At 70.1% G+C, this 57671-nt stretch carries 50 protein-coding genes and 1 pseudogene (2 of these 51 running past the window's edge); 27 read left to right on the plus strand and 24 right to left on the minus strand.

The genetic code is table 11. From position 1 onward, the window contains the following. Both ACIOMQ_RS24330 and ACIOMQ_RS24335 read right to left on the minus strand, forming a co-directional pair. Nucleotides 1–1131 carry the 5' portion of an MFS transporter gene (locus tag ACIOMQ_RS24330; RefSeq protein ID WP_362196883.1) on the minus strand. 1308 nt of this gene lie to the left of the window's left edge, so only the first 1131 of its 2439 coding nucleotides appear in the window; the start codon lies at nt 1129–1131; its stop codon lies beyond the left edge, outside the window. 188 nt (nt 1132–1319) lie between these two features. Beyond that, on the minus strand, nt 1320–1763 hold the full coding sequence (locus ACIOMQ_RS24335) for an SRPBCC family protein (RefSeq protein ID WP_362196886.1): 444 nt from the start codon (nt 1761–1763) through the stop codon (nt 1320–1322). A gap of 149 nt (nt 1764–1912) precedes the next feature. Between ACIOMQ_RS24335 and ACIOMQ_RS24340 the strand changes: the two genes are divergently transcribed. Together ACIOMQ_RS24340 and ACIOMQ_RS24345 are read left to right on the plus strand one after the other, a co-directional pair. After that, entirely contained in the window at nt 1913–2962 is a 1050-nt protein-coding gene (locus ACIOMQ_RS24340) for an Rv2578c family radical SAM protein (protein WP_402190281.1), read from the plus strand. Between the two features lie 232 nt (nt 2963–3194). Then, entirely contained in the window at nt 3195–4799 is a 1605-nt protein-coding gene (locus tag ACIOMQ_RS24345) for an alpha/beta hydrolase (RefSeq protein WP_401989109.1), read from the plus strand. 149 nt (nt 4800–4948) lie between these two features. Here the strand turns inward: ACIOMQ_RS24345 and ACIOMQ_RS24350 are convergent, their stop codons facing one another. After that, nucleotides 4949–5521 (minus strand): adenylosuccinate lyase, encoded by a 573-nt coding sequence (locus tag ACIOMQ_RS24350; RefSeq protein WP_401941925.1) that lies wholly within the window; start codon nt 5519–5521, stop codon nt 4949–4951. 357 nt (nt 5522–5878) lie between these two features. On the opposite strand from ACIOMQ_RS24350, the gene ACIOMQ_RS24355 reads away from it, so the two are divergent. The 10 genes from ACIOMQ_RS24355 to pssA all read left to right on the plus strand — a co-directional run bounded on the left by ACIOMQ_RS24355 (nt 5879) and on the right by pssA (nt 17586). Continuing rightward, complete coding sequence (locus ACIOMQ_RS24355) at nt 5879–7660, plus strand: 3-hydroxyacyl-CoA dehydrogenase family protein (RefSeq protein ID WP_402190284.1); 1782 nt, start codon at nt 5879–5881, stop codon at nt 7658–7660. Nucleotides 7661–7751: 91 nt separating this feature from the next. Next, entirely contained in the window at nt 7752–8567 is an 816-nt protein-coding gene (locus ACIOMQ_RS24360; protein WP_362196901.1) for a TetR family transcriptional regulator, read from the plus strand. Between the two features lie 107 nt (nt 8568–8674). Continuing rightward, complete coding sequence (locus ACIOMQ_RS24365; RefSeq protein WP_402190287.1) at nt 8675–9472, plus strand: GNAT family N-acetyltransferase; 798 nt, start codon at nt 8675–8677, stop codon at nt 9470–9472. A 353-nt stretch (nt 9473–9825) separates the two neighbouring features. Continuing rightward, nucleotides 9826–11199 carry a crotonyl-CoA carboxylase/reductase gene (ccrA, locus tag ACIOMQ_RS24370; RefSeq protein WP_402190289.1) on the plus strand — a complete coding sequence of 458 codons (1374 nt, stop codon included), beginning with the start codon at nt 9826–9828 and terminating at the stop codon, nt 11197–11199. Between the two features lies 1 nt (nt 11200). Further along, nucleotides 11201–13213 carry a protein meaA gene (locus ACIOMQ_RS24375; RefSeq protein ID WP_362196910.1) on the plus strand — a complete coding sequence of 671 codons (2013 nt, stop codon included), beginning with the start codon at nt 11201–11203 and terminating at the stop codon, nt 13211–13213. Further along, nucleotides 13210–14175: a CoA ester lyase gene (locus ACIOMQ_RS24380; RefSeq protein WP_362196913.1), complete on the plus strand. Its 966-nt coding sequence runs from the start codon at nt 13210–13212 to the stop codon at nt 14173–14175. The genes ACIOMQ_RS24375 and ACIOMQ_RS24380 overlap by 4 nt, the downstream gene beginning before the upstream one ends. Before the next feature lie 2 nt (nt 14176–14177). Beyond that, a complete protein-coding gene (locus ACIOMQ_RS24385) occupies nt 14178–14705 on the plus strand; it encodes a MaoC family dehydratase (protein WP_362196916.1) in 528 nt (175 codons plus the stop codon). Nucleotides 14706–14707: 2 nt separating this feature from the next. After that, nucleotides 14708–15913, plus strand: coding sequence for an acyl-CoA dehydrogenase family protein (locus tag ACIOMQ_RS24390; protein ID WP_362196919.1), 1206 nt, complete (start codon nt 14708–14710; stop codon nt 15911–15913). Between the two features lie 181 nt (nt 15914–16094). After that, nucleotides 16095–16742, plus strand: coding sequence for a phosphatidylserine decarboxylase (locus tag ACIOMQ_RS24395; RefSeq protein ID WP_362196922.1), 648 nt, complete (start codon nt 16095–16097; stop codon nt 16740–16742). Then, nucleotides 16729–17586, plus strand: a complete 858-nt coding sequence (pssA, locus tag ACIOMQ_RS24400; RefSeq protein ID WP_362196925.1) for a CDP-diacylglycerol--serine O-phosphatidyltransferase — start codon at nt 16729–16731, stop codon at nt 17584–17586. Before ACIOMQ_RS24395 ends, pssA begins: the two co-directional genes overlap by 14 nt. A 131-nt stretch (nt 17587–17717) precedes the next feature. On the opposite strand, the gene ACIOMQ_RS24405 is transcribed toward pssA, so the two are convergent. Continuing rightward, nucleotides 17718–18749 carry a zinc-binding alcohol dehydrogenase family protein gene (locus ACIOMQ_RS24405; RefSeq protein ID WP_362196928.1) on the minus strand — a complete coding sequence of 344 codons (1032 nt, stop codon included), beginning with the start codon at nt 18747–18749 and terminating at the stop codon, nt 17718–17720. 150 nt (nt 18750–18899) lie between these two features. Between ACIOMQ_RS24405 and ACIOMQ_RS24410 the strand changes: the two genes are divergently transcribed. The 3 genes from ACIOMQ_RS24410 (at nt 18900) to ACIOMQ_RS24420 (ending at nt 21412) form a co-directional block, all read left to right on the plus strand. Continuing rightward, nucleotides 18900–19727, plus strand: a complete 828-nt coding sequence (locus tag ACIOMQ_RS24410; RefSeq protein ID WP_362196931.1) for a PP2C family protein-serine/threonine phosphatase — start codon at nt 18900–18902, stop codon at nt 19725–19727. Nucleotides 19728–19849: 122 nt separating this feature from the next. After that, a complete protein-coding gene (locus ACIOMQ_RS24415; protein WP_401989106.1) occupies nt 19850–20788 on the plus strand; it encodes an MASE1 domain-containing protein in 939 nt (312 codons plus the stop codon). 129 nt (nt 20789–20917) lie between these two features. Next, the gene (locus ACIOMQ_RS24420) at nt 20918–21412 is read left to right on the plus strand and encodes an SRPBCC family protein (RefSeq protein WP_362196937.1); all 495 of its coding nucleotides are present in this window, start codon (nt 20918–20920) and stop codon (nt 21410–21412) included. Between the two features lie 537 nt (nt 21413–21949). On the opposite strand, the gene ACIOMQ_RS24425 is transcribed toward ACIOMQ_RS24420, so the two are convergent. Further along, nucleotides 21950–23065, minus strand: coding sequence for a glycerate kinase (locus tag ACIOMQ_RS24425; protein ID WP_402190292.1), 1116 nt, complete (start codon nt 23063–23065; stop codon nt 21950–21952). A gap of 132 nt (nt 23066–23197) precedes the next feature. Here ACIOMQ_RS24425 and ACIOMQ_RS24430 point away from each other — a divergent pair, with 132 nt between their 5' ends. Beyond that, nucleotides 23198–23692: an NUDIX hydrolase gene (locus ACIOMQ_RS24430; RefSeq protein WP_362196943.1), complete on the plus strand. Its 495-nt coding sequence runs from the start codon at nt 23198–23200 to the stop codon at nt 23690–23692. 210 nt (nt 23693–23902) lie between these two features. Next, nucleotides 23903–25111, plus strand: coding sequence for a hypothetical protein (locus ACIOMQ_RS24435; RefSeq protein ID WP_401265938.1), 1209 nt, complete (start codon nt 23903–23905; stop codon nt 25109–25111). Here the strand turns inward: ACIOMQ_RS24435 and ACIOMQ_RS24440 are convergent. Next, entirely contained in the window at nt 25086–25238 is a 153-nt protein-coding gene (locus ACIOMQ_RS24440; RefSeq protein WP_362196949.1) for a DUF2191 domain-containing protein, read from the minus strand. The genes ACIOMQ_RS24435 and ACIOMQ_RS24440 overlap by 26 nt on opposite strands. 116 nt (nt 25239–25354) lie before the next feature. On the opposite strand from ACIOMQ_RS24440, the gene ACIOMQ_RS24445 reads away from it, so the two are divergent. Next, nucleotides 25355–26095, plus strand: coding sequence for an SIR2 family NAD-dependent protein deacylase (locus tag ACIOMQ_RS24445; RefSeq protein ID WP_402190294.1), 741 nt, complete (start codon nt 25355–25357; stop codon nt 26093–26095). Nucleotides 26096–26357: 262 nt separating this feature from the next. Here ACIOMQ_RS24445 and ACIOMQ_RS24450 read toward each other — a convergent pair whose 3' ends face one another. Beyond that, nucleotides 26358–26762, minus strand: a complete 405-nt coding sequence (locus ACIOMQ_RS24450; RefSeq protein WP_402190297.1) for a (2Fe-2S) ferredoxin domain-containing protein — start codon at nt 26760–26762, stop codon at nt 26358–26360. Between the two features lie 336 nt (nt 26763–27098). Between ACIOMQ_RS24450 and ACIOMQ_RS24455 the strand changes: the two genes are divergently transcribed. Beyond that, nucleotides 27099–27683: a TMEM165/GDT1 family protein gene (locus ACIOMQ_RS24455; protein WP_362196958.1), complete on the plus strand. Its 585-nt coding sequence runs from the start codon at nt 27099–27101 to the stop codon at nt 27681–27683. A gap of 179 nt (nt 27684–27862) precedes the next feature. On the opposite strand, the gene ACIOMQ_RS24460 is transcribed toward ACIOMQ_RS24455, so the two are convergent. Beyond that, nucleotides 27863–28387: a methylated-DNA--[protein]-cysteine S-methyltransferase gene (locus ACIOMQ_RS24460; RefSeq protein WP_401941947.1), complete on the minus strand. Its 525-nt coding sequence runs from the start codon at nt 28385–28387 to the stop codon at nt 27863–27865. Nucleotides 28388–28407: 20 nt separating this feature from the next. Then, on the minus strand, nt 28408–29880 hold the full coding sequence (locus ACIOMQ_RS24465) for an AlkA N-terminal domain-containing protein (protein WP_402190299.1): 1473 nt from the start codon (nt 29878–29880) through the stop codon (nt 28408–28410). Between the two features lie 146 nt (nt 29881–30026). Between ACIOMQ_RS24465 and rpmF the strand changes: the two genes are divergently transcribed. Then, on the plus strand, nt 30027–30197 hold the full coding sequence (gene rpmF, locus ACIOMQ_RS24470; RefSeq protein ID WP_402190302.1) for a 50S ribosomal protein L32: 171 nt from the start codon (nt 30027–30029) through the stop codon (nt 30195–30197). Between the two features lie 715 nt (nt 30198–30912). Here the strand turns inward: rpmF and ACIOMQ_RS24475 are convergent. Continuing rightward, nucleotides 30913–31539, minus strand: a complete 627-nt coding sequence (locus tag ACIOMQ_RS24475) for a GNAT family N-acetyltransferase (RefSeq protein ID WP_362196967.1) — start codon at nt 31537–31539, stop codon at nt 30913–30915. An 81-nt stretch (nt 31540–31620) separates the two neighbouring features. On the opposite strand from ACIOMQ_RS24475, the gene ACIOMQ_RS24480 reads away from it, so the two are divergent. The 4 genes from ACIOMQ_RS24480 to ACIOMQ_RS24495 all read left to right on the plus strand — a co-directional run bounded on the left by ACIOMQ_RS24480 (nt 31621) and on the right by ACIOMQ_RS24495 (nt 37663). Beyond that, nucleotides 31621–32847 (plus strand): saccharopine dehydrogenase NADP-binding domain-containing protein, encoded by a 1227-nt coding sequence (locus tag ACIOMQ_RS24480; RefSeq protein ID WP_362196970.1) that lies wholly within the window; start codon nt 31621–31623, stop codon nt 32845–32847. A gap of 115 nt (nt 32848–32962) precedes the next feature. Beyond that, nucleotides 32963–33718, plus strand: coding sequence for an alpha/beta fold hydrolase (locus tag ACIOMQ_RS24485; RefSeq protein WP_401989104.1), 756 nt, complete (start codon nt 32963–32965; stop codon nt 33716–33718). A 235-nt stretch (nt 33719–33953) separates the two neighbouring features. Further along, nucleotides 33954–36260, plus strand: a complete 2307-nt coding sequence (locus tag ACIOMQ_RS24490; RefSeq protein WP_402190305.1) for a M20/M25/M40 family metallo-hydrolase — start codon at nt 33954–33956, stop codon at nt 36258–36260. Between the two features lie 497 nt (nt 36261–36757). After that, nucleotides 36758–37663 (plus strand): PaaX family transcriptional regulator C-terminal domain-containing protein, encoded by a 906-nt coding sequence (locus ACIOMQ_RS24495; protein ID WP_362196979.1) that lies wholly within the window; start codon nt 36758–36760, stop codon nt 37661–37663. A 389-nt stretch (nt 37664–38052) separates the two neighbouring features. On the opposite strand, the gene ACIOMQ_RS24500 is transcribed toward ACIOMQ_RS24495, so the two are convergent. Together ACIOMQ_RS24500 and ACIOMQ_RS24505 are read right to left on the minus strand one after the other, a co-directional pair. Continuing rightward, on the minus strand, nt 38053–38505 hold the full coding sequence (locus ACIOMQ_RS24500) for a hypothetical protein (RefSeq protein WP_362196982.1): 453 nt from the start codon (nt 38503–38505) through the stop codon (nt 38053–38055). Nucleotides 38506–38578: 73 nt separating this feature from the next. Then, a complete protein-coding gene (locus ACIOMQ_RS24505; protein ID WP_401265963.1) occupies nt 38579–40204 on the minus strand; it encodes a flavin-containing monooxygenase in 1626 nt (541 codons plus the stop codon). Between the two features lie 432 nt (nt 40205–40636). On the opposite strand from ACIOMQ_RS24505, the gene ACIOMQ_RS24510 reads away from it, so the two are divergent. The 3 genes and pseudogenes from ACIOMQ_RS24510 to ACIOMQ_RS24520 all read left to right on the plus strand — a co-directional run bounded on the left by ACIOMQ_RS24510 (nt 40637) and on the right by ACIOMQ_RS24520 (nt 43896). Continuing rightward, complete coding sequence (locus ACIOMQ_RS24510) at nt 40637–41713, plus strand: GNAT family N-acetyltransferase (RefSeq protein WP_402190308.1); 1077 nt, start codon at nt 40637–40639, stop codon at nt 41711–41713. Beyond that, nucleotides 41616–41888, plus strand: a pseudogene (locus tag ACIOMQ_RS24515) (transferase); the annotation flags it as partial. The gene ACIOMQ_RS24510 and the pseudogene ACIOMQ_RS24515, both read left to right, overlap by 98 nt. Nucleotides 41889–42300: 412 nt before the next feature. After that, nucleotides 42301–43896, plus strand: a complete 1596-nt coding sequence (locus tag ACIOMQ_RS24520; RefSeq protein ID WP_362196991.1) for a helix-turn-helix domain-containing protein — start codon at nt 42301–42303, stop codon at nt 43894–43896. Nucleotides 43897–43972: 76 nt separating this feature from the next. On the opposite strand, the gene ACIOMQ_RS24525 is transcribed toward ACIOMQ_RS24520, so the two are convergent. The 12 genes from ACIOMQ_RS24525 to ACIOMQ_RS24580 all read right to left on the minus strand — a co-directional run. Continuing rightward, nucleotides 43973–44206: a hypothetical protein gene (locus tag ACIOMQ_RS24525; RefSeq protein WP_402190310.1), complete on the minus strand. Its 234-nt coding sequence runs from the start codon at nt 44204–44206 to the stop codon at nt 43973–43975. Continuing rightward, the gene (locus tag ACIOMQ_RS24530) at nt 44203–44367 is read right to left on the minus strand and encodes a hypothetical protein (protein ID WP_401756058.1); all 165 of its coding nucleotides are present in this window, start codon (nt 44365–44367) and stop codon (nt 44203–44205) included. Before ACIOMQ_RS24530 ends, ACIOMQ_RS24525 begins: the two co-directional genes overlap by 4 nt. A gap of 133 nt (nt 44368–44500) precedes the next feature. Further along, entirely contained in the window at nt 44501–45607 is a 1107-nt protein-coding gene (gene menC, locus ACIOMQ_RS24535; protein ID WP_401756055.1) for an o-succinylbenzoate synthase, read from the minus strand. Next, nucleotides 45604–46503, minus strand: a complete 900-nt coding sequence (locus ACIOMQ_RS24540) for a GNAT family N-acetyltransferase (protein ID WP_401756053.1) — start codon at nt 46501–46503, stop codon at nt 45604–45606. The genes menC and ACIOMQ_RS24540 overlap by 4 nt, the downstream gene beginning before the upstream one ends. A gap of 14 nt (nt 46504–46517) precedes the next feature. Continuing rightward, nucleotides 46518–47657: a M20/M25/M40 family metallo-hydrolase gene (locus ACIOMQ_RS24545; protein ID WP_401989117.1), complete on the minus strand. Its 1140-nt coding sequence runs from the start codon at nt 47655–47657 to the stop codon at nt 46518–46520. A gap of 49 nt (nt 47658–47706) precedes the next feature. After that, the gene (locus ACIOMQ_RS24550) at nt 47707–51087 is read right to left on the minus strand and encodes a serine hydrolase (RefSeq protein ID WP_401756050.1); all 3381 of its coding nucleotides are present in this window, start codon (nt 51085–51087) and stop codon (nt 47707–47709) included. A 234-nt stretch (nt 51088–51321) separates the two neighbouring features. Continuing rightward, complete coding sequence (locus ACIOMQ_RS24555) at nt 51322–52347, minus strand: ABC transporter ATP-binding protein (protein WP_402190315.1); 1026 nt, start codon at nt 52345–52347, stop codon at nt 51322–51324. Next, entirely contained in the window at nt 52344–53309 is a 966-nt protein-coding gene (locus ACIOMQ_RS24560) for an ABC transporter ATP-binding protein (RefSeq protein ID WP_362197013.1), read from the minus strand. Before ACIOMQ_RS24560 ends, ACIOMQ_RS24555 begins: the two co-directional genes overlap by 4 nt. Continuing rightward, entirely contained in the window at nt 53306–54259 is a 954-nt protein-coding gene (locus ACIOMQ_RS24565; RefSeq protein WP_402190317.1) for an ABC transporter permease, read from the minus strand. The genes ACIOMQ_RS24560 and ACIOMQ_RS24565 overlap by 4 nt, the downstream gene beginning before the upstream one ends. Further along, complete coding sequence (locus ACIOMQ_RS24570) at nt 54256–55221, minus strand: ABC transporter permease (RefSeq protein ID WP_401265986.1); 966 nt, start codon at nt 55219–55221, stop codon at nt 54256–54258. The genes ACIOMQ_RS24565 and ACIOMQ_RS24570 overlap by 4 nt, the downstream gene beginning before the upstream one ends. A gap of 80 nt (nt 55222–55301) precedes the next feature. Then, nucleotides 55302–56894: an ABC transporter substrate-binding protein gene (locus ACIOMQ_RS24575; RefSeq protein ID WP_401265988.1), complete on the minus strand. Its 1593-nt coding sequence runs from the start codon at nt 56892–56894 to the stop codon at nt 55302–55304. 214 nt (nt 56895–57108) lie between these two features. Beyond that, nucleotides 57109–57671, minus strand: the 3' portion of a protein-coding gene (locus tag ACIOMQ_RS24580; protein WP_402190320.1) for a serine hydrolase domain-containing protein. It continues 814 nt past the right edge of the window; only the last 563 of its 1377 coding nucleotides appear in the window; its start codon lies beyond the right edge, outside the window — the gene reads right to left on this strand; the stop codon is at nt 57109–57111.

Consider the following 57671-nt stretch of genomic DNA (forward strand, 5'->3'; position numbering starts at 1 on the left):
GCCGAGAATCGGGTGGAGGCGGTAGCGGCCGGTGCGGGAGATCAACTGGCCGGAGACGACGGACGCCACGACGATGCCGCCCATCATCGGGAGCATCAGCAGCCCGGACTCCGTCGCCGTGGCGCCGTCGACCATCTGCAGGAAGGTCGGCAGATAGCTGGCGGCACCGAACAGCCCGACCCCGACGACCGCGCCGACCAGCGCGGTGACGTTGAAGATCGAGTCACGGAACAGCCGCAGCGGGATGATCGGTTCGGCTGCCCGGTTCTCGACGACGAGGAACAGCAGGGCCGTCCCGGCGGCTCCGGCGGCGAGCCCGAGGATGGTGCGCGATCCCCAGGCGTACTCCGTACCGCCCCAACTGGTCAGCAGCACCAGACAGGTGGAGGCGACCGCGAGCAGCAGCGCGCCGAGGATGTCGAGGCGGGGCCGGACGGTGGGCCGGGGAAGCTTCAGTACGACGGTGATGACGGCGAGGGTGATCAGACCGAACGGGACGTTGATGTAGAAGCACCAGCGCCACGAGGCATGGTCGGTGAAGAAGCCGCCGAGCAGCGGACCGGCGACGGAGGCGAGACCGAAGGCGGCCCCGATGAGCCCCATGAACCGGCCGCGTTCCCGGGGCGGCACGACATCCGCGATGATCGCCTGGACACCGATCATGAGTCCGCCGCCGCCGATGCCCTGGACGGCGCGGAAGGCGATCAGTTCGTCCATGGTGCGGGACCAGCCGGCCAGCGCGGAGCCGACGACGAAGACGACGATCGCGAACTGGAAGACGCCCTTGCGGCCGAAGAGGTCGCCGAGTTTGCCGTAGATCGGCAGTCCGATGGTGGAGGCGAGGAGGTACGCGGTGACGGCCCAGGACATCTTCTCCAGGCCGTGCAGCTCACCGACGATCTTCGGCAGCGCGGTGGCGACGATCATCTGATCGAGGGCCGCGAGCAGCAGCGTCAGCATCAGCCCGAGGAAGACCAGCCGGATGCGGCGGGGGCTGGTCTCCGGTACGGGGGACGGGGCGGAGGCGGGTTCCTCCGCGGCGGGGACCGGCGGAATCGGCAGCGTGGTCGCCGCCTCGGCGGCCCCCGTACCGTCCGGCTCGTCCTCCAACAGAGTGATCCCACCCACCACGTGCCGCTCCCCTCGTCGCATCTGCGCCGCCCATTTCTCGCACCGGGCAACGAGCAAGGGCAAACGCGACGGGGGGCGCTGACGGCGCACTCGGGGGGCTTAATCCGCCGGTGAGAGCCGCTACGGCGCACAACCGGCGGGCCGAGAAGACCACCCGAACCGGTGAGGCCGGTCAAGGTGGCACGGAGCTACTTCTCGACCTCGGCGGCGAGGTTCTGCAGCAGTGCGTCGTAGATCCGGCCAAGTCCCTTGGGGGCAAAGGTCTTCTCGAAGAATCCGCCGATGCCGCCGGCACCGTTCCAGACGGTCGACACGACCGTCTTCGACCTGCCCTCACCGGCCGGGGTGACGGTCCAGGTGGTGACCATCGAGGAGTTGCGGTCCTTCTCCACGAGCTGGCCGTCGGTGGGCTCGGTGACCTCCAGCAGACAGTCGCGCACCCGCTTGCTGGTGGCCTGGAGCTTCCAGTGGACGAGGGTTCCCTCGCCGTCACCGCCCTCACGCACCTCGTACTCGCTGAACTGTCCGGGCAGCACCTTGCCCCGGGTCTCCGCGTAATCGGCCAGCGCGTCGAACACCGTCTCCGCGTCCGCCGCGATGACTCGCTCTGTCGTGGCCTCGACCTGCGCCATGGCTGCTCCTCCACCACTCGGTTGTTCGGGGGTGTGCTGAGCCAACCATCTCCGGGACGCCGCTCAAAATCCGGGCCGGGACGAAGGGGAGAAAACGATCAAGGGAACACGTGTTCTATTCTCTGTGCAGTGCTACCGAGGAGGCGTCCATGCGCTGGGACAATCTGGTCGACAACCCCACCACCCCCGCCCACACCGCGGCCGGCGCGCTCTTCACCGCCGACGCGGTGACCACGCGCACCTTCGACACGCCCGAATTCCGGGGAATCACCTTCCATGAGATCCGGGCCCGCTCGATCGTGAACCGGGTGCCCGGCGCCTCGCGGATGCCGTTCGAGTGGACGGTCAATCCGTACCGGGGCTGCACACATGCCTGCGTCTACTGCTTCGCCCGCAAGACGCACAGCTACCTCGATCTCGACACCGGCATCGGCTTCGACTCGCAGATCGTCGTCAAGGTCAACGCCCCGGAGCTGCTGCGCGGCCACCTCGCGTCCGGCCGCTGGCACGGCGCGCACATCGCGATGGGGACCAACGTCGACTGCTACCAGCGCGCCGAGGGCCGCTACCGGCTGATGCCCGGCATCATCTCGGCCCTGCGCGATCACGCGAACCCCTTCTCGATCCTCACGAAGGGCACGCTGATCCTGCGCGATCTGGAGCTGCTCCGGCAGGCCGCCGAGGTCGCCGATGTCGGCGTCTCCGTCTCGGTCGGCTTCATGGACGGCGAGCTGTGGCGCACCGTCGAGCCCGGCACCCCCTCCCCCGAGCGCCGCCTGGACGCCGTCCGCACCCTGAGCGAGCAGGGCATCGACTGCGGCGTGCTGATGGCGCCCGTCATCCCGTTCCTCGGTGACCATCCGGACCAGTTGCGCGCCACGGTCCGGGCGATCGCCGCCGCCGGGGCGACCTCGGTGACACCGCTCGTGCTCCATCTGCGGCCCGGCGCCCGGGAGTGGTACATGCAGTGGCTCGGGCAGCACCATCCCCACCTGGTACGGCGGTACGAGCGGCTGTACGCCGAGGGTGCCTACGCGCCCAAGTGGTACCAGCGGCGCATCACACGGGACGTCCACGAGCTGGCGGCCGAGTTCGGCATCGGCCCCTCGCACCGCGGCTCGGCCCGCCGGCTGCCCGTACGCCGGGACCGGCCGCCGTTGCTCGACGACCCCGGGCCGACCCAGCTGACCCTGCTCTGACCCGACAGGCCCCGAGCGGAGGGCCGGAGTGTCCGAGGCGGGCCTGGAGTGTCCGAGGCGGGCCTGGAGTGTCCGAGGCGGGCCCGGAGCGTCCGGAGCGGGGCCTCGCGCACCCGGCGAGGGCAAATGGGTCAACTCTCATCAGAACAGGTCCTTCCGGGCGCGAATGTGGGGAGCATGCGGCGGGGGCTGCGCCACGCGCAGCCGTGTTTCCCCCACCACGGGAGGCCATATGACGAAACGTCCAGGAATTCTGTTCGCCGTCGGTGCGACGGTCGCCGGTCTGGTGACCGCCGCACCGCCCCAGGCGACCGCCGACTCCGGCGCGCGGCGCGCCGCGGCCCAGCTCACATGGACCGACTGCGGCACCAAGTCGTACCCGAGGCTGCAGTGCTCATCGGTCAGCACACCGCTCGATCATGACGATCCGTCGGGTCGGCGGATCACCCTCGCCCTGTCCCGCGTCCCGCACACCGCGAAGACCTTCCAGGGCCCGCTGCTGGTCAACCCGGGCGGCCCCGGCGGCAGCGGCCTCTCGATGGCCGGGTTCGTCGCGTCCTCGCTGCCGAAGCGGGTTGCCGCGCAGTACGACGTGATCGGGTTCGACCCGCGGGGCGTCGGGAAGAGCAAGCCCGCGCTGGACTGCGTACCGAAGTACTTCGATCCGCTGCGTCCCGATTCACTGCCGGGTTCGGCCGATGTCGAGGAGGCCAATCTGAACCGGGCCCGCTCGTTCGCGAAGGCATGCGGGGAGAAGTACCCGGATCTGCTGCCCCACATGGACACCGTCAGCGCCGCCAAGGACCTCGACGTGATCCGCCGGGCGACGGGCTCCCGGCAGCTCAACTACTTCGGGTACTCCTACGGGACCTACCTCGGCGCGGTGTACGCCAAGCTGTTCCCGGACCGGGTGCGGCGGCTGGTGCTCGACTCGAACGTCGACCCGGAGGGGATCTGGTACGACGACAACATCGGCCAGAACTACGCCTTCGACGCCCGCCACAAGGCGTTCGCCGCCTGGGTGGCGAAGCATGACACCACGTACGGGCTCGGCAGCGACCCCGCGGCGGTCGAGCGCGCCTGGTACGCGATGCGTGGTGCCGTCGAGGCACACCCGGCGGGCGGGAAGGTCGGGGCGAGCGAGCTGGAGGACACCTTCCTGCCGGGCGGCTACTACAACGGCTACTGGCCCTACCTGGCCGAGGCGTTCGCCGCGTACGCGAACGACCACGACCAGGACGCGCTCGTGAAGGCGTACAGGAGGTTCGGCGCGGTCGACGCGAAGGGCGACAACGGGTACTCGGTCTACTCGGCCGTGCAGTGCCGCGACGCCCAGTGGCCCCGCGAGTGGAACACCTGGCGCAACGACAGCTGGAACGTGCGGGCCAAGGCACCCTTCTTCACCTGGAACAACACCTGGTACAACGCACCGTGCGCCGACTGGCCGGTGGAACCGCTGAACCCGGTACGGGTCTCGAACAACAGCCTGCCGCCGGTACTGCTCTTCCAGGCCACCGAGGACGCGGCCACGCCGTACGAGGGCGGTGTCACATTGCACCGCAAGCTGCGCGGTTCCAGCCTGGTGGTCGAGCAGGGCGGCGGCAATCACGGCATCACCCTGAGCGGCAACGACTGCCTGGACACCTACCTGGCCGACTATCTCGCCAAGGGCACGGTCCCGCGCGGCAGGGCCGGGCGGGCCGACGCGGACGCGGTCTGCGCCAAGACCCCCGACCCGAAGCCGCTGACCGGCAGGGCCGCCGCGAGCCCGCCTCGGCGAGCGGACTCCGCCGGCAGGGGCGGCATCCTGCACGGTCTGCTCGGCTTCCGCGGCTGACAACCGCCCACGGCCCCGCCCCGGGGCCGCGTGCGGGCCGTCCCGCGCACCCGCGCCCGGACGGCCCGCACCACCGTGGCGGCCGGACGGCCCGGGGCCCGGACCGTGACCGGCCGGGCCCGGCACGGTCCGAGCACGGCCTTCCCCCCTCACCGCCCCGGCAGCCGGCCGAGCGCGTCCCGTGCCGCTTCGCCCAGTCGCGGGTGGGGCAGCGCCGCCTCCAGGAGCGGGCGGGCCTGCTCGTCGCCCAGCTGCCCGAGCCCTTCCACGCAGGCGAGCGCCACCCTCCAGTGCGGATCGCCGGGAGCCAGGAGGTGTTCCAGGGTGGCCATCAGCGCCGGTACGGATTCCGGGGCCCGGAGCTCGATGAGGAGCCGGACCGGATGAAGGGCGTACGCGGTGCGCAGGGTGTTGGTCGCCAGGGCGGCGGCTGCCCGGGGGGTGCGGGGGTCACCGAGGCGCGCCAGGGCGTGGGCGGCGGAGACGCAGCGCTCCGGATCGCGGTGGTTGAGCAGCAGGACCAGCGCCTCGAAAGCCCGCCGGTCTCCGGCGCAGCCGAGCCGGAACGCGGCGATCTCCCTTGCCCAGAGCGGGCGTTCGCGTTCCACGAGGACGCGGGCCAGTTCCTCGTCGTCGTCGGTGGCGAGCAGTCTGCGGTACGCCGCCGACTCCCCCGCCTCGTCAGCAAGCCGGTCCGCCAGTGACCGGAACTCCACGTCCATGACCGTCAGCGTATCGACGGGGACTCTGCGTATCGAGAGACAGGGTGGATGTGACATGGCACACGGCAACGCGGGGCTGGCGTGCTCGTTACCCACCGGTTAAGCTCATGTGAGCGGGACACACTCCCCGCCTGCTCCGGTGGCCTGGTGACGCAGCCACCCGGAGTGCTTGTCGGTTCGGCAGTTCTACGAGACGTGACTCCGGGACAGAGTCCGTCGCCCCTCCCCGGTCCGGGCGCACTCGTCGCGCCTCGGCCCTGAGCCCCACGACACGCAAGTGCCGCACGCCCTGCGCCGGTTCACCTCTCGGCGCGCCGTGCCCCCTCACAGTCGTCACTCATTCTCTGGAGTCCCGTGATGGACACCCCGCTCAGCACCATCGCCGTCGTCGGTCTCGGCACCATGGGCACCGGCATCGCCGAAGTCCTCGCCCGCGCCGGCCACGAGGTCATCGGTATCGACATCGACGACGCGGCCGCCCGTCAGGCCGTCGCCGCCCTGGAAGCCGCGACCGCCCGCGCCGTGCGGCGCGGGCGGATCACGGAGGGCGAACGGAACGACGCCCTCGCCCGGTTCCGCACCTTCCACGACCTCCGGGCCGCCGCCGAGGCGGAGCTCGTCATCGAGGTCGTGCCCGAGTCGTACGAGATCAAGCAGCAGGTCTTCCGGGATCTCGACGCGATCGTCTCCCCCACCGCGATCCTGGCGACCGGCACCAACGCCCTGTCGGTGACCCGGCTGGCCGCCGAGTCGCTGCGCCCCGAGCGCGTGCTCGGCCTGCACTTCTTCAACCCGGCACCCGCGATGAAGCTGGTCGAGGTGGTCTCCTCGGTGCTGACCTCGCCGCCGGCCGTCGCGGCGGTCACCGAGCTCGCCCGCAGCCTGGGCAAGGAGCCCGTCGCGGTGGGCGACCGGCCCGGCTTCGTGGCCGACGGGCTGCTGTTCGGATACCTCAACCAGGCCGCCGCGATGTACGAGGCGAACTACGCCTCCCGTGAGGACATCGACGCGGCGATGAGGCTGGGCTGCGGCCTGCCGATGGGGCCGCTCGCCCTGCTCGACCTGATCGGGATCGACACCGCCCGTACGGTCCTGGAGGCGATGTACTCCGCGTCGAACGACCGGCTGCACGCCCCGGCCCCCGTCCTCAGGCAGCTCAGCGAGGCGGGACTGACCGGCCGCAAGTCGGGCCGCGGCTTCTACACGTACGCGGCGCCCGGCAGCCAGAGCGTGGTGCCGGACGCGCTCGCCCCGCGCGGCGGTTCCCCGGCGGTCGATGGGCGCACGGTGCGGTCGGTGGGTGTCGCGGGCTCGGGGACGATGGCCTCGGGCATCGCCGAGGTCTTCGCGAAGGCCGGCTACGACGTGGTGCTCGTCGCCCGCAGCCAGGAGAAGGCGGACGCGGCGAAGGGCCGGATCGCCACATCGCTGGAGCGCTCCGTCGCCAAGGGGCGGCTGACGGCCGGGGCGCGGGACGAGGCCCTGGCCCGGATCGCCGCGGCCGGTTCGCCGGACGCCTTCGCCGACGTCGATCTCGCGGTCGAGGCGGTCGCCGAGGACCTGGTGGTCAAGCAGCAGCTGTTCGGGACGCTGGACAAGGTCTGCAAGCCGGGTGCGGTGCTCGCCACCACCACCTCGTCACTGCCGGTCGTGGCGATCGCGCGGGCCACCTCGCGTCCGCAGGACGTGGTCGGGATGCACTTCTTCAACCCGGCGCCCGCGATGAAGCTGGTCGAGGTGGTCCGTACGGTCCTCACCGCCGACGATGTCCACGCCACCGTCCGCGAGGTGTGCGTCAAGGTCCGCAAGCACCCGGTGGACTGCGGGGACCGGGCCGGCTTCATCGTGAACGCGCTGCTGTTCCCGTACCTCAACAACGCGATCAAGATGGTCGAGGAGCACTACGCGAGCCTCGACGACATCGACGCCGCGATGAAGCTGGGCGGCGGCTACCCGATGGGCCCGTTCGAGCTCCTCGACGTCGTCGGACTCGATGTCTCGCTCGCCATCGAGAAGGTGCTGCACGGCGAGTTCCGGGACCCGGGCCTGGCTCCGGCGCCGCTGCTGGAGCATCTGGTGGCCGCCGGCTGCCTCGGCCGCAAGACGGGGCGCGGCTTCCGCGAACATGCCCGGCGCTGAGCCGGGAGCCGGGTGGGGAGGGCTACTCGATCCGTCGGGCGGCCCGCCCCCGCAGGCGCGTTCCGCTGCGCCGATGCAGTACGTTCACACCATGTCCCAGCCCGCCAGGTCCCCCCGTGTCTCCGCCGCGCCCGATGCCCAGGAGAGTGCCGCAGGCACCCGCGCCGCCGCCCAACGGCTCAAAATGCGCCGCGAACTGGCCGCCGCGGCGATGGAACTCTTCGCCACGAAGGGGTACGAGGCGACGACGGTCGACGAGATCGCGGGCGCCGCGGGGGTCGCCCGGCGGACCTTCTTCCGGCACTTCCGCTCCAAGGAAGAGGCGATCTTCCCGGACCACGACGACACCCTCGTCAGGGCCGAGGCCGTCCTCAACGCGGCCCCCGCGCACGAGCACCCGCTCGACACCGTCTGCCGCGGCATCAAGGAAGTCATGAAGATGTACGCGGCCAAGCCCGCGGTCTCCGTGGCCCGCTACAAGCTGACCCGCGAGGTCCCCACACTGCGCGAGGCCGAGATCGCCTCGGTGGCCCGCTACGAGCGGCTGTTCACGCGCTATCTGCTGGGCCATTTCGACGAGCGCGACCATCATGTCGGCAACGACGACCCGTTGCTCGCCGAGGTCGCGGCGTCCGCCGTCGTCACCGCGCACAACCATGTGCTGCGCCGCTGGCTGCGGGCGGGCGGCGAGGGCGATGTGGAGGCCCAGCTCGACCACGCGTTCTCGATCGTCCGCGACACGTTCGGGACCGGTATCGGCGCGGGCCGGATCGCGGGCGCCGAACCCGCGAAGCAGCCGGCCGCCTCGGTGGCGTCCCAGGGCGAGGTGCTGGTCGCGGTGGCGCGGACGGACGCGCCGCTCGACGAAGTGATGCGCACGATCCAGCAGGCACTCAAGGACCGCTGAACGGGGACGGGGGGCGGGAAAAGCTCCCCGGCCGTGCCGGAACCTGGTTGCCGCGCCCGCGCCGAAACCTGGTTGCCGCGCCCACGCCCCGGTGCTGTGGTGTGCGGATGGATCATGATCGCACCACACTTCTGACCCTTTTCGACCGCCGCGTGCGCGAGCACGCCCGCCCCGACGGCCCCGGCGTCCGGGTCGAGCGCACCGCCGATGTCGTACGGCAGGTCGGCACGGCCGACGACTGGAACGGCGTCGTCTGGTCGGCCCCGGACCTGGATCCCGCCAGGGCGGACGAGGCGATCGCGGCACAGATCGCGCGCTACACGGCCCTCGGGCACGACGAGTTCGAGTGGAAGCTGTACGCCCACGACCGGCCGGCTGATCTCGCGGAGCGGCTCCTGGCCGCCGGCTTCGAGGCGGAGGAGCCGGAGACCCTGCTGGTCGCCCCGGTGGCGGACCTCGCGACGGCGGTGGAGCTCCCCGAGGGGATCCGGCTGCGCACCGTGAGCGACGTGGACGACGTGGAGCTGATGGCCCGCGCCCACGAGCGGGCCTTCGGGTCGGACTGGTCGCGGCTGCGGCATCAGGTGGCGGCCGGACTGGCCGAGGACCCGGACGGCTTCGTCGGCGTCCTCGCCATGGCGGGCGACGAGCCGGTGAGCTCGGCCAGGATGGAGCTGTACCCCGGCACCGGATTCGCCGGGCTCTGGGGCGGCGGAACGGTCCAGGCGTGGCGCGGGAGGGGCATCTACCGGGCCCTGGTCGCCTTCCGCGCCCGGATCGCGGCGGAGCGCGGCTACGACTACCTTCAGGTCGACGCCTCCGGCCAGAGCCGCCCGATCCTCCGGCGACTCGGATTCCTCGACCTGAGCACCACGACGCCGTACGTGTACCGGCCCTCACGCTGACCGCTCCGACGGAACACAACGGGACAGAACACCCCTCTCGTCGCTCATGCGTGCCCAGCGGGTGACAAGTGAGAGAAATTGTTGGCACGGAGTGCCTTGCCAGGTGTCACGGAGTGCCATACGTTGAAGTTGTCCGGGCGGCCGGCGTGCTGAGACCTCACGTACGCCGACTGTCCCCGCAAGCAATTGCCTGCGCGCCCGGACGCCTGCGTCACAGGCGAACCCTTCTGCTCCACAGAGCAAGCCGAAGCCTTACCAGCCGAACCGACGGCAGCACCTCCACATCGCACCGCCCCCCTCATTGGCGGGGACCCTCAAGCGTTCCCTCGACGCCGCTTCACCGGAGGCACACCGTGAAGGAAATCCTGGACGCGATCCAATCGCAGGACAGTACGGCCGCGGATTTCGCGGCCCTGTCCATCCCCGAGTCGTACCGCGCGGTGACCGTGCACAAGGACGAGACGGAGATGTTCGCGGGGCTCGACACCCGCGACAAGGACCCCCGCAAGTCACTGCACCTCGACGAGGTCCCGGTCCCCGAGCTCGGGCCCGGCGAGGCGCTGGTCGCCGTCATGGCGAGCTCGGTGAACTACAACTCCGTGTGGACCTCGATCTTCGAGCCGATGGCCACCTTCGGCTTCCTGGAGCGCTACGGAAAGCTCAGCGAGCTCACCAGGCGCCACGACCTGCCGTACCACGTCATCGGCTCCGACCTCGCGGGCGTCGTCCTGCGCACCGGCCCCGGAGTCAACGCCTGGAAGCCCGGCGACGAGGTCGTCGCACACTGCCTCTCGGTCGAACTGGAGTCCTCGGACGGCCACAACGACACGATGCTCGACCCCGAGCAGCGGATCTGGGGCTTCGAGACCAACTTCGGCGGCCTCGCCGAGATCGCGCTCGTCAAGTCCAACCAGCTGATGCCGAAGCCGCAGCACCTCAGCTGGGAGGAGGCCGCCGCTCCGGGCCTGGTCAACTCCACCGCGTACCGCCAGCTCGTCTCGCGCAACGGCGCCGACATGAAGCAGGGCGACAACGTGCTGATCTGGGGCGCCAGCGGCGGACTCGGTTCATACGCCACGCAGTTCGCCCTGGCGGGTGGCGCCAACCCGATCTGCGTCGTCTCCAGCGAGCAGAAGGCGGGCATCTGCCGGAAGATGGGCGCCGAGGCGATCATCGACCGCACCGCCGAGGGCTACACGTTCTGGAAGGACGAGCACCACCAGGACCCGCGCGAGTGGAAGCGGTTCGGCAAGCGCATCCGTGAACTCACCGGCGGCGAGGACGTCGACATCGTCTTCGAACACCCGGGCCGCGAGACCTTCGGCGCCTCGGTGTACGTGACCCGCAAGGGCGGCACGATCGTCACCTGCGCCTCGACGTCCGGCTACAACCACGAGTACGACAACCGCTACCTGTGGATGTCGCTGAAGAGGATCGTGGGCTCGCACTTCGCCAACTACCGCGAGGCGTGGGAGGCCAACCGCCTGATCGCCAAGGGAAAGATCCATCCGACGCTGTCGAAGGTCTACTCCCTGACGGAGACCGGTCAGGCCGCGTACGACGTCCACCGCAATCTCCACCAGGGCAAGGTCGGCGTGCTGGCGCTCGCCCCCCGCGAGGGCCTGGGCGTGCGCGACCACGAGCTGCGCGAGAAGCACGTCGACGCCATCAACCTGTTCCGTGACGCACCGGCGGAGCGGACCGGCAAGCACAGCCGGGACGTCTGACATGAGTGGGCGTCAGAAGGACCGCCCGTGGCTCATGCGGACGTACGCGGGTCATTCGACCGCCGAGGCGTCCAACGAGCTCTACCGGCGCAACCTCGCCAAGGGCCAGACGGGCCTGTCGGTCGCCTTCGACCTGCCGACGCAGACCGGGTACGACCCCGACCACATCCTCGCCCGCGGCGAGGTCGGCCGGGTCGGCGTGCCCGTCTCGCACCTCGGTGACATGCGACGGCTGTTCCAGGACATCCCCCTGGAGCAGATGAACACCTCGATGACGATCAACGCCACCGCGATGTGGCTGCTGGCGCTCTACCAGGTGGTCGCCGAGGAGCAGGGCGCCGATCCCACGAAGCTCCAGGGCACCACGCAGAACGACATCGTCAAGGAGTACCTCTCGCGCGGCACGCACGTCTTCCCGCCGGGCCCCTCGCTGCGGCTGACCACCGACATGATCACGTACACGGTCAACCACATCCCGAAGTGGAACCCGATCAACATCTGCAGCTACCACCTGCAGGAGGCGGGAGCCACTCCCGTCCAGGAGATCGCGTACGCCATGTCGACGGCCGTCGCGGTCCTGGACGCCGTACGGGACTCCGGTCAGGTGCCCCCGGAGAAGTTCGGCGATGTGGTCGCACGGATCTCCTTCTTCGTGAACGCGGGCGTCCGTTTCATCGAGGAGATGTGCAAGATGCGTGCCTTCGGCCGCATCTGGGACCGGGTCACCCGCGAGCGGTACGGCGTCACCGATGCCAAACAGCGCCGCTTCCGCTACGGCGTCCAGGTCAACTCGCTCGGGCTGACCGAGGCGCAGCCGGAGAACAACGTCCAGCGCATCGTGCTGGAGATGCTGGCCGTCACCCTGTCCAAGGACGCCCGTGCCCGAGCCGTCCAGCTGCCCGCCTGGAACGAGGCGCTGGGACTCCCCCGGCCGTGGGACCAGCAGTGGTCGCTCCGTATCCAGCAGGTGCTCGCGCACGAGAGCGATCTGCTGGAGTACGAGGACATCTTCGCCGGATCGCACGTCGTCGAGGCGAAGGTGGACGAGCTGGTCACCGAGTCGCTCGCCGAGATCGGCCGGATCCAGGAGATGGGCGGCGCCATGGCGGCCGTGGAGTCCGGCTACCTGAAGTCCGAGCTGGTCTCCTCGCACGCCGCCCGCCGGGCCCGGATCGAGGGCGGCGAGGAGAGGATCGTCGGCGTCAACATCTACGAGACGACGGAACCGAACCCGCTCACCGCGGACCTCGACGCAGCGATCATGACGGTCGACCCCGCCAACGAGGCCAGGGTCGTCGCGGCCCTCCACGCATGGCGGGACAACCGCGACGAGGCCCGTGCCACCGATGCCCTGGCCGCGCTGAAGAAGACCGCCGCGGGCACCGGGAACATGATGGAGGCGACCGTGGAGTGCGCCCGCGCGGGTGTCACCACGGGCGAATGGTCCTGGGCGCTGCGCGACGTCTTCGGCGAGTTCCGGGCTCCGACGGGCGTCTCGTCCGCCCCGGTCGCGGTGACCGCGGAGGCCGGCACACCGCTCGCCCTGGTCCGCGAGAAGGTCGCCCGCACCGCGGCCGACCTGGGCGCCGGGCGGCTGCGGCTGCTGGTCGGCAAGCCGGGCCTGGACGGGCACTCCAACGGTGCCGAGCAGATCGCCGTACGGGCCCGTGACGCCGGTTTCGAGGTCGTCTACCAGGGGATCAGGCTGACCCCCGAACAGATCGTCTCGGCCGCCCTCGCCGAGGACGTGCACTGTGTCGGTCTGTCGATCCTGTCCGGTTCGCACGCCGAGCTCGTCCCCGACGTGCTCACCCGGCTGCGCGAGGCGGGCGCCGCCGACATCCCGGTGATCGCGGGCGGGATCATTCCGCCCGCCGATGCCGCGGCCCTGATCGGGGCCGGTGTCGCCGCCGTATTCACCCCGAAGGATTTCGGTATCACGGAGATCATCGGCCGTATCGTCGACGAGATCCGGAAAGCGAACAAGCTCGACCCTCAGGAGGTCCTCGCATGACCCAGCCCCCGAACCGCCTGCGTCCGCGCCGTTCCTGCCTGGCCGTGCCCGGCTCGAATCCGCGGTTCCTGGAGAAGGCCCAGGGCCTCCCGGCCGACCAGGTCTTCCTCGACCTGGAGGACGCCTGCGCGCCGCTCGCCAAGGAGGGCGCCCGGCACACCATCGTCGACGCGCTGAACAACGGCGACTGGACGGGCAAGACCCGGGTCGTGCGGGTCAACGACTGGACGACGCACTGGACGTACCGCGACGTCATCACGGTCGTCGAGGGCGCCGGCCAGAACCTCGACTGCGTCATGCTGCCGAAGGTCCAGGACGCCCAGCAGGTCGTGGCCCTCGACCTGCTGCTGACCCAGATCGAGAAGACGATGGGCTTCGAGGTCGGGAGGATCGGCATCGAGGCACAGATCGAGAACGCCAAGGGCCTGGTGAACATCGACGGCATCGCCGCCGCCTCGCCCCGCCTGGAGACCCTGATCTTCGGCCCGGCCGACTTCATGGCATCGATCAACATGAAGACCCTGGTCGTCGGTCAGCAGCCGCCCGGGTACGGCGCGGACGCGTACCACTACATCCTGATGCGCATTCTGATGGCGGCCCGTACGCACGACCTCCAGGCCATCGACGGCCCCTTCCTGCAGATCCGCGACGTGGACGCCTACCGCGAGGTCGCGGGCCGTGCGGCGGCGCTGGGCTTCGACGGCAAGTGGGTGCTGCACCCCGGTCAGGTCGACGCGGCCAACGAGGTGTTCTCGCCCTCGCAGGAGGACTACGACCACGCCGAGCTGATCCTCGACGCGTACGAGTGGTGCACGTCCGAGGAGGGCGGCAAGAAGGGTTCGGCGATGCTGGGCGACGAGATGATCGACGAGGCGAGCCGCAAGATGGCGCTCGTCGTCGCGGGCAAGGGCCGCGCGGCCGGCATGCAGCGCACCTCCGAGTTCGAAGCGCCGGAGGTCTGATCATGCAGTTCGGACGCACCTATGAGGAGTTCGAGGTCGGTGCAATCTACAAGCACTGGCCCGGAAAAACGGTCACGGAATACGACGACCACCTTTTCTGTCTGCTGACCATGAATCACCATCCCTTGCACATGGACAGCAACTACGCGGAGAGGACGACCGACTTCGGGAAGAACGTTGTCGTCGGCAACTACATCTACTCGCTGCTTCTCGGCATGTCGGTTCCGGACGTCTCCGGAAAGGCCATCGCCAATCTTGAGGTCGAGTCGCTGAAGCATGTCGCGCCCACCTTCCACGGCGACACGGTCTACGGCGAGACGACGGTTCTCGACAAGACTCCGTCAAAGTCCAGGGCGGACCGCGGAATCGTTTATGTGGAGACCAGGGGATACAAGCAGGACGGCACGCTGGTCTGCGTGTTCCGCCGCAAGGTGATGGTCCCCACCGAGACGTACATCAAGGAGCGCGGCGGCGAGCAGCCCGGCCGCCCCGAGCTGAACCAGCCTTCGCAGAAGAACGTGGAGAAGTAGCCATGACGCGACTCGCCCAGACGGCCGGCCTCAATGACGTCCAGCAGGAAATCCTCTCCACGGTCCGGGATTTCGTCGACAAGGAGATCATTCCGGTCGCGACCCGGCTGGAGCACCGTGACGAGTACCCGACCGAGATCGTCGAGGGGCTCAAGGAGCTCGGCCTGTTCGGGCTGATGATTCCCGAGGAGTACGGGGGCCTGGGCGAGTCGCTTCTCACCTACGCGCTGTGCGTGGAGGAAATCGCCCGCGGCTGGATGAGCGTGTCGGGGATCATCAACACGCACTTCATCGTGGCGTACATGCTCCAGCAGCACGGCACCCAGGAGCAGAAGGACACGTTCCTGCCGCGGATGGCGCTGGGCGAGGTCCGGGGCGCCTTCTCGATGTCCGAGCCGGCGCTGGGCTCGGACGTCGCGGCGATCACCTCCAAGGGCGTCAGGGACGGCGACGAGTACGTCCTGAACGGCCAGAAGATGTGGCTGACGAACGGCGGTACGTCCTCGCTCGTCGCCGTCCTGTGCCGGAGTGACGAAGGCCACCCCGAGGGGACCGCCCCGCACAAGTCGATGACGACGTTCCTGGTCGAGAAGGAGCCCGGTTTCGGCGAGGTCCGGCCCGGCCTCACCATCCCCGGCAAAATCGACAAAATGGGTTACAAGGGTGTCGATACGACCGAACTCATCATGGACGGACTGCGCATTCCGGCCAATCGAGTACTGGGCGGCACCACCGGCCGAGGTTTTTACCAAATGATGGACGGCGTCGAGGTAGGCCGGGTAAATGTAGCCGCGCGTGGCTGCGGTGTTGCTCAGCGTGCATTCGAGCTGGGCGTTTCCTACGCTCAGCAGCGCCACACCTTCGGAAAGCCGATCGCCCAGCACCAGGCGATCCAGTTCAAGCTGGCCGAAATGGCCACCAAGGTCGAGGCCGCCCATGCGATGATGGTAAACGCGGCACGCAAAAAGGACTCCGGGGAGCGAAATGACCTGGAGGCAGGGATGGCGAAGTACCTCGCCTCCGAGTACTGCAAGGAAGTCGTCGAGGACGCCTTCCGGATCCATGGCGGCTACGGCTTCTCCAAGGAGTACGAGATCGAGCGCCTCTACCGGGAGGCCCCGATGCTGTTGATCGGCGAAGGTACCGCCGAGATCCAGAAAATGATCATTGGGCGCCGACTCCTCGAGGAGTACCGGTTCCAGGGTTGATTGTCCCTTTCGAGGCGATTTGGCCGCGAAGAAGATCACACCCTGTCATCCTCTGCCGGTGCCTTCAAGCCGTCCGACTCGGCTGCTGGCTTGCCCAGTTGCGGCTCGCAACCGATAACATCGCCGGAAAAGCCGCCGTCCCCCGTTGCCAGCGCGGCATCATCCGCTACGAAGGTCATCCATGCCCGACAGCCAAACCTCTGCACCACGCGGCGGAGTCCGCCTTGCGCGCGGAGCTTCGCCGTGGCTCCTGCCGACCGTCGCCACCGCGGCGCTCAGCCTCACCCGGGCCCGCAAGTCCGGACGCTGGGCGGCGGTGGCCGTGCCCACCACCGCGCTCGCGGCGGGCATGCTGTGGTTCTTCCGCGACCCCGAGCGCGAGATCACCCAGGGCCGGGTCATCTCGCCGGCCGACGGCGTGGTGCAGAGCATCATGCCGTGGAAGGACGGGCGCACTCGCGTCGCGATCTTCATGAGCCCGTTGAATGTCCACGTCAACCGCGCGCCCCTGGCCGGCACGGTGACCTCGGTCGAGCACATCCCCGGTGGGTTCGTTCCGGCGTTCAACAAGGAGAGCGAGAACAACGAGCGCGTCGTCTGGCACTTCGACACCGAGCTCGGCGACATCGAGATGGTACAGATCGCGGGTGCCGTCGCACGCCGTATCGTCCCTTACGTCCCGCAGGGCACGAAGGTGGAGCAGGGCGAGCGCATCGGTCTGATCCGCTTCGGCTCCCGGGTCGACATCTACCTTCCGGAAGGTATCGATGTCGCGGTCGAGGTCGGCCAGGCCACCACCGCGGGGGTGACTCGAATTGACCGTGATTGATCCTGACACTCAGGCCGGCTGGGTACCGGAGGCGGAGTCCGAGGAGGACGCCGGCGAGGACATGCCGCTCTCTCTGCGGCTGTCGATAGCGGACACCCTCACTCTCGGCAATGCCACGTGCGGATTCATGGCGGTGTACTTCACCACCACCGGAATCCTCATCCCGCACCTCACGGGCAGCGACGAGAGCGGCATGGCCCGGCACTCCGCGGCCACCGCCGTGATCCTCATGCTCCTGGCCGCGGTGTTCGACCTCTTCGACGGGCTGGTGGCGCGCAAGCTGCGTTCCTCGCCGATGGGTGCCGAGCTGGACAACCTCTCGGACCTGATCAGCTTCGGGCTCGCCCCGGCGTACTTCGTCCTCGTGTACGGCATGGTCGCGGACGACGCACACCAGCGGGTGTCGGCGCTGGCGGCGATCGTGGTGCTGCTGGCGGTGGTGCTCAGGCTTGCCAGATTCTCCTGCGTGACCATGAAGGACGGCATGTTCCAGGGCATGCCGAGCCCCTTCGGAGCGCTCACGGTCGTCTCGATCGTGCTCCTGGAGCTGCCCTTCCCTCCGACGCTGCTCGCCATCGTCGGCGTGGCGTGGCTGATGGTCAGCCGGGTCGAGTACCCGAAGCCGCGGGGGGTCCTCGCGGTGGCGATGCTCAGCTGGATCGTGGCCGCGATGGGGCTCCTCGCCGCGTGGGCGTTCGACGCCCCCGGCGGTCAGCTGCTGCTCCAGACCGGCTGTGCGCTGCAGGTGGTCCTGGGAGCGGTCATCCCGCTCTTCGCGACGGCGCGGCGGGTGAACACCTTCCGCGGCAACCGGCGCGACGCACGGGCGGCCCAGCTGCCGTAGGGCCACAACGACGGAACGTTCGCGAGAGGGCCCCGGGTGCTCCCCAGCACCCGGGGCCCTCTCGCGTATCCGCAAGGGCCGACGGCGCGCACGCGGCCGGTGCGGAACCGATCGGTCCGGACCGGCGGCTGTCAGCCGGGCACGAGTACGGCGGCCCCGTTCACCCGGTCCGCCGCCAGATCGGCCAGTGCCTGGTCGGCCCTGCTCAGCGGGTAGGGGCTCACCGTGACCCGGATACCCACACGTTCCGCCAGCGCGAGGAATGTGCGGCCGTCCTCCCGGGTGTTGGAAGTGACGCTGCGCAGATTGCGCTCCTGGAAGAGATGGCGCTGGTAGTTCAGCACGGGGATGTCGGAGAGATGGATCCCGGCGACGGCCAGCGTGCCGGAACGGTCCAGTGCCTCCAGCGCCACGGGCACCAGATCGCCGACGGGTGCGAACAGGATCGCCGAGTCCAGGGGTTCCGGCGGGCGGTCGTAGGCGCTGCCGGCCGATGCGGCGCCCAGCTCCAGAGCGAGCGCACGCGCCTGCGCCGAGCGGGTCAGCACATGAACGGTGGCGCCCTCGGCGAGGGCCACCTGAGCGGCCAGGTGGGCCGACGCGCCGAAGCCGTAGATCCCCAGCCGTCCGCCTTCCGGCAGAGCGCTGCGCCTGAGGGACCGGTATCCGATGATCCCCGCGCAGAGGAGAGGTGCGAGCCGGGCGGCATCCCGGTCGTCCGGGAGCCGGTAGGCGAACGCCTCGGGAACCAGTGCCGTGCCGGCGAAGCCGCCGTCCGCGTCCCAGCCCGTGTAGACGGACCGGGGACAGAGGTTCTCCCGGCCGCCCCGGCAGTAACGGCAGCTCCCGCACGTACCGCGCAGCCAGGCTCCACCCACCCGGTCGCCGATACGGAAGAGGCCGGCCCCGTCGCCGAGAGCCGCCACCCGGCCGACGATCTCATGGCCGGGGACCGTGGATGGGCGGTGCGGAGGGAGGTCGCCCTCGGTGAGATGGAGATCCGTGCGGCAGACGCCGCACGCTTCCACGTTCAGCAGCAGCTCTCCGGGGCCGGGCGCGGGCACGGCGCGCCCCACCCGTGCCAAGGGCCCGGTCCCGATCGGACCGGGTGTCCGGACGGCCCAGACGGTCTGCTCGGCCGGGCCGGGAGCGGGGACAGCCACCTCTCCAGCCTGCGACGGCGGGGGCGGAGAGGCAACCGGCGTCGACCGCGCGCACCCGGGCCGGCCTGCGCCCTTCGGCAGGAGGGCTAAGGTTTCAACAGGGACGCACCCGTATTTCAACGGGGCCGCACCCGTAGGCGTGGGGACGTCATGCACCGACACCACAGCGCACCGGAGAACACCCAGGAGCTCTTGGTCACCCTCGGGCGTCTGGTCGATCAGGCGTTGGAGAACATCAGGCTCCAGCAGGCCCCGGCGGAGCTGGGCGTGGCGCTGCAGCGGCACATGCTCCCGGCCGAACTGCCCGATTTCCCGGGAATCCGGATCGCGGCCCGGTACTCCCCCTCGCAGGACGGCCTGGCCGTCGGCGGCGACTTCTACGACGCGTTCCCGATGCGGGACGGGATCGCCGGTATCGCCATCGGTGACGTGCAGGGGCACGGGGTGGAGGCCACCGCCTTCATGGGTGAGGCCCGGGCCAGTCTCCGGGCCCTCGCCAGCGTCACGGTCGACCCCGGAGAGGTACTGGCCTGCGTCAACGATCTGCTGATCTCGCTGGGCTGCGACCTGTTCACGACCTGCTGCCTGCTGAGTGTCGTCCCGGAGAGCGGCGAGATCTCCGTCGCCCGGGCCGGACACGTCCCGATCGTCTGGGGCACCGACGGCGGCGACTCGGGCATCTCCCTCGACGCCGGTGGGGTGCCCCTGGGGATACTGCCCGGTCAGCGGTACCCCGTGACCCGTCGGCGACTGGCTCGACCCGGGTATCTGGTCCTGGTGACCGACGGGGTCGTGGAAGGACCGGCCTACCCCATGGACGAGGGACTGGCCGCGGTGTCCGCGCTGGTCGGAGCGGCGGACGCGGCAGACCCCGGCGAGCTGGCCGCACGGGTGATCGAGGTCGCGGACCTGACCGGTCACAGGGACGACGCCGCTGTCCTCGTCGTCCGCTACGACGGTGCACCGGGTGCCGGCTAGCGGGACGCGCCTCGCTCGTTCGTCCGTCTCCCGGTCTCCCGGTCTCCCGGGCATGGTGTCGGCGTGGCTTCGGCGTGCCAGAGCGGCCGGGGTACGTGCGGGTGGTGTCTGATGCTGCTGTGGTGGACAGCGCACAGCTCAGGCGGCACACGGCCACGGCCCTCACGCTCCTGGCGGTGGCCGTCTGCTACTACGCGACGGCCCGCCTGGGGCTGCTCCAGCAGCTGGTACGCGGCCAGGTCACGCCGTTGTGGCCGCCGACCGGGATCGCGGTCGCCGCGCTCCTCGTGTTCGGTCTGCGCATCTGGCCCGGGATCGCACTCGGCGCCCTCGTCGCCAACGTGTCCATCGGGCCCTCCGCCCTGCCCGTACTGATCATCGCGGTGGGAAACACCCTGGCCCCGGTCTGCTCCTGCCTGATGCTCCGCCGGGCCGGCTTCCGCGACGACCTCGGCCTCCTACGGGATGCGCTGGCCTTGGTCTTCCTCGGTGCGCTGGGCGGCATGCTGATCAGCGCGACCGTGGGCAGCGGCGCCCTGGCCCTGTCGGGAGCGCTTCCGCCCGGGGGCTTCTGGCCGACCTGGTCGGTCTGGTGGACGGGCGACGCCATGGGCGTCATGGTCGTCACGCCGTTCCTGCTCGCCCTCCGGCGGGCCCGCCGGCCGCACGGCGCCGGCCTGTCCAGATGGGTCGAGGCGGCGGTGCTGGTGGTGTGCACCGTGGCCGTCACCCTCCTGGCGACCGATACCTCCCACGCCTCCTTCCTCTTCCTCGTGTTCCCCTTCCTGATCTGGGCCGCCTTCCGTTTCGAGCGGGCCGGTGCCGCGTGCTGCGCGCTGGGCGTGTCCGTGTTCGCGATCCTCGCCGCCGGCCGGATGACCGGACCCTTCGCCCACCGCGGTCTCCTCACCAACATGATCACGCTCCAGGCATTCAACGGAGCGGTCTCGCTCACCGCTCTGGTCCTCGCGGCGGTGGTCACCGAACGGGAGCGCACTTATCAGGAGATCAAGCGGTTGTGTACGCAACTCTCCGAGAAGGTGGCACACCAGGACACCTGATTCACTCCATCGGTCGTGCGAGGCGCGCGCCAACCCGCGATTCGCAGCAGGCTGAGGGGCGACGGCACCGCGACGAGGGCTACCGGACGTCGAGAAATCGGGCGACCGGGCGCCGTAAGAGGTGGAGCCATGCCCCATGTGTCAGCGAATGTCCATGTGTCCCGCCCCGCCGACGAGATCTTCTCGTTCCTACGGGATCCGCGGAACCTGGCCGTGTGGTCATCGAGCATCGATCACGTGATCGAAGGCCCGATCACCGCGGAACTCGGCGACGAATACACCTGCAAGTTCCCGGGCAGACGGCGGGCGCACCGCCTCACGTGCACCGCGAGCACACCGGTGGAGTACCTGGCGTTCCGCGGCGGATGCATGTGGACCCCGTTGGGCCGCCATTCGCCGGAACTCGAATTCCGGCTGAGTCCCAGCCGACGGGGGACGATGGTCAACGTATCGGTCAAGCCCCACCTGGACGGCGGCATGATCATCCTCGCCCCGTTCGTGACGATGGCGTGGCGTCGCGACCTGCCGTCGGAGCTGCGGTGCCTGGCGGAGCTGCTCGCCGACGGGGATCGTCCTGACGCGGATACGAGTGGTGATCAGGGGGCCGCGCCGTCGGTGGGGTGACGCGGAGGGGGGTGGGGGTGGTGCGGGGGCATGGGTGGTGGGGGCGTGGCGGGTTCCGCTGCGCGGGGCTTTCCCCTGCCCGCCCCTTCGCGGAACTTGGGGCAAGCCCCCGTACCCCCGCTTTTGTCCTCAGACGCCGGACGGGCTCGATTTCGAAATGCCGGGCAGGCTCGATTCCGAAACGCGGGCGAGCTCGGTAAACAGAGCCCGGGGGCCCGGTATTCGCATCCGCCGGACGGGCTCGTTTTCCCAACCCCTCCGGGCTGGTTCTCCAGCGCGGAACGGACTCACTCCCAAATACCGCGCGGACCGGCTTTCGAGCACCGTCCGAGCCACATTCTCACGCACCGCGCGGGCCGGCTTTCGAGCACCGTCCGGGCCGGTTATCAAGGGCCGTCCCGGCTGGAATTCAAATCCACCGGATCGGGCGGGCTCGCATTTCGCCTCCGTCCGACAGGAACGGGCCTCCGGCCTCCGGTCGCCGAACGGGCAAGGTCCTTCTTCCCGTCCGGCGATCCGGGTCGCCGCCGGGGCGGACTACAGCAGGAAGTCGCGGGCGATCGCCTCGGATGCCCGTTCCAGTAGTGGTCCCGCCTGGGCCATGGAGACCGCGGGGTCCGGTTCCAGGTCCGTGAGGGCGTACGCGCGGCTGATGCCCGCGCCGGTCAGGGCCTCCGGCGGCAGGGCGAGACGGCCGCAGACCGCCACGACCTCGACGCCCGCGGCACGGGCGGCCGCGGCCACGCCTGCCGGGGCCTTGCCGTGGAGGGTCTGCTCGTCGAGCGACCCCTCTCCGGTGATCACCAGCGTGGCGCGTGCCAGCGCGGGGGCGAAGCCGAGGACGTCGAGCATGACCTCGATGCCGGGGCGGAACCGGGCGTCGAGTGCGACCAGCGCCCCGTAGCCGATGCCTCCCGCCGCGCCCGCTCCGGGCAGCCGGGCCCGGTCCGGGCCCAGGACGGAGGCGTAGTGGGCGAGCGCGGCGTCGAGCGTCGCGATGTCCTCCTCGGTCGCGCCCTTCTGCCGTCCGTAGACCTCGGGGGCGCCCGTGGGGCCGGTCAGCGGGTTGTCCACGTCGCTCGCGAGGATCAGGTCGACGTCGGCCATACGCGGGTCGAGGCCGGACAGGTCCGCCTCCGCCAGGTCGGCGAGGCCGCCGCCCCCCGGACCGACCGGATTGCCGTCCGCGTCCAGGAAACGGGCGCCCAGCGCGGCCAGCATGCCCGCACCGCCGTCCGTGGTCGCACTGCCGCCGACGCCGAACACGATCGTCCGCGCGCCCGCGTCGAGCGCCGCGGCCAGCAGTTCGCCGGAGCCGTACGTCGTGGCCGTGAGCGGGGCGAACACCCCTGCGGGGAGGTGCTGGAGGCCCGATGCCTCGGCCATCTCCACCACCGCGGTCGTGTCGCGCAGCGCGTACGCCGCGGTCACCGGATCCCCGAGGGGCCCGGTCACCCGCGCCTCGTGGCGCTCGAACCCGGCGGCCACCGCGGCCGCCACCGTGCCGTCGCCGCCGTCGGCCACGGGCAGGGCCTCGACCCGCACCCCGGGCACGACGCGCCGCAGCCCGGCCGTCACCCGCTCCGCGACCTGTACGGCCGTGAGCGAGCCCTTGAACTTGTCCGCCGCGACGAGCACGCGTGCGGTCTCCATCACTGCTCCGTCCGCCACCTTGCATCCCTTGCTTTCGAACAGGCAGTCGCGCCGCCCCCGACCCTATCCGCAGCGGATACCCGCTGCCCAGAGCCGTCCTCGCTCCGGCTCCGCCCCCATTACGCTGCCCGCGTGACCACCACTGATTACGCCACCTACATCGCGGGCCTCCCCCGGGTGCTGGCCGCCGCGGCCACCGTGTTCCGGGACGACCGGGGGCGAGTGCTGCTCGTCGAGCCGAACTACCGGGAGGGCTGGGCGCTGCCCGGCGGAACGGTCGAGTCCGACGAGGGCGAGAGCCCGCGTCAGGCCGCGCGGCGGGAGACGGCCGAGGAGATCGGTCTCGACCGGGAGCCGGGACGGCTGCTCGCGATCGACTGGGCGCGCGGCCCGATGCGTCCGCCGATCGCCGCCTACCTGTACGACGGCGGAGTGCTGGACGAGGCGGAGCTGAAGGCGATCCGGCTGCAGGAGGAGGAACTCCTGTCCTGGGAACTGGTCGAACGCGACGACCTCGACCGCTATCTGCGCGGCGCTCTCGCGCTGCGTGTGAGGGCGGCGCTGGAGGTGCTCGACGCCGCCGACGGCGCGGTGGAGCTGGAGGACGGCCTTCCGGCGAACGGCTGATCCGCGGACCGATCGCGTCGCACACCCATCACGCGTCGCGTATGACCCGTATCCCCCTATATCACCTTGCATCACTTTGCGCCCTGTTGTCATGACGGAACGTCAGCTGATAGTCCGGTCGACGGCTGCCGGACATCCGAGTTCATGTGTCATTGGTCCGCAGTGCACGCTCGACCGGCATCATCCGGACTCCACGACAGCGGAGGGATCATGCGTACGCACACGGGCCACCTCGGCGGACTGCCGGCCACCATCGTCGCGTCGTTCGTCTGTACGGCGGTCGTCGCCACGGCGTCGACCGCGGCCGCGGAGCCGGCGTCGGCCCCGGCCCCGGCCGCACAGCGCAGGATGCCGCTGTCGGTCGACGGCGGCGCCTGGCAGTCGGGACATGTTCAGGGCACGGCCATCGACCGCCGCAAGGGCTTCATGTACTTCTCGATGACCAACCTGCTGGTCAAGACCGACCTCAGGGGCAATCCGGTCGGCTCGGTCACCGGGTTCACCGGCCACCTCGGTGATCTGGACTTCAACGAGAAGGACGGCAGGGTCTACGGCTCGCTCGAGTACAAGGAGGCGAAGTCCTTCTACATCGCGATCCTCGATGTCGACCGCATCACCCGGATGGACATGGACGCCCAGTCCACGGGTGTCGTCTCGACCGTCTATCTCAAGGAGGTCGTGAAGGACTTCACCGCCGACATGAACGGCGACGGCGTCTTCGACGGCGACACGGCCGATACGCCCGACCACCGGTACGGCTGCAGCGGCATCGACGGCGTCGCGTTCGGTCCGGCGTTCGGCGACCGGCGCGGCAAGCGCGGCGAGCGGAAGCTGACGGTCGCGTACGGCGTGTACGCCAACCCGGGCCGCACGGACAACGACCACCAGGTGCTGCTCCAGTACGACGTCGCACGGTGGAAGAAGTACGAGCGCCCGCTGACCGAATCTGCCCCGCACACCAGCGGCCCCGGCCATGTCGACGGCAAGTTCTTCGCGTACACCGGGAACACCACGTACGGCGTGCAGAATCTGGAGTACGACGGGTACAGCGGCAACTGGCTGATGGCCGCCTACAAGGGCACCAAGCCGGGCTTCCCCCACTACTCGGTCTTCGCGCTGGACGGTGCGAGGAAGCCGGTACGCGGCCCCGTCCGCGGGCAGCAGAAGCCGGAGCGCGGTCTGCTGCTCCCCCTGCTGCGCGAGGGCGCGCACGACACGGCGACGGATACGTACGGGTGGCCGGCGCCGGGGCAGTACGGCCAGTACGGGCTGATCTCCCTCGACGACGGCCGGTTCTATGTCGCGCGGAGTGGCACGGTCCAGGACGGCGGTGTCACGAAGCAGACCGCCCTCGCCGTGCTGAACACCTGGACCGGCCGGACCCCGTCACCGTTCAGCCCGGCCGGTCCCGCGGCCTGACGTCCGCCTCGCGCGGCGGCTCCTCGCGCGCGGCGGCCCGCGCTTCGGTGGGGTGGCCGCGCGCGACGCGGTCGTACACGGCGACTCCGACGGTGTCCCGCGGGCTGCCGTCGCCCGCGAGCACCATCGCTTCCGCCCCGGGTTCCGCGCCGGGACCCGGGGTGGTCCCGGCCCCGCGTCCGGACCCCGGCACCGGGTGAAATGGCCTCGCGGGCCTCGGCCGGTGCTGCGTACGCTCGTGCCATGACTCTCGTCGCGATCCTCAGCGGCGCCGGTATCTCCACGGACTCCGGCATCCCCGACTACCGCGGGCCCAACGGGCTTTGGCGCAAGGATCCGGAGGCGGAGAAGCTCGTCACGTACGACTTCTACATGGCCGATCCGGACATCCGCCGCCGCTCCTGGCAGATGCGCCGCACGAGCGCGACCTGGGGCGCGCAGCCGAACGCGGCCCACCGCGCGGTGGCGGAGCTGGAGCGGTCCGGCGCCCCGGTACGGGTGATCACACAGAACGTCGACGGTCTGCACCAGCTCGCGGGGCTCCCCGCCCGCAAGGTTCTCGAACTGCACGGGACCGCGCGCGAGACGGTCTGCACCCGCTGCCACGCCCGCTCCCCGATGGCCGAGGTGCTGGCGCGGGTCGAAGCGGGCGAGGCCGACCCGCCGTGCAGGGTCTGCGGCGGAATCCTGAAGTCGGCGACGGTCATGTTCGGTGAGCGGCTCGATCCGGTGGTGCTGGGCGAGGCGATGTCGATCGCCAAGGCCTGCCAGGTGTTCATCGCGGTCGGTACCACGCTCCAGGTGCAGCCCGCCGCGTCGCTGGCCGGGATCGCGGTGGACAACGGGGCCCGGCTGATCGTGGTGAACGCGGAGCCCACGCCGTACGACGAACTGGCCGAGGAGACCATCCGCGAGCCCATCGGCACGGCGCTTCCCGCGCTGCTGAAGCGGCTGGCCGAGGCCCCGGACACGTCGCACGGGTAGGGGCTCGGGCCGCCGGCCCCGTCCCGGGTCGGGCCCCTGGTGACGTGTGCGTGCGCTGGAGCAGGCGTACGGCCGCGCAGTGGCGCTCGACATCTACCGGTTCCCGCCCGACGACGTGTCCGGCCTCTCGGGAAGGCCGGGCTCCGCGAACAGGCCCGGCTGAGCCGCGAGGCGGACTCCGGGGAGGTCACCACGCAGGCCTTCCTCCTGACGGTCAGGCCTGTGGCGGCGCAGCGAGCCCGGCCCGGTTCTCCGACAGCCCTCAGTGGTCCAGCTCCCGCTGTACGCGGCGCGAGGGGCGGAACGTGTAGAGGTCGAGGATCTCGGGCGGGTCCACCAGCCCCGGGCCGCCTGCCTCGACCCAGGCGGTGATGTCCTTCACGGCGTCCTGGTCGTTGACCAGTCCGAGCCAGACCGGGCGGCCGCCGGCCCTGCGCCCCTCGGCGGAGGGCTGTACGACGATGACGTTGGCCTGCTCGCAGGCGTCCAGGCACTCCACGGCGCGGACCGTGGCGGCCTCGCCGAGCGAGCGGCGCAGTCCGACGAGCTGCCCGGCGTGGTCGACGTCCGGGATCTTCGGTGTCCCGCAGCAGCAGCCGCGGCAGACGCTGACGGTGGGCCGGGGCGTGCCGGGGGCCGGGGCGGCCTTGCGGGGGCGGCGGCTCATGCGGAGCGCCCTCCGGTGCTGACGCGGATGATCACCGTGGGACTGTACCGATACCCGCCACCGGTTCGAACACCTGCACTCCCCCGTTGGCCGGTGGGGTAGAGTTGGTGGCTGCGAAGGGGAGTAGCCCCGCAAACCGGTCGTCGACACACTGGAGCCTTCGGGTTCCCGGTGGCCGGGCCCGTGGATCCTCACGGGCGGGCGAGACCTTCGGTCAGGTATGACACGCCCGCGCCCCGTGGGCGCTGACGTCATGCCGGGCCGAATGGTCCTCCGAAAGCCCGAGTGGCGCTTCGCGAAGGCCCGGGGCCCGGCTCTCACAGAAAGCCACCCGGAATGCACCTCGACCCCCTGGCGATCGTCACCGCCTTCGGGCTGATCTTCCTCGCGGAGCTCCCGGACAAGACGATGTTCGCGTCGCTTGCCATGGGCACCCGCATGCGACCGCTGTATGTCTGGTTCGGTACGTCGTCCGCCTTCATCGTGCACGTCGCGATCGCCGTCGGTGCGGGCAGCCTGATCAGCCTGCTGCCCGACTGGATCGTCAAGCTCGTCTCGGCGTCCCTCTTCGCGTTCGGGGCGTTCATGCTGCTGCGCAACGGCGGCGGCGATGACGAGGAGGAGGGCGGCACCAAGACGGTGACCGGCTTCTGGCCGGTCTACTCGACCGCGTTCATGGCGGTCTTCATCAGCGAGTGGGGCGACCTCACCCAGATCACGACGGCCAACCTGGCCGCGAGCAACGGCACTTGGTCCACCGCGATCGGGTCCGCGGCCGCCCTGATGTCCGTCTCGGCTCTGGCCCTGCTGGCGGGGCAGTTCATCGCGAAGCGGGTTCCGCTCAAGACGGTCCAGCGGATCGGCGGGTTCTGCATGCTGGGGCTGGCGATCTGGACGGTTGTGGAGATCTTCACCGGCTGACGTCTCCACCGCTTCGTACGGCGCCGTTGCCCTGGTGCACCTGCTGTCCTGCACGGCCGCACCTGCTGCCCTGCACAGCTGCACCTGCTGCTGCGCACGGCCTCGAAGGCGGGCCCGGATCTCCCGGGCCCGCCTTCGCGTTTCTTCGCGTTTCTTCGCGTTTCTTCGCACGGGCCGCGTCAGAAGAGCGCCGGGGTGTCGTCCTGCGTACCGTTCTCGAAGGCCAGCAGCCGCTGCTTGCGGTCGAGCCCGCCGCCGTAACCGGTGAGGCTGCCCGAAGCACCGATGACGCGGTGGCACGGCACGATGATGCTCACCGGGTTCTTGCCGTTGGCGAGGCCCACCGCGCGCGAGGCGCCCGGTTTGCCGAGGAGCTCGGCCAGTTCGCCGTACGAGCGGGTCTCGCCGTACGGGATCAACTGGAGCTGCTCCCAGACGCTGCACTGGAACGGGGTGCCGTCCAGATGCAGCGGCAGGTCGAACTCACGCAGTTCACCGGCGTAGTAGGCGTCGAGTTGACGGATCGTCTCCGTGAAGGGGCGCGGGTCGGGCTCGCCGAAGGTCTCCTCGGGCGGGCGGTGTCGCTGATCGGTCATGTAGAGGCCCGCGAGGACGCCGTCGGTGGCGACGAGGGTGAGCGGACCGTACGGGCTGTCGACGACCGTGTGCTGCCGGGGCGCCGCAGATGTGTACGTGGCGGTCATGGGTTGAATTCCCAACTTGCTTATGCGGGGAGGTGGTTGATGGGGTGATCGTCCACGGTCCAAAGATACTGGACCGCGTAGGCCCGCCACGGCCGCCAGGCCGCGGCACGGGCGGTGAGAGCCGCGGGCGTCGACGGGAGGCCGAGCTCCCCGGCCGCGCGCCGGATGCCGAGGTCGGTGGGGAGGAACGCGTCCGGGTCGCCGAGCGCCCGCATCGCGATCACCTCCACGGTCCAGGGGCCGAAGCCGGGGAGAGCGGCCAGTTCGGACCGCGCCTTCTCCCAGTCGGTGTCGGTGCCGAGCCTCAACGTGCCGTCGGCCAGTGCGCCGACAAGGGTGGTGAGGGTGGCGCGGCGGCTGCGTGGCAGGGCGAGTTGTTCGGGGTCGAGCCCGGCGAGGGCCTCGGGGGTCGGGAAGAGGTGGGTGAGGTCGCCCTCCGGATCGTCGACGGGGACGCCGTGCGCGGTGACCAGCCGGGCCGCGTGGGTGCGGGCGGCCGCGGTCGAGACCTGCTGGCCGAGCACGGCCCGTACGGCGAATTCCGCACCGTCGACGGTGCGCGGCACCCGCCGGCCCGGCGCCTTGTCGACCAGGGGGGCGAGCAGCGGATCGGCGCGCAGCTGGTCGTCGACGGCCACCGGGTCGGCGTCCAGGTCGAGCAGCCAGCGGCAGCGGCTGATCGCGAGGGTGAGATCGCGCGGATCGGTGAGGAAGAGCCGGCAGGCGATGTGGTCGGGGTGCGGGCTGAGGGCGACGATCCCGTGCCCGTACCGGAGCGTGAGCGTGCGCCGGTAGGCGCCGTCGCGCCACTCCTCGACGCCGGGGATGGCGGTCGCGGCGAGGTGACCGAAGAGGTTGATCGGGTTGAGCGGGGCCCGGTACGGCAGCCGCAGCGCTATCACGCCCGGAGCGGGCGACGGTGTCGCGGACCGGGCGGCGCGGCTGCGCAGCTCGCCCGGGGCGAGCGCGAAGACCTCGCGGACGGTGTCGTTGAAGGTACGGATCGACGAGAATCCGGCGGCGAACGCGACCTCGGCCATGGGCATCCCGGTCGTCTCGATGAGCAGCCGCGCGGTCTGGGCGCGCTGCGCGCGGGCCAGGGCGAGCGGACCGGCGCCCAGCTCGGCGAGAAGCTGGCGCTCGATCTGCCGGGCGGAGTAGCCGAGACGGGCCGCGAGACCGGGGACGCCCTCACGGTCGACGACGCCGTCCCGGATGAGTCGCATCGCACGGGCGACGGAGTCCGCGCGGGCGTTCCACGCCGGGGAGCCGGGGCTGGTGTCGGGCCGGCACCGCTTGCAGGCCCGGAATCCGGCCTGCTGGCAGGCGGCGGCGCTGGGGTAGAAGGTCATGTTCTCGACCTTGGGCGGCACGACGGGGCAGCTGGGGCGGCAGTAGATCCGGGTGGTCAGGACCGCCGTGAAGAACCAGCCGTCGAAGCGGGCGTCCTTGGACTGGACGGCCCGCACGCAGCGCTCGGTGTCGGTGTGCATGGTTCAAGCATCGGGCACCGGGCACCCCGGCGCTGGCGAGAATCCGACATCGGCCTCGCGCTGCCGGCCACTCGGCACGGTCCCGGTCGACACGTATGTGGCAATGAACTCCATGTGCCGAGCCCATCCTCGAACCAGGAGCCGACATGGCCGTTCCCAAGCGGAAGATGTCCCGCAGCAACATCCGTCACCGCCGCGCCCAGTGGAAGGCCGCCGCCCCGCGGCCGGTGCCGATCACCGTCGACGGCACCACCCATCTCGTACCGCAGCGGCCGGCCAAGGCCCACGAGCGGGGTCTGCTGCGCCCCGGCGGCTGAACGGATGACAACGCCGCCGGCACCGACACCGCGTGATTGACGGTCGCCGGGGCACAGCCGGACTTCACGTACCGCTTGCAGTGCGCGCGTTCAGCGATCACGGCACGGGTGCGTCCGGGGGCGCCTGTCCCGCGCCGGGTTGTGGCACGTACGGAGCCAAAGGACGAAGTCGCGTACGTCCACGCGCTTCGCACGGCCGCATTCGACGTCCACCGCGGCGAGGAACCGGAACCAGCACAGCAGGTCAAAGGCACAGGAACGGCAGGAAGCCGGAGTGCTGCCGCAGGCCAGCAGCTCCCGCAGGAACTCGCTTGCCGGTGCAATCGCCCTTCCAGCACCGTCGAGCACCACCCGGGGCAGCGTGGCGCGAGCACGATGTGCGCATCCCCGAAGTCCACCTCGGCTTCCGCTCCGGGGATGGGCGACTGCGGGATGAACACCGGCTCCGGGCCCCGGCCGGCCGGAGAATCTGCTTGCGGCGGCCGGCGGGGTAGGAGCGGACCATCTGATGCGAGAGGGCGTAGGCGCCGTGTTCTTCGACAAGGCGGTCGAAGATCCGTTTCGCGATGTGCTTCTGCTCGGGTGGCGCGTTCAGGTCCGCCTGAAGGAAGCCGTCGGTGTTCCGCTCGCAAGGATCCAGCCGGGTCGTCCGGGGACGGTGTTCCTTGCGCGGCTCCGGCCATTGAGCATCGAGAGCCCTGTGAACTGTGCACGGCTACGGACTGCTTGTACGCCTTCTCAACATGGTCGCGACATTCAGTGGTCCGACGGACAGGTGCCTCAGGGTGACGAACCCGAAGTGCTGATAGAGCGCCACATTGCCAGGGTCTGCGGTGGTGAGGAAGACCCCGGCCGTGGCTGGCGTGTCGGCGAGCAGGCGGTCGAGGAGCCGCCGCCCCGCACCGCGGCCCGCCGCGCCGGGATCGACCCCGATGAACTCCAGCGTCCAGGCCCCCTCGGGCGCACCGGCTTCGGTGACCTGCAGATAGCGCAGGGTCCGTTGCACGGCCCGGGACCCGCAACGCGCGAGCGTACGGGCCCCCCACTGCGCCTGCGCAACCAGTGAAAGTGCCGCCCCGGGCGGAGTGAGGACGGCGGCCGCGATGGGGCGGCCGCCATCCCCGGTCAGGGTGTAGCGGCGAGAGCCGGGAAGGGCGGCATTGGCGCGCAGGGTGGCGGCGAACCAGTGCCTCCTTGCGGCGGATGAACTGCCGCAAATCCAGGAGACCGCCGGCTCGCGGACAAAGGCGTCGGCCAGCACACGGGCGCAGGCATCCACCGGCGGGCAGTCGTCGATCTCCGGCCCGCGCTGAGCCGAGTCCGCGGACTGTGGGTCGGTCATGCTCCTCCTCCATCAGTAATTGCTCGAATCTAAACCGATCGTATAGCATTCGATCGTATCGAACTAGAGAGAGGTGAGCTGATGAGGATCCTGGCACTCGGCGGACCCGGCGCGATGGGGGCTGTGGCGGTGCGGGTGGCGGCCGGGCTGCCCGAAGTGACCGAGATCGTGGTGGCTGACAAACGCCTCGAAGCGGCCCGGGGGCTGGTACGCCGCCTCGCCGGTGCCGGTGGCGCGCCCCTGCGGGCCCTACAGGTGGACGTGACCGACGACACCGCCCTGCGGGCCGCACTGGCTGATGCGGATGTCGTGCTCAACACCGTCGGCCCGTACTACCGCTTCGGCCTGACCGTGCTGCGCGCCGCGATCGCGACCGGTACCCACTACCTGGACATCTGCGACGACTGGGAGCCGACCCTGCGGATGCTCGACCTGGACGAGAAAGCACGCTCCGCCGGAGTCTGCGCGGTGGTGGGCATGGGCGCCAGCCCCGGAGTCAGCAACCTGCTGGCCGCACGCGCCGTCCAACACCTGGACCACATCCAGGACCTCTACACCGCATGGCCCGTCGACGTCTCCGGCAGCGAGCAGGACGACGAGCAAATACTCGACCCCGACGGACGCCCCAGCGCCGCCGCCGTGCACTGGATGGAGCAGATCAGCGGAAAAGTAGCCGTGGTCAGCGACGGACAACTCGTCCACCGACAACCACTCCTTCCGGTCACACTGACCCTCTCCGCCGAACACTCCGGAACGGCCTACACCGTCGGACACCCCGAGCCGGTCACCCTCCACCGCAGCTACCGCCCGACCGGCGAAGCCGCCAACCTCATGGTCATCACCCCAGGCACACTGGCCTACCTGGACGTCCTGCGCCGCGACATCGACGCCGGCAAACTCACCAACGAGACCGCCGCCGCCGACCTGGCCAAACCCTCACTGTCGCGCGGCCTGCGGGCCGCGGTAGGCACCATGGGCCTCAAGGGCCCCCAATCGCTGCCGCCGTTCTTCGCCGCGGCCACGGGCACCAGCAACGGCCGCCCGGTCACCGTCCTGACCAGGCTCGCCGAGACATCCGGTATGTCGGCACTGATCAACGACATGGCGGAAGCGACCGGCATCCCCCTGGCCCTCGGGCTCGCTCAACTGCTCAACGGCACCGGAGGCCGACCCGGCGTTCATCCACCCGAGACCGTCATCGAACCCGAACGATTCTTCCTCGACCTGGCCCGCCACGTGCCCCACCTCTCCGACCCCAACCACGCCCCCCACGACGGCGTGATCACCGACATCACCCCAACCCGCTGAAACGAGGAGTTGCCCAGTGCAATCGCTGGAACCAGAAGTCGGCGTGCAGCCGGCAGAGTTCGTCGAAGTCGGGGGACGTCGCGTCCGTTACGCCGCGACGGGCACTGGTCCACCTGTGATCCTGCTGCATGGACTGGGCCGCAGCCTGGAGGACTGGGAGCCGCTGCGGGCCGCTCTGCCCGACCACCGGCTGATCGCCGTCGACCTCGCGGGCTTCGGGCAGTCGCAGGCCCTGCCGGACTGCCGCCTCACATCACTGGCCAGGCACGTCGAAGGGACCCTGGAGGCGCTCGGGGTTCCCTCGGGCGCGCATGTGGTGGGCAATTCACTGGGCGGCGCTGTCGCGATGCGGCTCGCCGCCAATGCCCCCGCGCGGGTGGCGTCATTGGCACTGCTCGACAGCGCCGGGTTCGGCCGCGAGGTCACCTGGACCCTGCGCATCCTCGACCTTCCGCTGCTCTGGCGGCTCCTACTGCGTCCCCATGAGGACAGCGCGCTGCTGTCGGAGCGCTCCGTCTTCCACGATCCGGCCTTCGCCACACCCGAACGGGTCGCTCTGGCACTCGCGCTCTCCCGCCGCGAAGGGGCGGCACGAGCGTTCCAGCGCCAGGCCCACGCCCTGGGTTCGTGGCGCGGCGTACGCCGCGGCTGGCGCAAGGAGCTGCTCACCGAGGTCTCGGCGCTCGACATCCCCACGCTCGTCGCCTGGGGCACCCACGACCGGATCCTGCCGGCCACCCACCTTGTCAACGCCGCTGCCGCTCTTCCCCGGGCGCGCACCCACCTGTTCTCCCGAACCGGCCACATGCCGCAGATCGAGCGTGTCGACGAGCTCGCCGTCCTGCTCCGCTCGTTCTGGGACGGTCCATAGGATCCGAACCAGGACGCCGATGTCACTGAGGTCGCAGGACCGCCGAGACCGGTTCGGGCAGCTTCACCGTCTCCGAGATGCTCCCGGACACCGACCGGTTCCGGCTGGGCGACCACGCCGGTGGGCGCCCCGCCGCCGAGCAGCTACTCATCGCGTTCGACGTGGCAGCCCGGCGCGCACCGGCACCGTGCTCCCACCCCCACCCCTATCCCCACTCCCGCAATGAGGTACATCTGTGCAGGTCCTGACCAAGATACGCAGCCGGATACCGGCTCTGGCCGTCCTGCTGCTGCTGATCCTCACCGCTGTTGTGGCCACGCTGCCGTTGCGTACCTCCGAACCCCGGCCGGCGTCCGCCCCGGCAGGCGACTTCTCGGCGACCCGTGCCGTTGCCCGGCTCGACGGCATCGCGAAGGTCCCGCACCCGGTGGGCTCGGCCGCACAGTCGGACGTACGGGAGTATCTCGTCGGTGAGTTGCGGAAGCTGGGTCTGCGGCCGGAGGTCCAGACCCGGGTCGCCCCCTCCCACACCGACGACTACCCGGCCGTCGTCGGATCCGTCTCCAACATCCACGCCACGATCCCCGGCAGGAAGCCCACCGGCCGGATCCTCGTCGTCGCCCACTACGACTCCGTGCCGATCGCCCCGGGCGCCGCCGACGACGGCTCCAACGTCGCCGCGATCCTGGAGATCGCCCGCGTCCTCAAGGCCGGACCGCAGCTGCGCAACGACATCGAGATCCTGTTCACCGACGGCGAGGAACAAGGGTTGCTCGGCGCGCAGGCTTTCGTCGACGCGGAGGCCGGCACGCGCCGGGCCGCCGCCCCCCGGCAGACCGTCGTGGTGAACATGGAGGGCCGGGGCCCCTCCGGGCCCGTCATGATGTTCCAGATGGCGGGCACCGGCCTCACCCCCGCCGTGCGGGCCTCCGGAGCACTCACCACGTCGTTCTCCGCCGCGGTCTACGACCAACTGCCCAACGACACCGACCTGACGGTCTTCGACGAGGCCGGCATGCGCGGTCTCAACTTCGCCTTCATGGACGGCTCCGCGCACTACCACACCGCCCACGACAGCATCGACCGGCTCGACCGGGCGAGCGTGCAGGACATGGGAGACGCGGCGCTCGGAGCGGTCCGCCGGCTCGGCGGCGCGGACCTCGCGCAGAGCGGTTCCGACGCCACGTACTTCTCCCTGTTCGGCACAGTCGTGTCCTACCCGGCATGGCTGGTCCTGCCGCTCGCCGTGGTGGCCGCCCTGGGCGTGCCCCTGCTGCTGTGGTTCGGCCGACGCCGAGGGCTGTCGCCCCGCGCGGCCGGACGGGCCGCCGCGGCCTTCCCGCTCACACTGATCGGTGCGGCGGTGATCGGCCTGGCAGGGTGGTGGGCGCTCAGCCTGGCCCGACCGGACTTCGCGCTCGGTGAAGGCAGTGTGTACCACCTCGGCCGGTACGCGTGGGGCGAGGCGCTGCTGCTCCTGGTGCTGCTCGTCGCCTGGTACTGCTGGGCCCGCCGCAAGGCGACGCCGCTGGACATCGTGGTGGGCGTGCTGGGCTGGTTCGCACTGCTCGCGGTCGTCTGCGCGGTGCTGCTGCCCGGGGGCGCCTACCTCTTCACCTGGCCGGCGCTGACCGGACTGGCCGTCGTCGCCATGACACTGGGACTCCTGCCTGAGCACTCCCCGTGGCGGGCGGCGGCCGCAGCGGTGACCGCCGTACCGGCGGTGGCACTCGTCCTGCCGGTCGTGCTTCTGCTGCTGCCCGCCCTGGGACTGACGCTCACCGCCGCTCCGCTGGTCCTCGCGGCGCTGCTCGCAGCGTTGTTGCCTAGCCTGCTGGAGCCGCTTCCCCCGCGCCGGGCAGTCGTCGCCGGGGTGCTCGCGGTGGCGGTGGCGGGCGCGGGCACGCTGGGCGTGGGCACGGCCCTCGACGGCTACAGCGCCGACGAGCCCCGGCCGGTCAGCCTCGGGTACGTGCTGGAGTCCGACACGGGCAAGGCCACCTGGGTCAGCCTCGGCGACACCTCCCAGCCCGCCGTCGGCAAGCTCCTCACCGGTGAGCCGACCCGCTATGACGGCAGCATCCCCCCGCTGGGCGATGTCGCGCTCGCCCACGGAGCGGCCGAGGCCGCCCCCCTGGACGTCCCGCGTACCGTGAACGCCTCAACCACCGAGGCCGACGGCGTACGCACGATCCGGGTCCGTATCCAGGCCCCCGCCGGCGCCCACAGCATCGACGTCCACGCCGGCACCGACAACCACGAGATCCTCGACGCCACCGTCGAGGGCGCGAAGCTCACCGGCGGACCCGAGCACCCGGAGGGCGACTGGGGCTGGAGCTTCAGCTACGCCGCCCCGCCCGCCGACGGCATCGACGTCACCATCCGCACCCGCGGCAAGGGCCCCCTGCCGCTCCGCGTGGTATCCACCGCGGTCGGCCTGCCGGACGGGGCCGACGCGCCCGCCCTGACCGCGGACCAGAGCTGGGCGGGCTGGCCGTCGGTCGCCGGACAGACCTTCGTCGTACGGACCTTCCGGCTCTGACCGCACCACACGAAAGGCCCGCCTCACGGAACCATCCGTTCCAGCGACCGCCGCGACACTCCGGTTCGGACGAAGCCGGAAAGGCACGCCAGATCGTCGCCATCAGCGAGCGGACCGCGCGACGCGACGCAACGGGCGCCACGCGCAGGTCCGGCACGGGGCGGTACCACCGGTCACCACGGTGGTACCGCCCCATCCTCCGTCCCGCGCATCTGCGCGAGACCGACCGGGTTCACCTCGCCAACCGCCCACAGCCGGGGGCAAGGACGTCTGCAGCCCCTCCCGCAGGAGGTGGCCGCTCCGGCGGCGGAGCACTGCCGCCGGGAGACCGGACTGGACGTGATCGACGTGAACCCCCGCGCCAGGACACTGTACGAATGGCTCGGTTACCGTCTCGTGCGTACCGAGCACACCCCTTGGTCGCGCGACCTGCTGAGGTTCGGCTCGGTCACCACGAAGCGCCGCCCCCTTGACGTACCAGAAAGGCCCACCACTTCATGACCGAGACCGATTCGCTCCACACGCCGACAGCACCCGTCCAGGTCCCCACCCGCATGCTCGTCGAGGCACTGATCCGTACCGACCACACCGTCGACGCCGGCGAGCTCTACGCCGCCGCCGCCCTGCTCGGCATGACCGACCAGCAGGTGCGTCTGTGCATCAAGCGGCTGGTAACCGAGGGACGCTTCATCCAGGAAGGCAGAGGGCGCAAAGCACTGCTGCGGGCAACCGGCGCCACCAAGCAGGCTCTGGGGCCCGACGTCGAGTTCGTCACGCACGCCTTCCGGCAGGACGCGGGCCTCGCCCCCTGGGACGGCACCTGGCACCTGGTCGCATTCGCTGTGCCCGAAGCCACTCGCACGGCGCGCGACACACTGCGCACCGCACTCACCCGGCTCGGCGGCGCCCCCGTCCAAGGCGGCCTGTACGTCAGCGCCAACGCCTGGGAACCCTACGTCGAGGACGAGGCTCGCCGGCTCGGCATCCTCGACCGCCTCACCCTCCTGACCACCGACGACCTGCGCCAGGGCGAGGTGCGCGATCCGGCTGTGCTTGCCCGCACCCTGTGGCCGCGGGACGAGATCGCCGATCGCTATCGGCGACTCGCCTCCGTGACCGAGCCGCGCCTGCGCCAACTCCAGGACGAAGCCGGCCTCTCCGCTCCTCAGCAACTGACCATCGCGGTCGAACTGGCCGCCGAATTCACCCGCGCCATGGAGCCCGACCCTCTTCTGCCGCCCGAACTGCTCCCCCAGCCCTGGCCGGGGACCGAAGCACGCCGGCTCGTCGCACGGTGCTGGGAGCTCCTGGACCGGCTCGAAAAGGTCGGCGCAGCGGAAGAGCAGCACGGCCGCCTCTTTCGCCTCTACGGCGAAGCAGTCAGGCAGATCGCCGACGCTTGAGTGCGTATCGGTGAGCGGGAGACTGGTGCCAGGCGTCCTCTCCCACGCTCGGCCGCGGCCTCGGGCCGGCGCGCCGACCGGGTTCGACGGCGCCGTTCAGCAGGCCAGCGGTGGACGTCTCCGTCCCCACCAGGTGGGGCGACCCGGCCGCTCGGAAGAGACCCCAGGGCGAGCAGCGGCCACGTCCGTTTCGCACGACCGGGAAGACCACGGCCCTCGCCACAGCACGCACTCGCGAGCCAGGCCTTCGGCTTGGCGTACCCGCACCGGAGCCATGACCCGCCGGCCGGCGCCCGGCCGGCCCGGGGCATCAACACGGGCGCAGTGCGGATCAACTGCCACGGCGTGCACACCGACGAGATCTTCCGCACCCCTGCCAACGGAGTTGATCACGGGCGCCCATGACGGCCGGCGGCACGCAGCAGCAGACCGAGCGAGATCAGACCGGATACGGCGGCCAGCAGCGCGGACCAGAACCAGAAGGTCGTCCAGGTGTCGGGGACGGGCAGCAGAATCACGAGCACGATCGGATACAGGACCAGCAGTCGGCGCAGCCGTCGCTCCGCTCTGAACTGTTCGCGCAGGCGTCGGCCGACTCCGCCGGCCTCTCTTTCCGTTCGCCCGGTGGGTACCAGCTCGTCGGCGATGGTCAGCCGCCACGTGTGCACAATGGCGCCGAGCATCGCGAGCAGCAGGCCGAGCCCCAGTAACTGGACCCAGTCGGGCACTTTGAGGTGGCCGGGTGTGGTGACCAGCAGCATGGGCACTGAGTACGCTACGGCGCTCAGTGCTTCGGCAGCGAAGAGGCGGGTGGCCGGGGTACGGCTCAGCGCGGCAGGCACGAGCACCTCCTTGAGCAGGATCCTCCGACTACTGCGGGTACGCGGATGCATCACGGTTTTGGAAACCCACCCCTCAGGAGTCCGTGCGGCCCGGTCCGACGGGTGCAAGCGCGGGCGGGGCGTCGCGCTCCACGGTCAGCTCGTACTGCCGCGGGTCGAAAGTTCGAAGACGTCGGCGGAACCGCCATGTCGGCTCGGGCCAGATGGAGGTGATGCGGCCGGTGCGGTCCTGGTACCAGCCGACGCAGCCGCCCGCGGCCCATACGGTCGGGGCCATCCGCTTCTGCAGTTCGGCGTTGAACACACGCTGGACCTCGGCACGCACCTCCACGGCAGCCAGTCCTCGGCTGCGCATCAGCCGCAGGCAGCTGAGCAGGTAGTCGATCTGTGACTCGATCATGTAGATGAGGCTGGTGTGCCCCACTCCGGTGTTGGGGCCCGCCATCAGGAAGAGATTGGGGAATCCGGCGACGGTCGTGCCCAGGTGGGCCTGCGGGCTGCCTTGCCAGACCTCGTCCAGGGACCGTCCGTCGGCGCCGATGACGTGCTGCGAGTAGGTGGCGTCGGTGACCCGGAACCCGGTTCCGTAGATCAGCACGTCCACCGGGTGCCGGGCGTCGGCCTCTCCGTCCCGCGCCGCACTGGCGGGCGCGGTGAACACCGCGTCGGACCCGATGCGCGTGATCGGGTCGGTGACCACGTCGACATTGGGCCGGCCCAGTGCCGGGTAGTAGTCGTCGGACAGCAGGACCCGCTTGCAGCCCAGTGCGTAGTCCGGGGTCAGCTTGGCCCTCAACTCCGGGTCCGCGACCTGGCGGCCCAGATGGGCCAGCGCCTCGCGCCGACCGAAGGCGGCCATGGTGCGATTACCGAGCAGCGCCGGCAATGTGGCTTCCCGGGCCGCGTACTCCCAGCCGCGGGACAGTCGCTGCACCGGCGGCGCCAGCTGGAACAAGCGTCGCTGCCACTGTGGGATGGGCCGATCACGGCGCGGCGCAATCCACGGCGGAGTGCGCTGAAAGACGGTCACCTGCCGGGCCGTGCGCTGTAGGTGAGGGACGAATTGGATGGCGCTCGCGCCGGTGCCGATCACTCCCACCCTCTTGGTGCTCAGATCCAGGTCATGCCTCCACCTGGCGGAGTGGAACTCCTCGCCGGTGAAGCCGTCAAGTCCGGGCAACGAAGGAACGGCCGGTTCCGACAGCGGACCTTGTGCCAGGACCAGCAGCCCGGCGGTGAGCGGGCCCTCACTGGTCCGCAGGTCCCAGCGTTGCCGCTCAGGATCCCATGCTGCGCGTTGCAGTTCGCAGCCGAGCCGCAGACTCGGCATCAGGTTGTACTCGTCGACACAGCGCCTCAAGTACTGCTCGATTTCCGCACTCGGGGCGAAGCGCCGACTCCACATCGGGTTGGGCGCGAAGGAGAACGAGTACAGGCGCGAAGGAACGTCGCAGGCGCACCCGGGATAGGTGTTGTCCCGCCATGCGCCGCCGACCTCGTCGGCCCGCTCCAGTATCAGCACATCCCGGTAGCCCTCCCGCAGCAGTCGAATGGCCGTACCAAGCCCCGAGAATCCCGCGCCAACGATGACGACGGATACGTGGCGCCCGCGCACGGCGTCCCCCTGCACAGCGCCATGGGCCTGCGGCACTTCCCTCGTCCCCTGCTGCGCCGAGTCCGCGCATGGTGAGTCGGCCATGATCTTCCTCCATCAGTGATTGCTCAGTTCCACATCGATCGTATTACATTCGATCGTAGCAATCTTGAGAGTTTGGCTACCGAGGTCCCCGTCGACCGACAAGCGCCTCGAAGCAGCCCCAGGAGCCGGGAGGACCAACAGGGACTGCCGCTTCAGCACGACAGGCCGGCGAGGCGCCGACCGGAGCACCCGCACCGAAGGCACGCGGCGCGACGGGTGACAGCCGCCGGCAACGGACCCACTGCCCCCACCCCCGGCCGAAGTGAAATGCGCCGACGAACGCCGAGGGTGCGGCAGAGCCGGCCAGCCCTGTCGCCCGCATCACACAGACGTTCGAAATCCACCTACTGACACCGCATAAACTCACGCCCCCTCCCCTATCGCACTTGCCACGATCGCTATACAATCGATCGATTCGTGAAAGGTTCCTGCGTGACGGAAAGCACTTCCAACTCAGCCGGGGCCGAGCCGACTCGGCTCGCCCCGCTCCGCGAGCGGGTCAGCGCACCGCGCGAACTCCCGCTTCCCGCGATCGGCGCCGATCTGTGCTGGCGCCCGGCGAACCGCGCCGACATCCCGGTCCTTCTCGAGCTCATGCGTGGAGCAGGTGGGGTCGATCACCCCACCTACCATGTGACTCGCGACAAGGTCGAGCTGACATTCGATGCCCCGAACGTCACGGTCGAGCGTGACGTGGTGCTCGCGCTCGACCCTTCCGGTCGTGCCATCGCCTATGGTTCCGCGATCCCGGCCGAGGGGCGGGAGACCCTGGTGTGGGTCTCGCTCGACGGCTGTGTGCACCCGGATCGGCGCGGAGAAGGAATCGGCACTGCACTCCTCGCCTGGCAGGAAGCCCGCGGGCTGCGGCACCTCGCCACCTCCGACGAGACGCTCCCCGGCTGGCTCGTCTCGGGCGCCGAGGAGAACACCACAGCAACCATTGGCCTACTGCGCGCCCACGGCTACGAGACGGCGCGGTGGTGGCTGGAGCTCGACCGCGACCTCGCCGATCCAATCCCCGAGATCCCGCTCGACGCCGCAGTACGGGTGGAGGTCTACGGGCCGCAGTGGACGGAGTCGACGCGGCTGGCCTTCAACGCCGCGTTCCGCGACCACTGGGGATCCCAGCCCGTCACCGCCACGGAGTGGGAAGCGGGCGACAAGCTGGAGGCGTCCCGGCCGGACCTCTCGCTCGTCGCAGTCGCTCCCGATGCGGACGGGGTCGATCAGGTTGTCGCCTTCGTCACCAGCACGGTCGGCAAAGAGGACTGGAAGCCACAGGGATACTCCTTCGGCTATGCAGGGAAGGTGGGCACGCTGCCCGGGTTGCGCGGTCGGGGGCTCGCCGGCGCCCTCCTCACCCGGGTCCTGCGCGCGTACCGTGACGCCGGCTTCGAGAGGGCACTTCTCAATGTCGACTTCGAGAGCCTCACCGGAGCCGTCGGCTTCTACGAGCGGCTCGGCTTCCACACGGTCCGACGCTCGGTCAGCCTGGTCAAGACCTTCTAGCGCGGGAGCAAGCACCACCTGGCTGCCCAGTGGTCTTGGCGCCGGTGCACGCCCGGTCACCGTAAAACGTGACGAGGACCTGGCCCGTCGACCGGCCGGTGTTCCCGCGGGCGACGAGCGCGTCAGCGTTCTCACCGGGGACTGGCGGCTACTTGAGCAACAGGCTCCCTTCGATACTCGTGCCACCCCTGGACACCGCCGAGATACTCACAACGCCGGCCAGCTCAGCGGTTGTTGCGGCACACCGCCTCAAGCCAAGAAGACTTGCAGGGTTCTTGATCACGGCGCGAGGGCCGGTCTGCCGCCGCAGCCGATGCCCATCTCTCCGTGGACAATGGCGCCCCCGTCGTCGGGGCCGAGCTCGCTCGCCGCCGACGGGCACGGTGAGCCTCTTGCGCACCGTTCAAATAGTGGCGCGTCACGAGCGGTTCAGGTGAGCGCGAAGGTGTCTTGGGCCGCAGCCGGCAAGGTGCTGCCCTGCTTCGACTGGGGTCGGCCAAGCAGGAGCGTCTGGCTCCGGCCGGGCCGCAGCCAGAGGTTCCGGACGAAATATTGGGAAGCAAGCCACATAGGGAGTGCATCTTCGGATGAAGGTATCGGTGCTCAGGCAAATCCTCGAAGCGCTGGGACCGGCGCCGCTGCACCTTCTGACTGCGCAGGACGGAGCCGATGTACCGGTGTCCGGCGCGCTGATCCACGAACCGCGTGCGCCGCTGCCACCGATGCGAAACGCCATGCTCTTCGCTGTGGGCGTGCGGCCGACGAGCGTCGAGGCCGGCGAGTTGCTCGGGCAAGCGGCGCTGGCAGGTTACACATGCTTGGTCATCAAGCGCTACGGCGAGTCGGCCGGCCGGCTGGTGGCCACCGCATCGGAGACAGGGATCTCGCTTCTGGCAGCGGACGAGGACATGGCCTGGCATCATCTTGATGCCCTGGTCTCCTCCGTTCTGGCAGAAACCGGGCGCACCGTTCATGGGGCTGGTGCGCCGGCCGTCGGGGACCTGTTCGCCCTGGCCAACGCGATCGCCGCCATGGTTGGCGGCGCGACGACCATAGAAGACCCGCGCCAGCGAATCCTGGCGTACTCCACCCTGCCCGACCAGCCGATCGATGAAGACCGACGACAGGGCATTCTCGGCCTGCAGGTACCCGAACTCCCGGCGAACGGTGCGCTATACCGCGAGGTGCACGGCACCACGTTGGTGCAGAGGTTCACCGACCCGAGCGGCCTGCCTCGCCTGGCCGTCAGTGTGCACGCCGGGAGCGAACTGCTCGGGTCGATCTGGGTGGTCGACGCCGGCACTCTCGACCACGATGCCGCGCAAGCCCTCTCGCAGGCCGCGGCGACCGCCGCGTTGCACCTGCTGGCGGCCCGTACAGCCGCTGATGTCGCCCGCAGCCAGCGCGCCGATGTGCTCCGACGGCTGCTGGCCGACCCGGCTGCCGTCAACATCGTGGCGCCGCAGCTCAGCCTGAACCCGGACGTCTCCGTGGCCGTGGCCGCCTTCGTCGTTGTGCCCCGCGACGGCGATGGCATCGCCACCGCGCAGGCGGCCACGCGGCTGGCGGACCTCGTCAGCGTGTACGTCGAGGCGCATTACGGGCGGCACGGGTGCGCGCTGATCGAAGGGACCGTCTACGCGCTGTTGCCAACGGAGCCTGCCGGGCAGTCGTACCACGACTTCGTGGCCAACATCGCCCGGCGGGCGATGCTGGCCCTCCGGATTCCCATCCATGCCGCACTCGGTTCCCACGTCGCCGGACTGCACCTGGCGGCCCGCTCACGCCAGGATGCCGATGTGGTGCTCAAGGTCCTCGCTGAGCGGCCGGCCGAGCCCGACATGCCCTCCGTCGCCACGATCGACGAGGTCCGGGCGAGCGCGACCCTTCTGGAGCTGACCGAGGACCTCGCCGGCAATCCCCGGATGAGGCAAGGGCTGGGACCTGCCATCCGGGTCTACGACCGCGAGCACGCTACGGCCTACGCCAGAACGCTGCTCACGTACCTGGACGCCAACAGCGACATCGCCGCCGCCGCCCGCCGGCTCAACGTGCATCCGAACACATGCCGATACCGGATCACGCGCGCCGAGGAAATCTTCCGGTTCAGCCTTGCCGACCAGGATGAGCGCCTCCTGCTCTGGATCCAGCTCCGGATCAGCGACCGGTTCACCACACAATGACGCCGTCAAGCCGCACCTGTGGCCGGGAGTTCACGACGTAAGCACCGTCCGACGCGGATCAGGTTCCACAGGACGATCACCCGCCGCCGAGCCGGCGCGAGAACAGCCTGGGTGCGCCGCGTACCTCGGCGCGCTTGCGCTCGTAGAAGCGCCGCAGTTGCGGATGATCGCGGAGCGTGGAGACGCGTTGCAGGCCGCGGTGGTAGTGCCGGCGGCGGTCGGCGGTGCCGTATCGGCTCATGACGCCGGCGGTGGCGGCGAGGAACTCCGCGCCCGGCAGCGGGCCGATGCCGGGCATGCTGGAGATCACTTCGGGACGTTCCTGCTCGCGAGAGCGGGCCGCACGGAGCTTGTCGACTCCGCGAGGTACTCGTTGAGGACCATCATCTCCTGCGCCGGGGTACGGATCACCTGCGCGGTGATCTTCTCCCTGGTGACGGCGGTGTGCTGGCGCTCGGTCCAGGAGTACACCGACCGCCGGGGCGCCCCAGCCTCTTGCCGAGCGCGAGCGTCAGCACCCGCCAGTCCTTTTCCAGGGGCGAAGCCCGGATCAACAGAGGGCGTTGTGCTGACGTCGACGCTCGGCAACCTGGCGTCCAGCGGCCTATAGAGGCAGCCACTGGGTACTGGTGGTGACTGCCTTCAGCTCGTCGGCGAGGGGCATGACGCCGATACCGGGGCCTGTCGGCACCGGAAGGTGGCCGTCGCTCAGGACGAACGGGGTGGTGATGTCCGTTCGGTAGTAGCGGTCCGAGGCGGATGTGTCGCCGGGCAGTGTGAAGCCGGGCAGTGCTGCCAGTGCGATGTTCGCCGCCCGGCCCAGACCGGTCTCCAGCATCCCACCGCACCACACCGGCACGCCGTGAGCGACGCAGACATCGTGGATGCGGCGAGCCTCGAGGTACCCACCGACGCGTCCGGGCTTGACGTTGACGATCGAACACGCGCCAAGCCTGATCGCGTCAGCAGCTGCGCGGGCCGATGTGATGGACTCGTCCAGGCAGATGGGCGTGCGGACATCTTTGGCCAGCCCGGCGTGGCCGAGGATGTCTTCTTCGTCGAGCGGCTGCTCGATCAGCAGCAGGTCGAAGGGGTCGAGCCTTGCGAGATGGCGTGCATCGGCGCGTGTGTACGCCGTGTTCGCGTCGACCTGCAGCAGCACGTCGTCGCCGAACCGCTCGCGTACCGCACGTACCGGTTCGATGTCCCATCCGGGTTCGATCTTCAGCTTGATGCGGACGTATCCCTCATCGAGGTAGCCGCCGACGGCGTCGAGGAGCTCGCCGATGGAGGACATGATGCCGACCGAGACCCCGCAGGGGACACGGTCATGTGCGGCGCCGAGCTCCTGCGCCAGCGGCCGTCCCAGGGCGCGCAGTTCGGCGTCGAGCACGCCCGTCTCCAGCGCCGCCTTGGCCATCCGGTGACCCTTAAACCGGGCCAGTGCGGGTGCGACGGCATTGGCGCTCAGCCGATCGTGCGCCGCGAGGGCGGGAATGAGGAAGCGGCTCAGTACATCCACCGCGGCGTCGGCGTACTCGGAGGAGTACAGCGGATCGGCCGTGGCGACGCATTCGCCCCAGCCCTCCGCCTCGTCGGCAACCACACGCAGGAGCAGGGCTTCGCGCTCCGTCTCGGTGCCGAATGAGGTACGGAACGGTGCCACGAGTGGCAGGCGGATCCGGCGGAGTTCCACTCCGGTCAGTTTCATGCGTGCTGCCCTTCTGTTGTGTCGCGCTTGAGGACGTACCAACCGGATTTGTCGAACCCGGCGATGTGGAGGCCATCCGCCATCGCTGCCGTGAGCACCTCACGTACCGCGGTGCGCCACGCCCGGCCGCGTTCGGGCTCTGCCGCGCGCAGCGACGCGATGTCCGGCGGCACGGCCACCAGCAGCGTGTCGCCATCCGGCACGCCGGGCACCGGCGACCCGTCGTCGGAGCAGGCGAGCGCCACCACGGCTCCGCGTCGCTGTTCGGACTCCGCGTCGCACGGCCGGACTGTTCCGGCGCAGGCGGCCGCCACTTCGGGCGTGTGCAGGAACCACCGGACGAGCAGCCGGTCGGTGTCGTCGTCTCCGTTGATGCCGTCGTGCACGCCGCCGTAGAAGTTGGTCAGGTACTCCGGGGCCCCGGCGGCGAGTTTGGCCAGATTGAAGTACGCGTTGCGGCTGACGAGTGGGTCGAAGGTCCACGCGATCTCCGAGACGCCACGCGTCATCGCCCAGGCGCGCTGGTGCAGCTTGAGGGCGAAGCCGACGCTCCGGCCGTGTACCGCCGCGGACACCCCGGCGATGTGGCTGTGCATCGCCTCCTCCGCAGGTGGGCGGAAGAAGCCGACACACGCGCCCACCAGCTGGGGGCCATCGAAGGCGCCGGTGACGTAGTTTCCAGCCTTGGCCAGGGCTCGCAGGAGTTCGGACGTCACCGGCGGGCTCGACGGGTCGGGGCGCCAGATCGTGTCGTAAAGCCTGTGCACCGCTTCGAGTTCACCGAGTTCGACGACCTCGCGGACGTGAACGCCCGCTGCGCGCGCGGCCAGGTCTGCCGCGTTCACCGCGGCATCAGCACCCGGATCCGCACCGGCGCGGAGACTGTACAAATCCACCACTCGCTCCATTCTCATTCTCGTGGCCTCGTCCGGGAATGTCGTGATCGGCCCGCTGGGGAGGGACCGGCCGACGCCTCGTCGAGCAACCCCGCGACGAGCGCAGCGACCAGGGCGGCACAGGCCGGCAACTCGGCAACCAGCACATGCTCGTCGTCGGCGTGGGCGCCGCCGCCCACCGCGCCGAGCCCGTCCAGCGTGGGTGTGCCGACGCCGGCGGTGAAGTTGCCGTCCGAGCCGCCACCCACCGCGGCACGGATTGGTGGCGGCAGTCCGAGGTCGGCGGCCACGGCCACGGCGCGCGCGTACAGGGCTGCTGACGCCTCCGCGGCCAGCGGCGGACAGTTCGGGCCGCCCGTGATCTCCACGCGCGCACCGTCCAGCGTCGGCTGCAGGGCGCGCATCGCGGCGTCGATCCGGTGCTGCTCGGCGACGTCGCGGACCCTCACGTCGACCGTGAACTCCCCGGTGGCCGGCACGGTGTTCGACGTGAGACCCGCCGACATCAGCGTCGGTGTGACCGTCGTGCCCCGGTCCGGGGCGGCGAGCGCGGTCACTGCCAGCACCTGATGAGCCGTCTCGACAGTGGCGTTGACGCCGCGCTCGGGTTCCAGACCGGCGTGGGCGGCCCGGCCCGAGACGGCCACCTCGTACTGCGAGACGCCCTTGCGCTCGGTCTTGAGCGCGCCGCCGTCGGCTGCCGCTTCAAGCACCAGAGCCGCGGCCAGGCCGGTGGCCTCGGTCTCGATGAGCGTCCGCGAGCTGGGCGAGCCGATCTCTTCGTCGGCGGTGATCAGAATCGTCACGCCCGAGGGGTCGGGAAGGCGGGCCGCGGCGTGCATCGCCAGCACCAGACCTGCCTTCATGTCGAAGCAGCCCGGGCCGCTCAGCACGCCGTCGGCGACCGCGAACGGATGGGTCGTCAGCGTCCCGGTCGGCCATACGGTGTCGTGGTGCCCGAGCAGTAGCACGCGGGGCGGCCCGTCACCAAGGCGCCAGCGCAGGTGCGTACGCCCGTCCAGGACGATGCGTTCCGGGGCCACTCCGAGCCGCTGTGCGCCGATCCGTGCCACCCTGTCCGCGCTTCTGGCGAGCGCGGCCAGGTCGCTGGACGGCGACTCGCACGTCACGAGCGCCTCGATGTCGGCGAGCATCTCCGGCAGCGCGGCGGTCATGTCGGCGTAGAGAGTAGTGAGGTCCACGTCAGTCCACCTTCGGGGTAGCGCGCGAGGCGACGTGCAGATACCGCTCGCCGGTCGGCAGGGCGTGGAAGGTCACCGGAACCCAGGACTGCTCCTCGGGCTCGTGGACGACGAACAGGTTCTCCTTGACCGACACCATCGCCCGCTCGGTCTCCGGACCGGGCGTCAGCTCGGCCAGCGGGCCGGTGACCGTCGTCCGCAGGACCGGGCCGTCGTCCCCGTCGAGCACCTCCATCCGGACGCCCGCCCGCTCGTACGTGCCCAGATGGGGTCGTACGTCCTGCGGCACGGGCAGGGCCGGTGGGCCGAGCGGTGGCGGTATCGCGACGTCGGCAAGCCCGGCAAAGATCTCGCCGAACAGGTCCTCGTACAGCCCCGTCGTGTTGCCGCCGTTGGTGAGCAGAGCGACTGCAAGACGCTCGTCGGGCAGCAGGCGCAGGTAGGCGTCCTGCCCGATCGTCGAGCCGTCGTGCCCGAGGAGCCGGCGACCGTCCCAGCCGATACGGGACCAGCCGAGGCCCCATGAATCGGCGAGGTCGCAGTGGTCCGGCAGTTCCACCTGGGAATCGGCCATTGCCGCGGCGCTCGCCTCGGTGAGCAGCCGGGTGCCACCGTGCGCCAGCCCGCCGGCGAGGTGCATGCGCGCGAACGTGAGCACGTCGGCGACGGTCGAGCTGATCAGGCCGGCGGGCGCCACCGCTCGTGGCAGTCCCCACACCGGTGCACGCACTGGCTCGGTCGCGCCGTCGGTCACGTGCCCAACGGCGGTGCGGTGCAGCAGCGCCTCCTCGGGCAGCGTCACCGTGCGCTCAAGACCCAGCGGGGTGAAGAGCCGCTTCCGTATGGCCTCGTCCCACGTGTCGCCGGTCAGCTTCTCGATCACCCGGCCGGCCAGCGAGAAACCGGCGTTGCAGTAGGACCAGGTCGCGTCCAGCGGATGGTTCTGCGCCACGTCGGCCAGCAGTGCCACGTACTTCTTCAGGCAGTCGTCTCCTCGTCCCGTGTCGGTGAAGACGTCGCCGTCGATGCCGCTCGTGTGCGTGAGCAGATGCCGCATGGTCACGCGCTTGGCGACGTCCGGGTCGGAAAGCCGCAGTTCGGGCAGGACTTCGGCGACCGGGGTGTCGAGGTGCAGCAGCCCCTCGTCGACGAGCTGCAGGACGACCGTCGCCGTCCAGACCTTGGTGATCGAGCCGATCTGGAATACGGAGTCGGTCGTCGTCTCGACACCGGTGTCCTTGTTGAGCACGCCGTACGCGGCTTCGACGAGCTCGTCCTCCCCGCCGGAACCCATCCGCAGGATGCCGAGCGTGGCTCCGGGTACGTGGTGGCGCTCGGCCAGCGTGGTCAGCCGGCGCTGCCAGTGCGCGGCGTCGAGGCGGGGCCGTGCAGGTCCGGAGCTGCTGCCGGCGTACTGCTCGACCCAGTCCACGATGCGACGGTTGAAGTCGATCCGCTGCGACGGCGGCCCGTCGAGGACGAACAGGTGCGATGCCTCCGGGTAGAGCACGAGCCGGGTGGGTACGCCGCGCCCCCGCAGCGCCGTGTGCCACTGCTGGGCCTGGCCGACCGGGCAGCCCAGGTCTGCCGCGCCGTGCAGGATCAGGGTCGGCGTCCTGACCTGGTCGACCCGGGTCAGCGGTGACATCGCCGCGTAGCGGTCCGGGGCGGTCCACGGAAGGGCGCCGAGTTCGGACAGGCCGAACAGGTGGGCGTCATCGGCGGTGCCGGCCAGGCTGACGAGGTCGCTGATCACTCCGCCCGTCACCGCGGCCGCGAACCGGTCGTCCCGGCTGGTGAGGTAGCAGGTCAGATATCCGCCGTAGCTGTAGCCGGAGACGGCCAGCCTGGCAGGGTCGGCGATCCCCGCTGCCACGAGATCGTCGATGGGTTCCAGGAGGTCCTTCGCATCGGCCTCGCCCCAGGCACCGAGCGCGGCATTCCAGTACTGCTCGCCGTACCCGTCGCTGCCACGCGGGTTCAGCAGCAGAACGGCCCAGCCGCGTGCCACGAGTTCCTGGTGGTAGAGCTCCACCTCGTTGGCGGCACCGTTCCATGCGTTGTGCGGTCCGCCATGGATGTCCAGGAGCAGGGGGCGTGGTCCTTCCGCGGCCGGATCGTGGATGAGCCAGCCGTGGACGACCGTGCCGTCGGAGACGGTGAACTCCCGTTCCTCGCGCGGGAACAGTTCGATGTCGGCCAGGCCCGCTCCGTGTTCGGTCCGGACTGTTTCCGCGCCCGTCGCGAGGTCCACGGTGACGATCTCGCCGAACGAGGCCGGCGTGCCGAGCACGATGACGGCCGTGTCACCCGCCACCGACAGGCCGTGGACGTTCCGCCCGGTGCCCGCGACGAGTGGGCGGGGTGTGCCACCGTCGGCGGACACCGCGTACAGGTGGGTACAGCCACGATCGCGGACGCAGAACAGGATCGTGCGACCGCCGTCGCCGAACTGCGGCAGGGCCCCGGGGTAGCTCGGGGCACCTGGCATCACGTTGCGGTCCAGCGCGGCGGCCGGCTCGACCGGTGTACCGCCGTCGAGCGGAACGCGCAGGAGGCGGGCGTGGCCTGCCGGTTCGCCGACCGTCCCCACGACGAGGAGTGCCGTACCGTCCGGCGTCCACAGGACGGGACCGGCGAACCCGTCGGACAGCCCGGCCGGCTCCGGCCTCGCCGGCTCGCCGGTCACGTCGAGGACGTACACGGGCATGCGGGCCCGCAGATCCGCGTCCGGAGCCATCGCCGCGGCGAACGCCAGCCGTGTCGAGTCCGGTGACCAGGCAGGATAGTTGGCATGCCAGTCCCCCTCGGTCACCTGGCGGCACCGCCCGGTGGCCAGGTCGAGGACGTGCAGGTGACGGCGTACGACGCCCAGCAGACCCGCGCCGTCCTCCTGATAGGTGAGCCGGTCTGCGACGAGCGGCGCGCTCGCACGGGCCGCGGGCGGCATGCCGTCCGAGTCGGCCGCGAGCGGATCCACCGCTGCCATGAAGGCGATCTTCGAGCCGTCCGGGCTCCACACGGGCGCACCGGCCCCGAGTGGCAGTGTGGTCAGTTGCTCGGCCTCCCCGCCGTCGGCGGGGAGCAGCCATATCTGCGGTGCCTCGTCCCTCGTTCGCAGGAAGGCGATGCGTCCGCCGTCCGGTGACCATGCGGGTGAGGTGTCGGCCGTGCCGTGGGTCAGTTGCCGCGGCCGGCCGGTGCGGGTGCCGACGCGCCAGATGGCGCGCACGTTCCGGTCGGCTTCCGCGTCGCAGGTGCGCAGCACGTAGAGGCACTCGTTGCCGTCCGGCGACAGTGCCGGCTGCTCCGGAACGGCGAACGTGGTCAGGTCGTCGATGCGCTGGCGGCGTGGCGCGCGCGAGGGCTTGGTCAGTGTCATGGGCTTCTTCTCGGTCGGAGGGTGTGCCGGGGATCTTCGGGATCAGCAGGTGTTCCTACAGCGTGAGGGCCCGAGGGCTGTCCCGTGGTCCCTGGCGGGCGTGCGACGACAGCTACGGCACCTCGCCGCGTGGTCGGAACGCCCGAATACCTCCGGCATTCGGGCGTCCCTCCGCCGTGCGATGCACCGCATCCGACGCCGCACGCCGATCCACCAGGGACTACGGGACAGCCCTCAGGCGAGATGGCAGGCGACCTCGTGGGCCGGGTCTGTCGCGTCCGGCGGGAATCGCAGGTGTGGATCGGCCGTCGTGCACTGCGCTTCGGCGATGGGGCAGCGGGTGCGGAACCGGCAGCCGGACGGCACGTTGGCCGGGTCGGGGGCCTCGCCGGTCAGAATCTGTGGCGCCCCGGCCTTGCGGGGGTCCCGGTCGGGAACCACCGACAGCAGGGCCCGGGTGTAAGGGTGGCGCGGGGCGCGGACCACCGTCTGCGCCGGCCCCTGCTCGACGATGCGGCCCAGGTACATGACCGCGATGCGGTCCGCGAAGTGGGCTGCGGTGGAGAGGTCGTGAGTGATCATCAGGATTCCCATCCCGGGGTCGCGGCGCAGCGCGTCGAGGAGGGAGAGCACTCCGGCACGGACCGAGACGTCGAGCATGGACACTGGTTCGTCGGCGAGCAGCAGGTCAGGGCCGAGGACCAGTGCCGCGGCGATCGCTACCCGCTGACGCTGCCCGCCGGACAGCTCGTGCGGGTAGCGGTCGAGGAAGGCCCCCGCCGGCGCGAGGCCCGCCCGTTCCAGGGCCTCGGCGGCAAGCCTGGCCCGGCCGCTCCGCGAACCGCCGATACCGTGGATGAGCATCGGTTCCACCAGCGTCTGACTGACCCGGAACCGTGGATCCAGTGATTCGTAGGGATCCTGGTAGATCATCTGCATCCGTCTGCGCAGGGGGCGCAGCCTCCGTTCGGACAGGCCGACGGTCTCGGCTCCGTCCAGCTGGATCGAGCCGGAGGACGGCGTGACCATGCCGCTGATCGTCTGGACAGTCGTGGTCTTCCCGCAGCCGGACTCGCCGACCAGGGCGACCATCTCGCCGCGGGCCAGGCTGAGGCTGACTCCGTCGACTGCATGCACCCAGCGCCTTGTTTGGCGTGCCAGTACTTGGGTCAGTCCACGACGCACCGGGTAGCGTGCCGCCAGTCCCTCCACTTCCAGCAGTGATTCCGCCGCCGGTGCCGCCGCGTGTGGCGTGCTCATTTCGCCCCCTGGAGTTCGTTGCGGTGACAAGCGGCACGGTGGTCCGGGCCGGTGATGCTCAGCGTTGGGTGCTCGCCGTCGCACCGCTCCATCGGCACGTCGCACCGTGGCCGGAACGGGCAGCCGGCGATGACGGAGTCCAGCCGGGGTGGCCCCCCGGGGATCGTGGTGATCCGCTCCTCCCCGCAGAGGTCGGGTGTGGCGGCGAACAGCAGCCGGGTGTAGGGATGGCGGGCAGCATGGTAGAGATCGGCGACCGGCCCGTCCTCCACGATCTCGCCGCCGTACATGACGGCGGCCCGCTCACAGGTCTGGGCGACCACCGGCAGATCGTGCGTCACCAGAATCAGCGCGAGGCCCAGCTCGTCGGAGAGACGGGTCAGCAGTTCCAGGACCTGCGCCTGGACCATCACGTCCAGCGCCGTGGTCGGCTCGTCGGCGAGCAGGATCTTCGGCTCACAGGCGAGGGCCATCGCGATCGCCGCACGTTGGCGCATGCCGCCGGAGAACTCGTGCGGATAGCGTTTCCCGGCCGCGGCGGGGATTCCGACCAGCTCCAGTAGTTCACCGGCGCGGCTGCGGGCCTCTGCCCGGTCCGCGACGCCGTGGTAGACGATCGGTTCGGCGATTTGCCAGGCGACGGTCTTCATCGGGTTGAAGGCGTTCATCGCGCCCTGGAACACCATGGCGATGTCCCGCCAGCGGAACGGGCGGACCGATTCCTCGCCGCCGCTCAGAATGTCGGTGCCGTTGATACGGACCTCGCCCGCCACCGAGGCGGTCGGCGGCAACAGCCCCATCAGCGCCAGGATCGTCGTGGTCTTGCCGCAACCGGACTCACCCACGAGGCCGAACCGTTGCCCCGCGTCCAGGTCGAAGCTCACCCCGTTGACCGCGTGCACCCGGCCGCCGTGCGTCTGGTCGAACCAGACATGCAGGTCCCTGCACTCCAGAAGGCTCATATCGCGTCCTCGCCTCTTCCGATCAGCGGGCGCAGCCGCCAGCGGCGTACTGAGAGATGGGCAACCTTCAACCGGGGGTTGAGGGTGTCTTCGATGGCCTGGCCGAGCAGGAAGCAGCCGACGATCACCGCGGCGATCGCGAATCCGTCCGGGACGATCGCCCACCAGGCGCCGGAGCTGATCGCGGTGCGCTGGAACGCGTTGTTCAGGATGGTCCCCCAGGTCGTCACGCCGGGGTCCTCCAGGCCCAGGAACGCCAGTGCTGTCTCCAGGTAGATCGCCACGGCCACGGTCAGCACGGTGTTGGCGACCAGGAGCGGTCCGACCTGCGGCAGGATGTGCCGTCCGATGATGCGAGCGTTGCCGGCGCCCAGTCCGCGGGTGCGTTTGATGTAGACACGCTCGCGAATCGACATGACCTGGGCTCGGATGATCCGGGCCGTGGAGGTCCACTCAAGGATGCCGATCACCATGATCACGTGGAGCAGACTCGCCCCCCACACTTCGGCGATCACCATGGCGAGCACCAGGTCGGGAATGACCAGCAGGTAGTCCGTGATCCGCATCAGCGAGGTATCGACCCAGCCGCCGAAGTACCCGGACAGGATCCCGAATCCGCCACCGATCACCATGGAGATCAGGGTGGCGGCGAAGCCGACCAGCAGCGAGACACGCCCGCCCTGTATGAGTTCCGACAACATGTCGATGCCACCGTCGTCACAACCGAGCCAGTGCTGCGCCGACGGCGGGGCGTAGACCGCGCAGGTCTGTGCTGTCGCGCTGTACGGCGCTATGCAGGGCCCGATCACGGACAGAACGACGAAGAACACGATGACGGCGAGGCCCGCGACCGCGGCCTTGTGCTCACGCAACGCGGTGCGAAGGAAACCGCTCCGGTGTGGACCGACGACCTCCGCGCCGGGTGACGCTTTGCTGGTCTGCACACTCATCGCTGGATCCTCGGGTCGAGTCGGGCGTAGACCAGGTCGGCGAGGAGGTTCAGCAGGATCACCGAGACGGTCAGGATCAGGAATCCGCCTTGCAGCATGGGGTAGTCCCGCTGGCTGAGTGCGGTGTACATGGCCAGGCCGATACCGGGCCAGCTGAAGAGCACCTCGATCAGCACGGCGCCGCCGACGATGTATCCGAGGTCCAGAGCGATCAGCGTGACCATCGGGAGCATCGCGTTGCGCACCGCATGCCTCCAGACGATGCGCCGGGCCGGCAGGCCCTTGGCCCGCGCGGTCAGGACGTAGTCCTCTCCGAGGATCTCCAGCATCGACGAGCGCACGACCAGCGTGTAACCGCCGTAGGCGGTCAGCATCAGTGTGACGACCGGCAGGATCGCGTGTGCACCGATGTCACCCAGGTGTTGCCAGAACGGCGCGGGCTCGAAGAGGAACTCGTTCATCATTCCGCCCGACGGGAGGACCCCGGCGAACAGGATCAGGAGCACCAGACCGAGCCACTGGCTGGGCAGCGCGTACGCGAAGATCGCCAGGTTCGTGCTCAGGTGATCGGCCACTGAGGCGCGCCGCCAGGCAGAAATGACTCCCGAGAGGACGCCCGCGACGATCGCGGCGACGGTACCGGCCAGCACCATCGGCACCGTGTTCCTCAGGTCCGCGATCAGCAACTCGCGCACCGGCTGCCGATGGGCGAACGAAATACCCATGTCCCCGTGGCAGAGGTTGCGCAAATAGATCAGGTACTGCTCCCATTTCGATTTGTCCAGCCCGAACTCCGCGGTCAGCGCGTGCTTGAGCTGGGGGCTGGCGTGCGGCACCCGGGCCATGTTCGTCACCGCGTCACCCGGCAGCACGCGGAAGAGGAAGAAGTTGGTCGTAACCGCTACAAAGATCGTGGTCAGCGCGAACGCCGCTCGCTTCAACAGATGTTCCGCGCGGTTCACGAGCCTCCCCCTTCAGCCGGGGAGTGGGCGAGTTCAGCCGGGGAGTGGGCGAGCCGACTCCGCGTTGCGTGACTCATCGCTCACCCGACCCGGTGGACGGTCTGGAACGGGATCTTCGAGGTTGCCGAGAACGAACTGCCCTCGATCACCGGCAGGTCGGTCCAGGAGGAGGAGTGCGCCTCGATCGAATCCGGATAGTCCAGCACCAGGTACAAATGCTCCCGGGCGGCGGTCTGTTGCATCTGATGGACGATCCGCTGCCGGACCGCCGGGTTCATCGCCGTGGCCTGCTTCGCGTACAGGCCGTCCCAGGACTTGGTGCAGTACCCGGTGTCGTTGAGGCTGTACCGGGACCGGCAGGTCAGATAGGAGAGCATCCCGTCCGGGTCGGTCGTGAGCGAGAAGCCCCACATCGCGGCCTCGAAACTCTGGTACTTCTTGGCGAAGAGAGCCTCGTTGGCAGCCGAGGCGTCCATGTGCTTCGGGACGAGCTGGACGCCGATCTTCTTGAAGCCGGCCTGAATGATCTGGAACGAGCGGGCCCCGTACCCGTTGGTGATGCTGGCGGGCATGATCACGGTGTACGACATCGGGTGGCCGTTCGCGATCCGGATCTTGTTGGGCCCCATGCGGTAACCGGCTTCGTCCAGGAAACGGTTCGCCGCGGCCGGGTCGTACGGGGTCGGCTTGATCGTCGGGTCACTCCAGTGCCCGGTCGACGGCGGGATGATCGACGCCCCGGGCCGGCCGAAGCCGAGCAGTGCCGTCCTGACGATCGCGTTCCTGTCGATCGCTCGGTCGAATGCCTCCCTGACCAGCGGGTTGACCAGCTCACGATGGTCGGCCGCCTGCTTCGGGTTCGCGTTGACGATGAGGTCGTCGAACGCCGCTCCGGCGGCTGACGCCACGACGAGGCCCGCCGCTTTCAGCGGGGCCACCGAAGTAGGCGCCACCGACTGCACCCCGTCGAGCCGGCCGCTTTTCAGTGCGGTGATCATCGCGTCGTCGGTGTCGAAGAATTGCAGGCCGAGTCCGTCGATGTGCGGCGCGGGGCCGTAGTACCGCGGGTTGCGCTTCAGCAGTGCGATGCGGCCCTGGGCGTACTTGACCAGGGTGAACGGGCCGCCGGAAACGACCGGTGCCGGATTGGTGAACGTGAGCAGGCCCTTGCCGTTGCCGACCGCGTATCGCGCCCATATGTGCTCGGGCAGGATTTGTATGCCCGACATCTGGGCGAGGACGTTGGCGACCGGCCGGGAGTACTTCAGCACCAGGGTGTTGGGATCGGGCGCGGTGGCGCTCTCCATATAGGCGACGTAGCCGGCCAGGCTGCCCGTGGGCCCTTCCTGGTGCTTGATGACCGTTTCGAAGGTCCAGGCCGCGTCCGCGGCTGTCAGTGGTTCGCCGTCGGACCATTTCGCGCCGGGCTTGGTGTGGAACGTCCAGGTCTTTCCGTCCGGCGACATCTGCCAGTTGCCGGCGAAGTCCGGCACGGTCTTCAGCGTGGGGTCGACCTGGACCAGGGACGGATAGATGTTCTCGAAGACCGAGTACGACGACGAGTTCACGGCCACGAACGGGTTCATCGAGTCGATCGGCTCGGTGCCGCCGAGCCGGAAGACGTTCCGGGTGGCGGCGCTGTCGCAGGCGGAACTGAAGCAGAGAGCCACCACGACGGCGACGGCAACGCCACTTCGCCGCAAGCGGCTCGGTCCACGTGACCGGGCAGGGCAAGGAGCGAGGGTGCGTCTGAGTCTCATGGCAACATCACCTCGGGTACGGGTGGGAGTGGAGATCCTGTGGCCCTGCGGGGAGGGGGAACGCGACCGCTGCGGTGATCGGTGCTCGGCGATCCGGTGACGTCGGAGGGGTCGTCCGGTTCCGTCCTCAGGGGGTGAACGACCGGTAGAGAGCGCACCCGGAGTGTGTGGCGCGGGTCGCGGTGCCGTCGATCACGGTGTCGAACCGCAGACGCTCTGGTGACCGTTCGTCCGCGCCGATCCGGAAGCTGCCGTCCGGCAGTTGGGTGAGCACCTGCTCGTCACCGTCGCCCAGCCAGGCCCACAGCCTGCCGTCGCGCGCGACGACGCGCAGGCCGGGCAGCCAGGGGTTGTGACAGCGGTAGTGGCCGACGAACGGCGCCCACGCCGGAGGCGGGGGGTCGGCGCGGGGAGGCTCCTCGTCGTGCGGCAGAACGGTGAGTTCGGGGACCGGCGCTCCCAAAGCTTCGGCGCGTGCGGCGGCGAGAGCGTGCAGGGCTGCTTCCTGCCAGGGCCCGGGCCCGTTGGCAAGGACGACGGCTCCGATCCCCGAGTCGAGGTCGCAGGCAACTGCCGAGTAGTAGCCGATCATGCCGCCGGAATGCCAGACATGATGGCGCCCGTCGATCTCGCCCGTCCTGATGCCCAGGCCGTAGGAGGAGCCGGAGTGGTCGTCGTCGAGGGCGATTG

This window comes from Streptomyces sp. NPDC087845, assembly GCF_044742755.1.
Lineage (GTDB): Bacteria > Actinomycetota > Actinomycetes > Streptomycetales > Streptomycetaceae > Streptomyces.

Bases quoted from the DNA above. Each gene is read 5' to 3' on its own strand.
- ACIOMQ_RS24335 (WP_362196886.1), bottom strand. From the start codon at position 1,763: ATGGCGCAGGTCGAGGCCACGACAGAGCGAGTCATCGCGGCGGACGCG.
- ACIOMQ_RS24340 (WP_402190281.1), top strand. From the start codon at position 1,913: ATGCGCTGGGACAATCTGGTCGACAACCCCACCACCCCCGCCCACACC.
- ACIOMQ_RS24345 (WP_401989109.1), top strand. From the start codon at position 3,195: ATGACGAAACGTCCAGGAATTCTGTTCGCCGTCGGTGCGACGGTCGCC.
- ACIOMQ_RS24350 (WP_401941925.1), bottom strand. From the start codon at position 5,521: ATGGACGTGGAGTTCCGGTCACTGGCGGACCGGCTTGCTGACGAGGCG.
- ACIOMQ_RS24355 (WP_402190284.1), top strand. From the start codon at position 5,879: ATGGACACCCCGCTCAGCACCATCGCCGTCGTCGGTCTCGGCACCATG.
- ACIOMQ_RS24360 (WP_362196901.1), top strand. From the start codon at position 7,752: ATGTCCCAGCCCGCCAGGTCCCCCCGTGTCTCCGCCGCGCCCGATGCC.
- ACIOMQ_RS24365 (WP_402190287.1), top strand. From the start codon at position 8,675: ATGGATCATGATCGCACCACACTTCTGACCCTTTTCGACCGCCGCGTG.
- ACIOMQ_RS24375 (WP_362196910.1), top strand. From the start codon at position 11,201: ATGAGTGGGCGTCAGAAGGACCGCCCGTGGCTCATGCGGACGTACGCG.
- ACIOMQ_RS24380 (WP_362196913.1), top strand. From the start codon at position 13,210: ATGACCCAGCCCCCGAACCGCCTGCGTCCGCGCCGTTCCTGCCTGGCC.
- ACIOMQ_RS24385 (WP_362196916.1), top strand. From the start codon at position 14,178: ATGCAGTTCGGACGCACCTATGAGGAGTTCGAGGTCGGTGCAATCTAC.
- ACIOMQ_RS24390 (WP_362196919.1), top strand. From the start codon at position 14,708: ATGACGCGACTCGCCCAGACGGCCGGCCTCAATGACGTCCAGCAGGAA.
- ACIOMQ_RS24395 (WP_362196922.1), top strand. From the start codon at position 16,095: ATGCCCGACAGCCAAACCTCTGCACCACGCGGCGGAGTCCGCCTTGCG.
- ACIOMQ_RS24410 (WP_362196931.1), top strand. From the start codon at position 18,900: ATGCACCGACACCACAGCGCACCGGAGAACACCCAGGAGCTCTTGGTC.
- ACIOMQ_RS24420 (WP_362196937.1), top strand. From the start codon at position 20,918: ATGCCCCATGTGTCAGCGAATGTCCATGTGTCCCGCCCCGCCGACGAG.
- ACIOMQ_RS24425 (WP_402190292.1), bottom strand. From the start codon at position 23,065: ATGGAGACCGCACGCGTGCTCGTCGCGGCGGACAAGTTCAAGGGCTCG.
- ACIOMQ_RS24435 (WP_401265938.1), top strand. From the start codon at position 23,903: ATGCGTACGCACACGGGCCACCTCGGCGGACTGCCGGCCACCATCGTC.
- ACIOMQ_RS24440 (WP_362196949.1), bottom strand. From the start codon at position 25,238: ATGGTGCTCGCGGGCGACGGCAGCCCGCGGGACACCGTCGGAGTCGCC.
- ACIOMQ_RS24445 (WP_402190294.1), top strand. From the start codon at position 25,355: ATGACTCTCGTCGCGATCCTCAGCGGCGCCGGTATCTCCACGGACTCC.
- ACIOMQ_RS24450 (WP_402190297.1), bottom strand. From the start codon at position 26,762: ATGAGCCGCCGCCCCCGCAAGGCCGCCCCGGCCCCCGGCACGCCCCGG.
- ACIOMQ_RS24455 (WP_362196958.1), top strand. From the start codon at position 27,099: ATGCACCTCGACCCCCTGGCGATCGTCACCGCCTTCGGGCTGATCTTC.
- ACIOMQ_RS24460 (WP_401941947.1), bottom strand. From the start codon at position 28,387: ATGACCGCCACGTACACATCTGCGGCGCCCCGGCAGCACACGGTCGTC.
- ACIOMQ_RS24465 (WP_402190299.1), bottom strand. From the start codon at position 29,880: ATGCACACCGACACCGAGCGCTGCGTGCGGGCCGTCCAGTCCAAGGAC.
- rpmF (WP_402190302.1), top strand. From the start codon at position 30,027: ATGGCCGTTCCCAAGCGGAAGATGTCCCGCAGCAACATCCGTCACCGC.
- ACIOMQ_RS24475 (WP_362196967.1), bottom strand. From the start codon at position 31,539: ATGACCGACCCACAGTCCGCGGACTCGGCTCAGCGCGGGCCGGAGATC.
- ACIOMQ_RS24480 (WP_362196970.1), top strand. From the start codon at position 31,621: ATGAGGATCCTGGCACTCGGCGGACCCGGCGCGATGGGGGCTGTGGCG.
- ACIOMQ_RS24495 (WP_362196979.1), top strand. From the start codon at position 36,758: ATGACCGAGACCGATTCGCTCCACACGCCGACAGCACCCGTCCAGGTC.
- ACIOMQ_RS24505 (WP_401265963.1), bottom strand. From the start codon at position 40,204: ATGGCCGACTCACCATGCGCGGACTCGGCGCAGCAGGGGACGAGGGAA.
- ACIOMQ_RS24520 (WP_362196991.1), top strand. From the start codon at position 42,301: ATGAAGGTATCGGTGCTCAGGCAAATCCTCGAAGCGCTGGGACCGGCG.
- menC (WP_401756055.1), bottom strand. From the start codon at position 45,607: ATGAAACTGACCGGAGTGGAACTCCGCCGGATCCGCCTGCCACTCGTG.
- ACIOMQ_RS24545 (WP_401989117.1), bottom strand. From the start codon at position 47,657: ATGCTCGCCGACATCGAGGCGCTCGTGACGTGCGAGTCGCCGTCCAGC.
- ACIOMQ_RS24550 (WP_401756050.1), bottom strand. From the start codon at position 51,087: ATGACACTGACCAAGCCCTCGCGCGCGCCACGCCGCCAGCGCATCGAC.
- ACIOMQ_RS24555 (WP_402190315.1), bottom strand. From the start codon at position 52,347: ATGAGCACGCCACACGCGGCGGCACCGGCGGCGGAATCACTGCTGGAA.
- ACIOMQ_RS24560 (WP_362197013.1), bottom strand. From the start codon at position 53,309: ATGAGCCTTCTGGAGTGCAGGGACCTGCATGTCTGGTTCGACCAGACG.
- ACIOMQ_RS24565 (WP_402190317.1), bottom strand. From the start codon at position 54,259: ATGAGTGTGCAGACCAGCAAAGCGTCACCCGGCGCGGAGGTCGTCGGT.